Origin of the sequence: Pseudomonas fluorescens (assembly GCF_018614655.1) — a bacterium.
GTDB lineage: Bacteria > Pseudomonadota > Gammaproteobacteria > Pseudomonadales > Pseudomonadaceae > Aquipseudomonas > Aquipseudomonas fluorescens_BX.
In genome coordinates this window covers 111,248-168,918 of sequence record NZ_JAGGOG010000014.1, presented here as the reverse complement: position 1 = coordinate 168,918, position 57,671 = coordinate 111,248, and the positions used below count along the sequence as shown (strand labels likewise).

The 57,671-nt window shown below is 58.0% G+C and carries 46 protein-coding genes and 1 tRNA gene (1 of these 47 cut by a window edge); 26 read left to right on the top strand and 21 right to left on the bottom strand.

Features of this window, described 5'->3' with window-relative positions; genetic code table 11:
- The first annotated feature begins 55 nt into the window (after positions 1-55).
- On the top strand, positions 56-1,240 hold the full coding sequence (gene punC / locus J7E41_RS14710) for a purine nucleoside transporter PunC (protein ID WP_214993896.1): 1,185 nt from the start codon (positions 56-58) through the stop codon (positions 1,238-1,240).
- A 58-nt stretch (positions 1,241-1,298) separates the two neighbouring features.
- Here punC and J7E41_RS14705 read toward each other — a convergent pair whose 3' ends face one another.
- Positions 1,299-2,132: a nucleoside-binding protein gene (locus tag J7E41_RS14705; RefSeq protein ID WP_214993895.1), complete on the bottom strand. Its 834-nt coding sequence runs from the start codon at positions 2,130-2,132 to the stop codon at positions 1,299-1,301.
- 161 nt (positions 2,133-2,293) lie between these two features.
- On the opposite strand from J7E41_RS14705, the gene J7E41_RS14700 reads away from it, so the two are divergent.
- The gene (locus tag J7E41_RS14700; protein WP_214993894.1) at positions 2,294-3,805 is read left to right on the top strand and encodes a nucleobase:cation symporter-2 family protein; all 1,512 of its coding nucleotides are present in this window, start codon (positions 2,294-2,296) and stop codon (positions 3,803-3,805) included.
- A 68-nt stretch (positions 3,806-3,873) separates the two neighbouring features.
- Here J7E41_RS14700 and J7E41_RS14695 read toward each other — a convergent pair whose 3' ends face one another.
- From J7E41_RS14695 to J7E41_RS14680, 4 genes are all read right to left on the bottom strand, one after another.
- Complete coding sequence (locus tag J7E41_RS14695) at positions 3,874-4,617, bottom strand: alpha/beta fold hydrolase (protein ID WP_214993893.1); 744 nt, start codon at positions 4,615-4,617, stop codon at positions 3,874-3,876.
- A gap of 138 nt (positions 4,618-4,755) precedes the next feature.
- Positions 4,756-6,030 (bottom strand): MFS transporter, encoded by a 1,275-nt coding sequence (locus J7E41_RS14690; RefSeq protein ID WP_214993890.1) that lies wholly within the window; start codon positions 6,028-6,030, stop codon positions 4,756-4,758.
- 189 nt (positions 6,031-6,219) lie between these two features.
- On the bottom strand, positions 6,220-7,374 hold the full coding sequence (locus J7E41_RS14685) for an acyl-CoA dehydrogenase family protein (RefSeq protein ID WP_214993888.1): 1,155 nt from the start codon (positions 7,372-7,374) through the stop codon (positions 6,220-6,222).
- Between the two features lie 69 nt (positions 7,375-7,443).
- Positions 7,444-8,301 carry an IclR family transcriptional regulator gene (locus J7E41_RS14680; protein WP_214993885.1) on the bottom strand — a complete coding sequence of 286 codons (858 nt, stop codon included), beginning with the start codon at positions 8,299-8,301 and terminating at the stop codon, positions 7,444-7,446.
- A 262-nt stretch (positions 8,302-8,563) separates the two neighbouring features.
- Between J7E41_RS14680 and J7E41_RS14675 the strand changes: the two genes are divergently transcribed.
- From J7E41_RS14675 to J7E41_RS14665, 3 genes are read left to right on the top strand one after another with little or no spacing between them, the layout of a single operon-like run.
- Positions 8,564-9,349, top strand: a complete 786-nt coding sequence (locus J7E41_RS14675; protein WP_214993884.1) for an enoyl-CoA hydratase — start codon at positions 8,564-8,566, stop codon at positions 9,347-9,349.
- A 2-nt stretch (positions 9,350-9,351) separates the two neighbouring features.
- Positions 9,352-10,881: a 3-hydroxyacyl-CoA dehydrogenase gene (locus tag J7E41_RS14670; protein WP_214993883.1), complete on the top strand. Its 1,530-nt coding sequence runs from the start codon at positions 9,352-9,354 to the stop codon at positions 10,879-10,881.
- 27 nt (positions 10,882-10,908) lie between these two features.
- Positions 10,909-12,141: a CaiB/BaiF CoA transferase family protein gene (locus tag J7E41_RS14665; RefSeq protein ID WP_214993882.1), complete on the top strand. Its 1,233-nt coding sequence runs from the start codon at positions 10,909-10,911 to the stop codon at positions 12,139-12,141.
- Between the two features lie 30 nt (positions 12,142-12,171).
- On the opposite strand, the gene J7E41_RS14660 is transcribed toward J7E41_RS14665, so the two are convergent.
- The 4 genes from J7E41_RS14660 to J7E41_RS14645 form a co-directional block, all read right to left on the bottom strand.
- Complete coding sequence (locus J7E41_RS14660; RefSeq protein ID WP_214993881.1) at positions 12,172-13,692, bottom strand: MFS transporter; 1,521 nt, start codon at positions 13,690-13,692, stop codon at positions 12,172-12,174.
- Between the two features lie 177 nt (positions 13,693-13,869).
- Positions 13,870-14,514 (bottom strand): DJ-1/PfpI family protein, encoded by a 645-nt coding sequence (locus J7E41_RS14655; protein WP_214993880.1) that lies wholly within the window; start codon positions 14,512-14,514, stop codon positions 13,870-13,872.
- A 189-nt stretch (positions 14,515-14,703) separates the two neighbouring features.
- On the bottom strand, positions 14,704-15,324 hold the full coding sequence (locus J7E41_RS14650; RefSeq protein ID WP_214993879.1) for an FMN-dependent NADH-azoreductase: 621 nt from the start codon (positions 15,322-15,324) through the stop codon (positions 14,704-14,706).
- Complete coding sequence (locus tag J7E41_RS14645) at positions 15,321-15,767, bottom strand: GNAT family N-acetyltransferase (protein ID WP_214993877.1); 447 nt, start codon at positions 15,765-15,767, stop codon at positions 15,321-15,323. Before J7E41_RS14645 ends, J7E41_RS14650 begins: the two co-directional genes overlap by 4 nt.
- 87 nt (positions 15,768-15,854) lie before the next feature.
- Here J7E41_RS14645 and J7E41_RS14640 point away from each other — a divergent pair, with 87 nt between their 5' ends.
- The 3 genes from J7E41_RS14640 to J7E41_RS14630 all read left to right on the top strand — a co-directional run bounded on the left by J7E41_RS14640 (position 15,855) and on the right by J7E41_RS14630 (position 18,979).
- Positions 15,855-17,255 (top strand): PLP-dependent aminotransferase family protein, encoded by a 1,401-nt coding sequence (locus J7E41_RS14640; protein ID WP_214993875.1) that lies wholly within the window; start codon positions 15,855-15,857, stop codon positions 17,253-17,255.
- A 163-nt stretch (positions 17,256-17,418) separates the two neighbouring features.
- Positions 17,419-17,494, top strand: a tRNA-Asn gene (locus J7E41_RS14635).
- A gap of 162 nt (positions 17,495-17,656) precedes the next feature.
- Positions 17,657-18,979: a tyrosine-type recombinase/integrase gene (locus tag J7E41_RS14630; protein ID WP_214993874.1), complete on the top strand. Its 1,323-nt coding sequence runs from the start codon at positions 17,657-17,659 to the stop codon at positions 18,977-18,979.
- 1,788 nt (positions 18,980-20,767) lie between these two features.
- Here the strand turns inward: J7E41_RS14630 and J7E41_RS14625 are convergent.
- Positions 20,768-21,280, bottom strand: a complete 513-nt coding sequence (locus J7E41_RS14625) for a DUF6932 family protein (protein ID WP_214993873.1) — start codon at positions 21,278-21,280, stop codon at positions 20,768-20,770.
- A gap of 269 nt (positions 21,281-21,549) precedes the next feature.
- Between J7E41_RS14625 and J7E41_RS14620 the strand changes: the two genes are divergently transcribed.
- The 7 genes from J7E41_RS14620 (at position 21,550) to J7E41_RS14590 (ending at position 30,172) form a co-directional block, all read left to right on the top strand.
- Entirely contained in the window at positions 21,550-22,332 is a 783-nt protein-coding gene (locus J7E41_RS14620) for a Fic family protein (protein ID WP_214993872.1), read from the top strand.
- Between the two features lie 361 nt (positions 22,333-22,693).
- On the top strand, positions 22,694-23,086 hold the full coding sequence (locus J7E41_RS14615) for a hypothetical protein (RefSeq protein WP_214993871.1): 393 nt from the start codon (positions 22,694-22,696) through the stop codon (positions 23,084-23,086).
- Positions 23,073-24,302, top strand: coding sequence for a retropepsin-like aspartic protease (locus J7E41_RS14610; RefSeq protein ID WP_214993869.1), 1,230 nt, complete (start codon positions 23,073-23,075; stop codon positions 24,300-24,302). The genes J7E41_RS14615 and J7E41_RS14610 overlap by 14 nt, the downstream gene beginning before the upstream one ends.
- Positions 24,259-25,245 (top strand): tetratricopeptide repeat protein, encoded by a 987-nt coding sequence (locus J7E41_RS14605; RefSeq protein WP_214993867.1) that lies wholly within the window; start codon positions 24,259-24,261, stop codon positions 25,243-25,245. The genes J7E41_RS14610 and J7E41_RS14605 overlap by 44 nt, the downstream gene beginning before the upstream one ends.
- Positions 25,246-25,317: 72 nt before the next feature.
- Positions 25,318-26,574 (top strand): HlyD family secretion protein, encoded by a 1,257-nt coding sequence (locus J7E41_RS14600; RefSeq protein ID WP_214994195.1) that lies wholly within the window; start codon positions 25,318-25,320, stop codon positions 26,572-26,574.
- Between the two features lie 11 nt (positions 26,575-26,585).
- Positions 26,586-28,760: a peptidase domain-containing ABC transporter gene (locus J7E41_RS14595; RefSeq protein WP_214994193.1), complete on the top strand. Its 2,175-nt coding sequence runs from the start codon at positions 26,586-26,588 to the stop codon at positions 28,758-28,760.
- Positions 28,757-30,172, top strand: a complete 1,416-nt coding sequence (locus J7E41_RS14590; protein WP_214993866.1) for a TolC family protein — start codon at positions 28,757-28,759, stop codon at positions 30,170-30,172. Before J7E41_RS14595 ends, J7E41_RS14590 begins: the two co-directional genes overlap by 4 nt.
- A gap of 917 nt (positions 30,173-31,089) precedes the next feature.
- Here J7E41_RS14590 and J7E41_RS14585 read toward each other — a convergent pair.
- The 5 genes from J7E41_RS14585 to J7E41_RS14565 are packed head-to-tail and all read right to left on the bottom strand — an operon-like array spanning position 31,090 to position 32,558.
- The gene (locus J7E41_RS14585) at positions 31,090-31,416 is read right to left on the bottom strand and encodes a hypothetical protein (protein ID WP_214993864.1); all 327 of its coding nucleotides are present in this window, start codon (positions 31,414-31,416) and stop codon (positions 31,090-31,092) included.
- On the bottom strand, positions 31,413-31,637 hold the full coding sequence (locus J7E41_RS14580; RefSeq protein WP_214993862.1) for a hypothetical protein: 225 nt from the start codon (positions 31,635-31,637) through the stop codon (positions 31,413-31,415). Before J7E41_RS14580 ends, J7E41_RS14585 begins: the two co-directional genes overlap by 4 nt.
- Positions 31,634-31,903 carry a hypothetical protein gene (locus tag J7E41_RS14575; protein ID WP_214993860.1) on the bottom strand — a complete coding sequence of 90 codons (270 nt, stop codon included), beginning with the start codon at positions 31,901-31,903 and terminating at the stop codon, positions 31,634-31,636. The genes J7E41_RS14580 and J7E41_RS14575 overlap by 4 nt, the downstream gene beginning before the upstream one ends.
- Positions 31,900-32,247: a hypothetical protein gene (locus J7E41_RS14570; RefSeq protein ID WP_214993858.1), complete on the bottom strand. Its 348-nt coding sequence runs from the start codon at positions 32,245-32,247 to the stop codon at positions 31,900-31,902. Before J7E41_RS14570 ends, J7E41_RS14575 begins: the two co-directional genes overlap by 4 nt.
- A complete protein-coding gene (locus J7E41_RS14565; RefSeq protein ID WP_214993856.1) occupies positions 32,244-32,558 on the bottom strand; it encodes a DUF3077 domain-containing protein in 315 nt (104 codons plus the stop codon). Before J7E41_RS14565 ends, J7E41_RS14570 begins: the two co-directional genes overlap by 4 nt.
- A gap of 126 nt (positions 32,559-32,684) precedes the next feature.
- On the opposite strand from J7E41_RS14565, the gene J7E41_RS14560 reads away from it, so the two are divergent.
- Positions 32,685-32,912 carry a hypothetical protein gene (locus tag J7E41_RS14560; RefSeq protein WP_214993853.1) on the top strand — a complete coding sequence of 76 codons (228 nt, stop codon included), beginning with the start codon at positions 32,685-32,687 and terminating at the stop codon, positions 32,910-32,912.
- Positions 32,913-32,941: 29 nt separating this feature from the next.
- On the opposite strand, the gene J7E41_RS14555 is transcribed toward J7E41_RS14560, so the two are convergent.
- From J7E41_RS14555 to J7E41_RS14535, 5 genes are all read right to left on the bottom strand, one after another.
- Positions 32,942-35,137, bottom strand: coding sequence for an OsmC domain/YcaO domain-containing protein (locus J7E41_RS14555; protein WP_214993851.1), 2,196 nt, complete (start codon positions 35,135-35,137; stop codon positions 32,942-32,944).
- A gap of 186 nt (positions 35,138-35,323) precedes the next feature.
- Positions 35,324-35,647, bottom strand: coding sequence for an isochorismate lyase (locus J7E41_RS14550; RefSeq protein WP_214993849.1), 324 nt, complete (start codon positions 35,645-35,647; stop codon positions 35,324-35,326).
- A 13-nt stretch (positions 35,648-35,660) separates the two neighbouring features.
- Positions 35,661-36,875 carry a histidine decarboxylase gene (locus J7E41_RS14545; protein ID WP_214993846.1) on the bottom strand — a complete coding sequence of 405 codons (1,215 nt, stop codon included), beginning with the start codon at positions 36,873-36,875 and terminating at the stop codon, positions 35,661-35,663.
- A gap of 39 nt (positions 36,876-36,914) precedes the next feature.
- Positions 36,915-38,750: a (2,3-dihydroxybenzoyl)adenylate synthase gene (locus J7E41_RS14540; protein ID WP_214993843.1), complete on the bottom strand. Its 1,836-nt coding sequence runs from the start codon at positions 38,748-38,750 to the stop codon at positions 36,915-36,917.
- A 26-nt stretch (positions 38,751-38,776) separates the two neighbouring features.
- Entirely contained in the window at positions 38,777-39,952 is a 1,176-nt protein-coding gene (locus tag J7E41_RS14535; RefSeq protein WP_214993841.1) for an isochorismate synthase, read from the bottom strand.
- 115 nt (positions 39,953-40,067) lie between these two features.
- Here J7E41_RS14535 and J7E41_RS14530 point away from each other — a divergent pair, with 115 nt between their 5' ends.
- On the top strand, positions 40,068-44,429 hold the full coding sequence (locus tag J7E41_RS14530; RefSeq protein WP_214993839.1) for an amino acid adenylation domain-containing protein: 4,362 nt from the start codon (positions 40,068-40,070) through the stop codon (positions 44,427-44,429).
- Positions 44,430-44,521: 92 nt separating this feature from the next.
- Complete coding sequence (basC, locus tag J7E41_RS14525; RefSeq protein WP_285229503.1) at positions 44,522-45,838, top strand: putative histamine N-monooxygenase; 1,317 nt, start codon at positions 44,522-44,524, stop codon at positions 45,836-45,838.
- 48 nt (positions 45,839-45,886) lie between these two features.
- Here the strand turns inward: basC and J7E41_RS14520 are convergent, their stop codons facing one another.
- Positions 45,887-48,055 (bottom strand): condensation domain-containing protein, encoded by a 2,169-nt coding sequence (locus tag J7E41_RS14520; RefSeq protein WP_214993837.1) that lies wholly within the window; start codon positions 48,053-48,055, stop codon positions 45,887-45,889.
- Between the two features lie 229 nt (positions 48,056-48,284).
- Between J7E41_RS14520 and J7E41_RS14515 the strand changes: the two genes are divergently transcribed.
- The 8 genes from J7E41_RS14515 to J7E41_RS14480 form a co-directional block, all read left to right on the top strand.
- Positions 48,285-48,803, top strand: coding sequence for a sigma-70 family RNA polymerase sigma factor (locus tag J7E41_RS14515; protein ID WP_214993836.1), 519 nt, complete (start codon positions 48,285-48,287; stop codon positions 48,801-48,803).
- Positions 48,804-48,946: 143 nt separating this feature from the next.
- Positions 48,947-50,740, top strand: coding sequence for an ABC transporter ATP-binding protein (locus J7E41_RS14510; RefSeq protein ID WP_214993835.1), 1,794 nt, complete (start codon positions 48,947-48,949; stop codon positions 50,738-50,740).
- Positions 50,734-52,503, top strand: a complete 1,770-nt coding sequence (locus J7E41_RS14505; RefSeq protein WP_214993834.1) for an ABC transporter ATP-binding protein — start codon at positions 50,734-50,736, stop codon at positions 52,501-52,503. The genes J7E41_RS14510 and J7E41_RS14505 overlap by 7 nt, the downstream gene beginning before the upstream one ends.
- Positions 52,500-53,444, top strand: coding sequence for an ABC transporter permease (locus tag J7E41_RS14500; RefSeq protein ID WP_214993833.1), 945 nt, complete (start codon positions 52,500-52,502; stop codon positions 53,442-53,444). Before J7E41_RS14505 ends, J7E41_RS14500 begins: the two co-directional genes overlap by 4 nt.
- A complete protein-coding gene (locus J7E41_RS14495) occupies positions 53,441-54,391 on the top strand; it encodes an iron chelate uptake ABC transporter family permease subunit (protein WP_214993831.1) in 951 nt (316 codons plus the stop codon). The genes J7E41_RS14500 and J7E41_RS14495 overlap by 4 nt, the downstream gene beginning before the upstream one ends.
- Complete coding sequence (locus J7E41_RS14490) at positions 54,388-55,170, top strand: iron ABC transporter ATP-binding protein (protein WP_214993829.1); 783 nt, start codon at positions 54,388-54,390, stop codon at positions 55,168-55,170. Before J7E41_RS14495 ends, J7E41_RS14490 begins: the two co-directional genes overlap by 4 nt.
- A complete protein-coding gene (locus J7E41_RS14485) occupies positions 55,167-56,150 on the top strand; it encodes a siderophore ABC transporter substrate-binding protein (protein WP_214993827.1) in 984 nt (327 codons plus the stop codon). Before J7E41_RS14490 ends, J7E41_RS14485 begins: the two co-directional genes overlap by 4 nt.
- A gap of 163 nt (positions 56,151-56,313) precedes the next feature.
- A protein-coding gene (locus J7E41_RS14480; RefSeq protein ID WP_214993824.1) for a TonB-dependent receptor crosses the window boundary here: on the top strand, positions 56,314-57,671 show its 5' portion. It continues 913 nt past the right edge of the window; 1,358 of the gene's 2,271 nt are visible here — the first part of the coding sequence; the start codon lies at positions 56,314-56,316; its stop codon lies off the right edge, out of view.

The following is a 57,671-nucleotide window of genomic DNA, read 5'->3' as shown; positions in this document are numbered from 1 at the left end:
CTTCATACTAGGCGTCAGTCAGCAAATAGTTTGATGGCAGATTCAGTAGGCTTCAATGAAAAATTCTTTTGGTTTCACCTGGTACCTGGCGGGGCTGAGCATGCTCGGTTATCTGGCCATGGACATGTACTTGCCGGCGTTTGGCGCCATGGGTCAGCAGTTGCAGATTTCGGCGGGTGCCGTGGGCATCAGCTTGAGTATTTTCCTCGCCGGCTTTGCCGTGGGGCAGTTGTTGTGGGGGCCGCTGTCCGATCGCCTGGGTCGCAAACCCGTCCTGCTCACCGGCCTGAGCCTGTTTGTGCTCGGTTGCCTGGGGATGTTCTGGGTCGAAACCGCGCCACAGCTGTGGGCGCTGCGGTTTATCCAGGCGATTGGCGTGTGTTCCGCTGCCGTCAGTTGGCAAGCGCTGGTGATCGACCGTTACCCGGCGGACAAGGCCCATCGGGTGTTTGCCAGCATCATGCCGCTGATGTCCCTGTCACCGGCGCTGGCGCCGTTGTTGGGTGCGGTGGTGTTGAATCACTGGGGTTGGCAGGCGATCTTCGCGGTGTTGTTGGGGGTGTCGCTGTTATTGCTGTTACCGACGTTGTTTCTTAAATCTGTGCCGAAACGCCTGACAGCCAATGGCGAACAATCCCGTCTCGGCTATGGGCAGTTGCTCAAGTCGCGGGCGTTCACCGGCAACGTGATGATCTTTGCCGCATGCTCGGCCAGTTTCTTCGCCTGGTTGACCGCTTCGCCCTTCATCCTCGGCGATATGGGTTACAGTCCCAATGACATTGGTCTGAGTTACGTACTGCCGACCCTGGCCTTTCTGGTGGGCGGCTACAGTTGCCGCAGTGCCTTGCAGCGTTTCCAGGGCCAGATCCTGTTGCCGTGGTTGCTGGTGGCGTACTGCATCAGCATGGTGGTGTTGTACCTCGTCGCCACCTTGACCGTGCCGACCCTCACTACCTTGCTGATCCCGTTCTGCCTGATGGCGCTGGTCAATGGTGCCAGCTACCCGATCGTGGTGGCGAATGCGCTGATGCCTTTTGCGGAAAACTCCGGCAAAGCCGCTGCGTTGCAAAATACCCTGCAATTGGGTTTGTGCTTTCTCAGCAGCCTTTTGGTGTCGTCGATGATCGAGCAGCCGCTGCTGATTACCGTGATCGTGATGCTGGCGACCGCGCCGTTGGCAGTATTGGGTTACTGGCTGGCGCGGCCGAAGGCTGACCGGTCGGCGTTGGCTCGCGTTTGAAGTGACAATGTGCTCCCACCTTTGATTCGGTTCCTGCATCAGGTTGTGGTGGGACACCCTAAAACGTCACTTCCATGTTCACCGTCGGCGTCGAAGTGCGGCTGCCGCGCCCGCCGTCGACGCCGAACTTGTTGTGCCAATACTCATAGCCCACCCCCAGATAGAGGTTGGGCTTGACGCTTTTGCCCGGTCGCACGGCCACCATCAGCGCCGTACGCATCAGGGTTTCCGCAGCGGTGTCGCGGCCATGGAAGTCCTCGCCCTTTTCCCCCACATGGTTAATGAACCCCTGGAACTTCGCCCCATGGTTGCCGATCTCGAAAGGGCGCATCCAGGTCAGGTTGAGCATGTAGGTATCGTCGAAGGTGTGGTTCGGATCCTGCGCGCCCGGGATACCGGAATGATTCTTTTCCTTGTAGTACATCAGGCTCAGGTCCAGCACGCCGACTGTGTTGAATTTCAAGGTCGGGCCAATCACCAGCGCACGCTTCCTGGCTGACGCCAGGTTGTTGTTACGGTTGGCATCAAAGCCCAGGGTCAGGGCGTAATCCTTGATCATCCCGGTGCCCAGAGGCACCTCAAACACCCGTGAGGCATACAACTGATGACGGTAGACGGCATACACCTCGCTGCCGCCGTGATCGGTACCCTTGCGCGGGTCGCGGCTGTCGGACAGGAATACGTCGAGGTTCAGGTAATTGCTGCCGTATTGGTAGCCACTGGCATGGGTGAAGCTGTAGATGCGTTTGCTGAAGTCATCCGGGTTATTAGGGTTGGTGAACTGTTGGCCGTAGCGAAATCCCACGCTGTTGTTCATCCATTCCAGCGCGACAACCTCGCCACCGCTGAGGAAGGTCAGCGCAACAGTTACGCCGTATAAGGCCTTTTTCATAGGGTTGAGATCCTTTGGCGTTTTGGCTCATGACGGCCAGGTGGTTGTTTTTGTAACGCCGATGGAGGGTATCTTGTTCGTATGATTGTATACAACTCTATGGACATCTAGTCTTCGTATTGCATACAGTGGCTGCACAACAAAAACAGAGACCCCTCACCATGACTATCCCGAAGGCGTCACCGCAACGGCCAGAAGACGAAAATCTCGGCGTCGCAGCCAATATGGCTTACGGCCTGCAGCATGTGCTCACCATGTACGGCGGCATCGTTGCCGTACCGCTGATCATTGGCCAGGCGGCCGGGTTGTCGCCGGCGGACATTGGCCTGCTGATCGCCGCCTCGCTGTTCGCCGGTGGCTTGGCAACCCTGCTGCAAACCCTCGGCCTGCCGTTCTTCGGTTGCCAATTGCCGCTGGTGCAAGGGGTGTCTTTTTCGGGTGTGGCGACTATGGTGGCGATTGTTGGCAGCGAGGGGGAGGGCGGCATGCCTGCGATCCTCGGGGCGGTGATGGCCGCGTCCTTGATCGGCTTGCTGATCACGCCGGTATTCTCACGGATCACCAAGTACTTCCCGCCGATGGTGACCGGGATCGTCATCACCACCATCGGCCTGACCCTGATGCCCGTCGCGGCCCGCTGGGCCATGGGCGGCAACAGCCACGCTGCGGACTTTGGCAGCACGGCCAATATCGGCCTGGCAGCGCTGACCCTGGTGCTGGTGTTGTTGCTGAGCAAACTGGGCAGCGCGGCCATCTCGCGGCTGTCGATCCTGTTGGCCATGGTGATTGGCACGGTGATCGCGGTATTGCTCGGCATGGCCGACTTTTCCAGCGTGACCCAAGGGCCGATGTTCGGTTTCCCTACGCCGTTCCATTTCGGCATGCCGACCTTCCATGTGGCCGCGATCATTTCCATGTGCATCGTGATCATGGTGACGTTGGTGGAAACCTCAGCCGACATCCTGGCGGTGGGCGAGATCATCGACACCAAGGTTGACTCCAAGCGTCTGGGTAACGGTTTGCGCGCCGACATGCTGTCGAGCCTGTTTGCGCCGATCTTCGGTTCGTTCACCCAGAGTGCCTTCGCCCAGAACGTCGGCCTGGTGGCGGTGACCGGGGTCAAGAGCCGCTTTGTGGTGGCGACGGGCGGTGTGTTTCTGGTGGTTCTCGGCCTGTTGCCATTCATGGGGCGGGTGATTGCGGCGGTGCCTACGTCGGTGTTGGGCGGTGCCGGGATTGTGCTGTTTGGCACAGTGGCGGCCAGTGGGATTCGTACCTTGTCCAAGGTCGATTACCGCAACAACATGAACTTGATCATCGTCGCCACCTCCATCGGCTTCGGCATGATTCCCATCGCCGCGCCAAACTTCTATGACCAGTTCCCAAGCTGGTTCGCGACCATTTTCCATTCGGGGATTAGTTCGTCGGCGATCATGGCGATTTTGCTGAACCTGACGTTCAACCACTTCACGGCCGGCAACTCTGACCAGCAGTCGGTATTTGTCGCAGGCACTGAACGCAGCCTGTGCTTCCAGGACGTGGCGGCGCTGCGCGATGGGGATTACTTCAGTGGCGGCAAGTTGTTTGATGCCGAAGGTAAGGAGATTCCATTGCTGGCCGAGGTGTCGACGAAGGCCTCGGTGGCAGGGCGGGCTGAAACCAGCCACGTGTAATCAAAGGTAGGCAAAAGAACGCCACCTTCGGCAGCACGTGCAAGTCGGCTGCGGGAGGCGGCGTTCTTTTAATTCAGTCTGCAGGTCTCATCCAGAAACTTCACCACTGTGCCCATGCACGCCTGGCGCTCCTCGATGTGCGGCATGTGCGTCGAGTCTGCAAACAGCGCCCAGCGAACATCGGGGATCTCCTCCAGGAACGGCTTGACCACCAGGGAGGTTGCCGGGTCATGGCGTCCGGAAATCACCAGGGTCGGCACCTCTATTTTCGACAGTCGGCCGGCGACATTCCATTCGTTCAAACGGATGGTTTGCTCCTGCTTGAGCAGGGTTTTCTGCACGCCGGGTGGCAACAGTGTGCGCAGGTGCTGGTTTTCGCTGATCCAGGTGCGCATGCAGCTTGGGGAATTGGCGACAATCAGTGCGCGCAGGCCAGCGGGATGCAACAGCGCGTGTTCGCAGCCGAGCGCGCTGCCGCGGGCTTGTCCAAGAAGGGCGTAGTGGTTGCTGATTTGCAGGTGGTCCAACAGGTTGTCCAGTTCTTCGAGGAACAGGCTGATGGTCCAGAATGCAGGATCTTTATCCGGCAGGAGCGTTGAGTGCCCGTTGTCCAGTTGGTCGTAGTGAATGACGGCATGGCCGCTGGCGGCCACGTCCTTGAATGCGTCGAGGTAGTCATGGCTACCGCCCGGGCCGCCGTGGAGGATGACCAGCGGTGCCAGGCCGCTGTCGAGGTTGCCGGTCACCCGGTACCACGTGCGGTAGCCACCAAAGAAGGCAACGCCTTCGCGGGTTGTTTCGATTAACTCCATTTCGTGCCCTGCCATAAAAATGATCAGGTACACGATAGTCGCCCCGGAAAAATTGCGTAACTAGCAAAACAGCTAGGTTTTGTCCTTTGATTCACAGTGTGGGAGCGCGTCCGATCCCACACGTTTATCAGAGATAACTCACTGTTTCTGCGGATCAAATTGCTTGTCGCGGATAAACAGCGCCGGGATGACTCCACAGATAAAGTACGCTGCGCCCATGACCATAAAACCCACGCCGATCGAACCATGGGACGCCAGGAAACCAATGGCTGCCGGTGCAACGGCCGCGCCAATCCGGCCGATGTTGTAGGCACCGCCCACCGCCGATCCGCGAAATTTCGCCTCGAAGCTTTCGGTCATGTAGGTCGCGTTGACGCCGTAGGGAATGCCGTACAGGAAGCCGAACACAATCAGCAGCCAGAGGATGTTTTCCGGGCTCTGGAACAGCACGATCACCGGCAGGAAGATGGCCGTACCCAAGGCGCCGACCGCAAACACGCTGCGCCGTCCCAGGCGGTCCGCCGCGAGGCCAGCAAGGATCTTGCCGAAAATCATCGCCGCGTACGTGCCGACCATATAGCTGGTCATCGACTTGAAGTTCATCCCCAACTCGCTTTCCAGGTAGGACGGCATCCAGTTATTGACCCCGTAGTAACCGAATTGCAGGAAACCTGCGGTCAGCGCCCACAGGATAAACATGCGGCTGGCTTTCGGGTCGCTGAAAATCAGCTTGAACATGCCATCGGGTTTTTTCGTAGAGACTCGCTTGATGCCTTCGGCCTTTTCCCGGGCACGTTCGGCCTGGGCCTTGATCCAGGCTTGTGGCTCCGGCACCAGGCGTTGCATCAGCACCGCGAGAATCACCGGGATGATCGCCACGTAAAACAGCCAGCGCCAGCCGTGGTCGGGCAGGATCCAGCCGGCCAGCAAAGTGGCGACGATGTAACCCACCGACCAGCCCGCCTGCAAGGTGCCGAGCACCGTTGTGCGGTAGCGGGTCGGCACGTATTCGGCCATCAGGGTGTTGCAAGCGACATACAGCGCGCCCAATCCCAGCGAGGCGAAAAACCGGGTGCTCGCGAACTGCCAATAGCTGTGGGTCATGCCCAGGATTGCGGTGCCGACGGAGAACAGCACGATGCTCCAGACCACGGTTTTCACCCGACCGAATCGGTCACAGGCCCAGCCGCCGTAGATCCCGCCAATCGCCATCCCGGCGAGGGTGAAACTGCCCAGGCTGCCGGCCTCGACACTGGTCAGGCCGAACTCGGTCTTCAGGCTACCGAGGCTATAGGACAGCAGCATCAAGTCCGCGCCGTCGATCAGCAGACCGAGGAAGCAGAAGATGAAGACGATGATCCACAGCTTGTTTTTTGCGGGTGACAACGCACCCGCCTGAGTGGCGACTTCCATAGCGATACCTTGTTGTAGTTGTTAGGGCACTGGGTATGGGTGTTGCGGTAAAGCGGCTGATGTGGGAGCGGGCTTGCTCGCGATAGCATCACCTCGGTGCAACTGACAGGCCGAGGTGCCTGCATCGTGGGCAAGCCCGGCTCCCACATTTGATCGACTTTCACATTGGGTTTGCGGTGTGCTTGATAGTTAGCGCTGCGCCTCGCGAATCATGTTGCGGGCGATCACCAGTTGCTGGATCTGCGTGGTGCCCTCGTACAGCCGGAACAACCGCACGTCGCGATAAAAACGCTCAATGGCGTATTCGCTGACATACCCGGCGCCGCCATGAATCTGCACGCAGCGGTCCGCTACCCGGCCGCACATTTCGGTGGCGAACATCTTCGAGCAAGAGGCTTCGGTGCCAATGTTCTGGCCATCGTCACGCTTGCGTGCGGCGTCCAGCACCATGCAGCGGGCCGCATAGATTTCGGCCTTGCTGTCGGCGAGCATGGCCTGGATCAATTGGAACTCGGCAATCGGCTGGCCAAACTGTTTGCGCTCGATGGCGTAGTTCAAGGCATCGTTGAGCATGCGTTCGGCGGCACCGACGCTGACCGCTGCAATGTGCAGGCGGCCCTTGTCGAGGACTTTCATCGCGGTCTTGAAACCCACACCTTCGACGCCACCGATCAACTGATCAGCTGGCACACGCACATTGTCGAAAATCACGTCACAGGTGTGGGCGCCTTTCTGGCCCATCTTGTGGTCGCGCTTGCCCAGGGACAGCCCCGGCGTGTTGCGCTCGACGATAAACGCACTGATGCCACCCGAGCCCTTGATGTCCGGGTTGGTGCGGGCCATGACTGTATAGATGCCCGCGTGCGGCGCGTTGGTGATAAAGCGTTTGGTGCCATTGATGACGTAGTGGTCGCCGTCGCGTATCGCCGAGGTTTTCAGCGAAGCGGCGTCGGAGCCCGAATCCGGTTCGGTCAGGCAGAACGAGCTGAGCAGCTCGCCGCTGGCCAGTTTGGGCAGGTAGTGTTGCTTCTGCGCTTCGGTGCCATCGAGCAGGATGCCGATGGAGCCGATGCCATTGTTGGTGCCGAAATAGGAGCGGAACGCCGGAGAGGTGCGGCCCAGTTCGAAGGCGACATTGACCTCTTCTTCCATGGTCAGCCCAAGGCCGCCGTAGGCTTCGGGGAGGGTCAGGCCGAACAGGCCCAACTCGCGGAACTGGTTGACGATATCTGCCGGGACGTCATCGGTCTCGGCCAGTTCGTTTTCCCGTGGGATCAGCGCTTCGTTGACGAACTGCTGGAGGGTTTCCAGCAGAAGGTGAAGCGTTTCCGGATCTCGGATCATGTGCATTCCTCGGCGGCCCGTTCGGCGGGCCTGTTGTATTTAAACTGCCGAGGCCGTGCACCGATTTGTCTAGCGGGCGGCGGCCTCGATGTTGTTCACCATGTGCTTGAGGCGTGGTCCGATGTCGTCTTCGAGTTTCTCCCGGGAGAGGTGAAAACTCGGTCCGCCACAGTTGAACGTCAACAGCCCATGTTGTGCATGAAACAGCGGTACGGCGATGGCGTTGACATCGCGATGCCACTCACCGATCGACATGCAATAGCCGAAGTCGGTGTAGTCCCGGAAGGCGCGTTCCAGCCCCTTGCGGATTCCCGGCCAGTCCTCTAGATGGCGCTGGCGGATATGGTCGAGCATGAATTCCCGCTCGTTTTCCGGCATTGCTGCCAGGCAGGCGCGGCCTGCTGAACTCAAGTGCAACGGCAAGCGCGTGCCTACCTGGCGGCGCATGGTCATGTTGGCCTCGCCCTGGATCACGTCCAGGTAGACCATGTCCAGGCGGTCCCGGGTGGCCATTGCCACGGCGGCCTGGGCGTACTTGGCCATCGTCTCCATCAGCGGATGGGCCACGGCCCGCACCGACAGGTTGGAAAGCATTGCGTAACCGAACGCCATCACCCCCACATCCAACTGATACCGGCCCGACTGTGGCAAGTGCTTGAGATACCCCAGGCGGGTCAGGGTGTGCGTCATCCGGGTGATAGTCGGTTTTGGCAACCCGGTCTTGCGCGCCAGTTCCTGGTTACCCAACACGCTTTCGCTCGGCGTGAAGCAGCGCAGCAATTCCAGGCCTCGGGCCAAGGCGGTGACGAACTGGCGGTCCTTGTCTTCCTCCTCATCGGTGTTCATCGGATCGATCAGCAGATGCTCGAAGGCGGTGTTGCCTGCGGGTGCTTCTGGGGTGTTCGGGTCCATGTTTCGACGGCGCATGTTAGTCCCCATTTTTTTATAAAATCAACAAAACAAAATTGTATTCCGCACAGCGAAACTAAGCAACTTGTGGCGTTGTAAGTTTTGTCCTTAATAAAACGCTTATAAACAAAGGCTTAATCGCTATTTTACGTGAGTGTTGGGTTTTTACGTTTACACCCGGCAGACCGATACTTATGCTAATCGCTAAATACGGAATGTTATTTCGCATAGCGAAACATGCATTGACCGCACTAACAAGAACATTGCAGCAGGAGTGAATGTGGCCAATTCCGTCCCCCCCGTGGTGTACCTCGACGTCCAGGACAATGGCGTTGCCGTGGTGCGTATCCATCGTCCTGAAGTGAAAAACGCCTTGAACGCCCAGGTCCGTGAAGAACTGGCGCTGCATTTCCGGGCTCTGGCCCAGCGCAAGGACGTGCGCGCTATCGTGCTGACCGGTGGCGAGCAATTCTTCGTCGCCGGTGCCGATATCAAGGAGTTCGCCAGTGCCAGTCCCATCGAGATGTACCGTCGGCACACCGAGTATTTGTGGGAGGCCATTAGCCGTTGCCCAAAGCCCGTGATTGCGGCGGTGAACGGTTTTGCCCTGGGTGGCGGCTGCGAACTGGCGATGCATTGCGACCTGATCGTCGCCGGTGAATCCGCGCGTTTTGCCCAGCCGGAGGTCAAGCTTGGTTTGATGCCGGGGGCAGGCGGTACTCAGCGGCTCGTGCGGGCGGTGGGTAAGTTCCAGGCCATGCGCATTGCGCTGACCGGCTGCATGGTCAAGGCGCCGGAAGCCCTAGCCATGGGCATGCTCAGCGAAGTGGTGGCCGACGACCAGACCTTGCCCCGCGCCCTGGAATTGGCGGCGCAGATAGCCGCGTTGCCGCCGCTGGCGGTGCAGCAGATCAAGGAAGTCATGCTCGCCGGCGCCGACTTGCCGCTGGAAAGCGCGCTGGTACTGGAGCGCAAGGCCTTCCAACTGTTGTTCGACTCTGCGGATCAGAAGGAGGGCGCCGCGGCGTTCTTCGAGAAACGCACACCTAACTACCTCGGGGAATGACCATGGGCGATTCGATCAAGATCATGGGGCTGGTAGGCACCGGTGTCATGGGGGCCGGCATCGCGCAGATTGCCGCTCAGGCCGGTGTGCGTGTGCGGCTGTTCGATGCCCGCGACGGTGCGGCGCAAGCGGCTCGCGACAACCTCGGCGTGACCTTGGCCAAGCTGGTGAGCAAGGGCAAGATCCCCCAGTCGGCGATGGACGTCGCGCTGGAAAACCTGCAGGTGACGGCGGCCATAGATGAGCTGCGCGATTGCGATCTGGTGGTGGAAGCCATCGTCGAAAACCTGGAGGCCAAGCGCGGCCTGTTGCAACAATTGGAAGGTACCGTTACTGAGGACTGCATCCTTGCTACCAACACCTCGTCGTTGTCGGTGACGTCGATTGCCACCGGTTGCCAGCATCCTGAGCGAGTGGCGGGACTGCACTTCTTCAATCCGGTGCCTTTGATGCGGGTGGTGGAAGTCATCGACGGCCTGGCGACGGCGCCGCAGGTAGGCGACCGATTGTTGGCCTTCGTCGCGCGTGTTGGTCACCGTGGCGTACGAGCCAAGGACACGCCGGGTTTTATCGTCAACCACGCGGGTCGCGCCTACGGCACCGAAGCCCTGAAGATGCTCGATGAAGGCATCGCCCAGTGCGGCGACATCGACCGCATCCTGCGCGAAGGCGCGGGCTTTCGCATGGGCCCGCTGGAATTGCTGGACCTCACCGGGCTGGACGTTTCCCATCCGGTGATGGAGTCGATCTACAACCAGTTCTATCAGGAACCACGTTACAAGCCTTCGCCACTGACCCGGCAAATGCTGGTGGGTGGGCGCCTGGGGCGCAAGACCGGACAGGGTTTTTATCGGTATGAAAACGGCCAGGTCATCGACGGCCCACAACCGCAGCCGGTGCCCGCAGTCCCGTCGTTGCCGCCGGTGTGGATTGCCACCGAACACGCAGAAGACTATGAGCGTTTGAGTGCATTGGTGATCGAGTTGGGCGCGCACCTTGAAAGTGCTGCACAGCCTTCGCCTGAGGCATTGTGTTTGCTGGCGCCTTACGGTCGCGATGCCACCTCGGCGTGCGAGCGCTTCGATACAGACCCGGCGCGCACGGTGTGCATTGATCTGCTGACCGACCTGTCGCGCCATCGCACGCTGATGCAAAACCCACTGACCGCGCCCGTTATGCGCGACGCGGCCCATGCGTTGCTCGCCAGCGATGGCGTGGGTGTGACGGTGATTGGTGACAGCGTCGGTTTTGTTGTCCAGCGCACGTTGGCGATGGTGGTCAACCTGGCCTGCGACATTGCTCAGCAACGGATCGCCAGCGTCGAGGATATCGACCAGGCGGTGCAGCTGGGTCTGGGCTATCCCAACGGTCCGCTGGCTTGGGGCGATGCCCTCGGGCCGCGGCGGATCCTGAGTATTTTGCAGCGCATGAGTGAGCTCACCCACGACCCACGTTATCGCCCCAGCCCCTGGCTGCGGCGGCGTGCGGTGCTGGGGATTTCCTTGCTCCATAAAGAGCCGACAGTCGGCTGATTTCGATTCATCGACAGGATAAGAACAATGGGTGCGTTGACAGGTTTGCGGGTACTGGATTTGAGCCGGGTATTGGCCGGTCCCTGGTGTGGCCAGGTATTGGCCGACCTGGGGGCGGAAGTGATCAAGATCGAACGCCCCACAAGTGGCGACGACACCCGCGGTTGGGGCCCGCCATGGATGAAGACCGACAGCGGCGAATCATCGGGGCAGGCGTCTTATTACCAGTCCACCAACCGTGGCAAGTTGTCCGTGGCCATTGACCTGGCCAGCGCCGAGGGCCAGGAACTGGTGCGGGCCCTGGCGGCCAGTTCCGATGTGCTGATCGAGAACTACAAGGCTGGTTCCCTGGCACGCTATGGCCTGGATTACGCGACCCTGGCCGAGCTCAATCCACGGCTGGTCTACTGCTCCATCACCGGCTTCGGCCAGACCGGCCCGCGGGCCGAGGAGCCGGGCTACGACTTCATCATCCAGGGCATCGGCGGCCTGATGAGCATCACCGGCGAGCGCGACGACCTCCCCGGCGGCGGCCCGCAGAAAGTCGGCGTGGCGTTCTCCGACCTGATGACCGGCCTCTATTCCACCGTTGCCATCCAGGCCGCGTTGCTCAGCCGCGAGCGCACCGGCGTCGGTCAACACATCGACATGGCGTTGCTGGATGTCCAAGTGGCGACCCTGGCCAACCAGAGCATGAACTACCTGGCCTCGGGCAAAGTCCCGCAGCGCTTCGGCAACGCCCACGCCAACATCGTGCCGTACCAGGTTTTCCGTGCTTCGGACCGAGACTTCATCATCGCCTGCGGCAACGACAGCCAGTTTATTGCCCTGTGCCAGAGCATCGGCCTGCCGCACCTGCCGGATGACCCGCGCTTCCGCCGCAACGCCGACCGCGTTGCCCATCGTGTCGAGATCGTCGAATTGTTGTCGGCGCACTTTCTCGGGCGCACGGCGGATGAATGGGTGGCGAGTATCCATGCCTCCAAAGTGCCGGTGGGCGCGATCAACAACATCGCTCAATCCCTGGAAGAGCCGCAGGTGATTGCCCGTGAACTGATGGTGAAGATTCCTCACCCGCAGAACCCGGACTTCGCCATGGTGGGCAGCCCGATCAAGATGTCGGGGACGCCGGTGGAATATGTGCGGCCGGCGCCGATGTTGGGGCAGCATACCGATGAGGTGTTGGGTGAGCGATTGGGGTTATCGGCAGCGCAGTTGGCGCAGCTCAAGACGGGTGGAGTGATTGAGCAGTTGGGGTAAATCATGCGGGCCTGACGGAGGGCCCTAAAACTATGATAATCCCGCGTTGCGTGAACCCTGGCGAACCTCCCCAGCGTTCGAGTGAAGCCGGATCACGCGCAGGGCGGTGAAAACCGCAAAGATCGGCGCGAACGCGAATATTCCAAACAACCAGCCCGCAGCGTTCGCCATGCCGGTGATGCCTCCGGGATCAGTGAGGCCGGCAACGTTCGCCACCATTCCCGCGAGAGCAGCGCCCAGCGCGGTGGCGAACAACTGCACGGTTGTAATCGACGCAGCAGCCAGGTCCTGCTCGCCAGCCGACGCGACCTGAAATACACGGGTCAGCAGATGCGGCCAAGCCAGCCCCACGCCAAACCCGATAGCGACGAGTGCGAGGCAGATCGGCGTGACCGTCAGCCAGCCACCTGCACTTTCGGTTCGAATCAAAACAGCAAGCGCCACCATACCGGTCAATCCAAGGATTGGGCCGGCGAGAATCGCGCGCCTGATGCCTTTGCCGCTCGCCCCGGAGCTTGCGATAGACCCTAGCGTCCACCCGGCAGCCATGAGCGCTGCGAGATAGCCGGCGATGAGCGGGGATTGATGGTGGAGGACCTGGAGGAAAAGCGGCACGAATATCTCGCCACTGGTCACGGCGACTGCAAGCAGCGACATCGTTGCATACAGCGCTCCCAGCGCTGAGGTGATTCTGAATGCACTTGCTGGCAGCAGCCTGTGGCGGGCGCGGCTTTCCGTGCCTATCAGCAGGGCCGTCAGGATAGCGGCGGCACCAAGGCCTGCGATATTCCAGGAGAGGATTGGCGAGACGCTACCGACCGAAACGGCGAGAACTGCCAACGTCAGGAAAACGAGTTGGGCGAGTGGAAGCGGCGAGCGCTCTGATCTTTCAGCGTCGCGTTTGGGCAGCACGACCGCAGCCAGCAGGGCGAACAACACTGCGACGGGGATGAGTGACCAAAAAGCCGCTCGCCATACGCCGAGTTCAGCGAAGATGCCGCCGACCGCAGGACCGATCAGCGTAGCCACCCCCCACATGCCGGAGACCAACGCCATCGCACGCGGCCACAAGGTCTCATTGAACACCAGCCGGATCATGGCGTAGGAGAGGGCGAACAGAAAACCGCCGCCTAGCCCTTGAATAAGACGGCCGGCCAGCATGACGGGCATTGACGGGGCAAACGCACAGATAAGCGCGCCGCTCGCAAATACCAGCGTGGCGATGATGTATGCACCGCGCGGCCCCGTGCCGGTCAGCAACCTCGCCGAGAGTGCTGAACCGAGGATGGAGGCCGCGACGAACAGCGTGGTATTCCAGGCGTAATAGTCGATGCCGCCGATGTCCCTGACCACTGACGGTAAAATCGTGGTGGCAATGTAGACGTTGATCGCATGGAGCACCACGCCGCCTGCCAGTGCGAGAGAGCGCACGCCATTTGAACCGGACAGCAGGGCGGTCCAACCTGTATCTGAAGAGCGATCATCCAGAGACGCGCCCACCTCTGGTGCCGATTGCGAAGACTGATCAGATGACGCGTGATGCTTGTTCATGTTGGCTCCACTTCGAGATTTTACGCGCAGTTGCGAGTGAGGCTTGCTTTGGAGGGATATGCTGAGTGAGCGGATTCGCAGTCTTACCCGGCCTCGCGATCAGCTCGACGGTTGTACCGGCTGTGGATGCCCGTTTAGGGCAACTCGGGACCGGTGCCGTTTTGATCGAGGAAGACATCACGCCGACAGGTTGAGTGAATGGCTTTTGCGGGTTGAGGCGCACGCTTCTCCTTGCCGAATACTGAGCCCGATCAAGGCATCATAGAGCTCTTGCTGCCCGGCCGGCAGAACAGGCAGCAGTGTCGCCTGGCGCTTGTCTACATCGAACCAGGACTCAACCAGCCATCCCACCAGATAGAGCGCCGCAAGGCATCCGCCAGCGGTTGCAACGTTCCCCTGGCATACCAGCGGCTGGTCCACGGGCTCCAATCCCAGAGCTAATAAGCGTGATCGTGCGTCCGGGTGGGTAGTTGCTCGTCCGCCGGGCAGCAGTCCAAGCCGTTCGAGAATGAAGGCTCCCGCGCAGATGGAGCCGATTCGCTGGCGTCTGGGATCAAGTTCAAACGAGGGCAGGAAATCTGGAGCGGCAAGTGCGGCGGGTATTCCCTCTCTACCACTGATGAACAGCACCGCGTCGGCGCTGTTAGCCTCGCAAAGCGGACCGTGCACCGGAACAGGCAAGCCGTGTGCCGAATGCACGATAGAGCTGGAGCCCAGTATTCGGACGTGCCAGTCCTTGGTGTTGCGACCTAAAATGTCCCACATCAGGAACAGATCGATGTCGGTGAATTGGTCGAAAGCGACCAGAGCGATTGTCTTCAAGGCGAACTCCATGAGAGGCAAAAGGGGCAATGTGCAGAGAGCGATACGACGCTTACGTTGACCTCGGTAGCCATCGAAAGCAGTTCCTGCGCGGTTGAATACGCTGGGCGGGCGCTCGATTTATTTCCTTCTTGCGATGAATTGAACCACGCTTTTCTACGCTAAATGGCCATTGCGAGGTCCGACGGATCAGGCGCAAACGAGGTGTTTGAACAGCGGCTCCTGTGACAGCCGGGCGCGGGTATCCTGGACCGTTGCTCGGACGGCCTCTTCACCGAACACCAAACCTTGAAGGTAGGTGAAGTGCAGGTTGAACAGCCCGAGGGTGTTAAGTACCTGGCGCAGGTAAGGCGTTAGAAAATCCGGTTGCCGTGCCCGTTCGCCTTGGTGAAAGCCACCGGAGCCGACCAACACGTACACCGGACGGTTGCTCAGCAGACCGGCCTTGCCCTCGGGGCCTGAACTGAACGTGCGGTGAATGCGCAGGACGTAGTCGATCCAGAGCTTGAGCGAGGCGGGGAGCGTAAAGTTGTGCATAGGGGTGGCAATGAGCAGGATATCGCTGCGTTCCAGTTCGCTGATCAGCGCTTCGGAGACCTCGAAAGCAGGTGAGTCGAACGGCGTGGTCGTTGCCAGGCCACGAGCGTAGTCCATACCCAGCGGTGGCAGTGGGTGCGTGCCCAAGTCACGTTCGACCAGTTCGAGCCTCGGATACCGGTGCCGCAGAGATGCTACTAACTCCAGTGCCAACTGGTTCGCATGGGAAACCTGGCCATTCGGGCTGGCATTGATCAACAGAACATTATTCATGCCTGACTCTCTGCCTGAAGGCTTTGCGTGAAGTGCATGCCGTGGGCTAGCAGCCCCTGGCGAAAATAGAAGCGTTGGGCCAACGGCATATGCAGCCCGGTGTCGAGCACGAAATGAGCGCAACCGCGCCGTACGGCCTCCTCGCGAACGGCGCTCAATAGTCGTGCCCCCAGGCTACTGCGCTGCAGGTCAGGCCTCACCACCAGATCATCGACGTAGATGAAACGCCCGTAGAGCAGGTTTTCCAGCTCGCGGTAACCGGCCAGGCCGACCGCCTGCTCACCGTCCCACGCGGCCAATAAACGGTAACCTTGCTCAGTCTGCCGAACCAGTTGCTCCACGTAGGTGGCCGGGTTGGCGACATGCGGGCGCAAGACGCGCATCAGGTCGAAGCAGGCCTCGAAGGCTTCCTTGTCTTCGAGGTGTTGAAGTGTGTAAGCCATGTCCGTCATCCACTGTAGAGAGATAGCAGACCTTAGGGCCGCAATGACTTAATCTACAGGGCCGAAAAATGCATAAATGACTAGGTCATGATTCTTCCCTTCAAACTGGACCGCAGCCAATCAGCGCCGATCTATCGCCAGCTTTATCAGCGATTTCGTGAGTCCATTGTCGACGGTCGCTTGCGGCCGGGAGATCGAGTACCTGCCGTTCGCGCTTTGGCGGCGGAGTTGAACCTGGCGCGTGGCACTGTGGAAGCGGCGTACCAGTTACTGATGGGGGAGGGCTACTTGACCGCTCGCGGAGCCGCCGGGACGATTGTCACACCGCACCTGGCACCCGTTTCCTTACCCATACTCCATGCCCCAGTTTCTTCGACGGAGTACCAGCCCACCCATTCCGGGGCGCTGCCGCTGGCCCTGCAGATGGGGCTGCCCGCGCTGGATGCCTTTCCCCGCAAACTCTGGACAAGATTGGCAGGCCGTCAGCTACGGCAGGCCGGCCTCGAGGGGCTTGTCTACCCGGATCCGCGAGGCCATGCACCTTTACGCGCGGCCATTGCCGCCTACTTGGGCATTTCGCGGGGTATTTCCTGCCACCCGGAGCAGGTATTCGTGTGCGCGGGCTATCGCGCGTGCCTGGACCTGATTAGCCACACGCTGATGCACCCGGGTGATACGTGCTGGATGGAAGAGCCCGGCTACTTCATGGCCAGGAACGCCCTACTGGAAGCCGGCGCCCAGTTGGTGCCGGTTCCAGTGGATGACCAAGGGCTTGACGTCGCGCAAGGCATTGCCCGTTGCCCGGATGCCCGTTTCGCAGTGGTCACGCCGACCCACCAGAGCCCGCTGGGTGTGTCGCTGTCACTGCCGCGTCGGTTGGCGCTACTGGACTGGGCCAACCGCCAAGGTGCCTGGATCATCGAGGATGATTACGACAGTGAATACCGCTATCAAGGTAAGCCCTTGCCGGCCCTCAAGAGCCTTGACCAGCAGGGCTGCGTGCTCTACACCGGTACCTTCAGCAAGGTACTGTTTCCAGGCCTGCGTCTGGCCTATCTGGTTGTGCCGGCCGAGCAGAGCGACGCGTTTGCCCGTCAGGCGGATCGTTTGCATAACCACTGTCCGCATGTCCTTCAAGCGACCGTCACCGCTTTCCTCTACGAGGGCCATTTTGCGCGGCACCTAAAGAAAATGCGCAGCCTCTACGCGCGCCGCCGGCAATGGCTGGTCGATGCGCTGCATCAACAATTTGGCGAGCGTCTACTGATCAACCCTCAAGCAGGGGGCATGCACCTGGTCGCAGGCCTTCGCGAAGGTGATGACATCGAGCTCGCTCAGCGTGCCCGGGCTGTTGGCATAGCCGTCGAACCGCTCTCACAGTGGTACCTGGAAGCCAAGCCCAGGTACGGCCTGATACTCGGCTTCACGAACATCGCCAGTGCCGAACAGGCATCGACGGTGGCGCTGCGATTGGCTCAAATCATCTAAGGGTGTGAGATTTTAGGACTCGGGTAAGTGGCCCGGGACTGATCACACCTACGCTCGCCGGCTTAGGCGCGCCTGGTACACAGCGTACGACATGCTCAATATGGTTGAAGAAATACTACTTAAAGCTTGACTTATCCTTTTCAATCAGTAACATACGGCGCATTCCGCGATAGCTCAGTTGGTAGAGCAAATGACTGTTAATCATTGGGTCCCTGGTTCGAGTCCAGGTCGTGGAGCCAGACAAGGTTCCAGAGAAAGCTAACACAGTCTCTGAAACCCCCGAAAAACCCGCCTTCTGGCGGGTTTTTTCGTTTTGGCGTTCTGTCGGATTCCGGTAGGTACCAGCCATTTTAAGGGTAGAGTTTGGGATAAAGGTCAGTTCGATAAAAGGGAGTACCCTTATGTCGCGCACTACTGCTCCACTCTCCGACGCCGCTTGCCGTTCGGCCAAGCCCACAGACCGCGCCTACAAGCTTTTCGACGGCGACGGCCTTTACCTTCTAGTCCAACCCAATGGCCGCAAAGGCTGGCGTCTCAGATACGTCAAACCTGATGGCCGGGAAGGACTGACCTCATTCGGCAACTACCCCATCGTTGGCCTCGCCGATGCGCGCCGCAAGCGCTTGGAGGTCAAGCGAATGCTGGCGGATGGCATTGACCCCATAGGCGCCAAGAACCAAGCCAAGACGGACGCTCTGATCAAAGGCCGCACCTTTGAAAGTGTTGCCCTCGGCTGGCACACGGAAATGTCAGCCAAGTGGGCACCGGACTATTCCAAGACAGTGATGAGTCGCCTCAAAACTCACCTCTTCCCGCTGATCGGCGCCCGCGCCATTGTCGACCTTGATACCCACGACCTTATGCGGCCCCTGGACGCGATTAAGAAGCGCGGAACGATAGACATTGCTTTAAGGGTACAAAACTACCTGCAGAGCATCATGCGCGAGGCAAAGCGACTCCGGCTTATCACCGTAAACCCTGCTTACGACCTCGTAGGCTCGATCAAAGCCTCGCGGGTCGTCCACCGCCCCGCCTTATCCTTATCGCGCTTGCCTGAATTGCAGGAACGGATCGACACCTATAAAGGCCGCGCAATTACCCGGCTGACGGTCTTGCTGTCGCTGCACGTGTTTGTACGCTCCAGCGAGCTGCGCTTCGCCCGCTGGAGCGAGTTCGACCTCAAACGTGGCGTCTGGGAAATACCCGACACGCGACCAGCGTTGGAAGGCGTACCCTTTTCCACAAGGGGTACGAAGATGGCAGGCGATATCCATCTTGTACCCTTATCGCCGCAAGCGATCGCCCTGCTCGAGCAGATCCACGCAATCACAGGCAAATTTGACTTGGTGTTCGCAGGCGATACCAAGTCTTGGAAACCAATGTCCGAAAACACTGTGAACAGCGCGCTTCGGAAGATGGGGTACGACACCAAATCCGAGATCTGTGGGCATGGGTTTCGTTCGATGGCCTGTAGCGCACTGATCGAGTCCGGTTTGTGGACGGACACAGCCATCGAGCGGCAGATGAGCCACAAGGAACGCAACAACGTCCGCGCCGCTTACATCCACAAGGCCGAGTTCATCGAGGAGCGCAGGCTGATCATGAACTGGTGGAGTCGCTACCTTGAGACTAATAAGCAGAAGCATGTCAGCCCACGCGAATTCGCCAATCAGACGGGTGCGAATCTCACTCGCCTAAAAGCAAAACGTGGCGCAACTGAGTAAGTACTCGGCCCTTATATCTCAGTGATCCGCTCGTCCACGCGGGTCCATCCAAACAGGACTGCAAAGCCGCCCTGTTTGGATGGACCTCACTTAAAAAATCTAAAGCCCACGCAATTGTCTGTGGAAAACCACTGATTTCCAGTAGTGGATAATTTCATCCACAGCCGCAGAACTCCCGAAAATTCGAGCCTTGACCCAAATTCTCCACAGGCGTAGAAAAGGTCAGGCAAAGCGCTGTCATTGACAGCAACCCAGGTAGCCAGAACCTTTAAGGCTACGCTACGCCGTGGTGGTTCTCCCAAAGTGCGATTAGCGTCCGGTGGTTCGCACGATCACTCACCGAGTGATGGATGCCCACTTCAGATCATTGCCATTGCGGCAAATACATCCCTCTACCCAACTGCCCTGCAGCAACCTATCCGCGTGGCCATTTCATTGCGCCAACCTGCGCCCGTCTCTTTCTCCCGGAAAGAGACGGGCGCTCCTACCGCTGCTGCAGCCCAACTCGTACAAGGCTTTGCGGCATTCCCCCTCGTGACAATTGGCGTGACAAACACCGACGTCACCAGCAACAGCGATGCAGATGATGGTGCCGCAGCCCACGGAATGGACTGCACCTGACTGACAGTCAGGCACGCCCCGGTCATCGCGTCACTGCCTTCACCTGACTCAGGATCTCGCGGTGCCGGTCTCGTCAGCCAGCGCAGCCTTCACCCGCCCATTTCTTCGGAAGTGTTCAGGAGGCCAGATCATGAGATGCCCAAGCTCCCGGTCGTAAGGAGCCGTGAGCCCCGCGTTAATGGATAACCCTCACAGGTCGCAGGGGCCTTGATCCCTGATAACACTCAACATTCTTGGTGGGATGACGTGAGGAAGGTTTTAAATGTTTTGACTTCGAGAGGCGTTCGATCATGGTATGGCCGGCAATTGAGCTATGCCGGGCCGCAAGTGTTATCGCCAGCGCAGGATTGACCCAGTTACCGAAATTTTACTGACCCAGGCTCCTACCTTGTGAACCATTACCAGTGCTGAATTTTTTCCGATTGGTGCTGGGGCAGCCTGGCATCGGCCACTGGGTCAATTCGGTGTCAGCGCCAACATGCAGACCCTACCAGTAAAGAGTGGGTGGGCGAGGAGGGGATAAAAGCATGCCGACTGGTCACGAGCCAGGTGAATCCTTTAATACTGAAACCCTCCGCTTATTTTCCTGCGCCTGACGAAGTGATTGCCTTTCTGAGCCAAGGCATGAAGCCGCCACCTTCGATGAAAAACCAATTGGGTGTAGAGCTTTGCTTGTATTCCTTACGGACAAAATCAGCGCATTTGGCGCCTTGGGATGTGATGGCGAACATGAGAAGGGCGTCTGCGCTAAGGTCATCTGGCAAGGATTTTTGAAGCGGGTAGCGGATCAAGCAATCCTGAAGTGGTTCAGTAAACGTTGTAGCCCGGCTCGCAACGCGAGCCAAGCTGCTTCAGTTAAAACGATACGCCTGTATCAGGGGCGCCATCGGCAGGATCTGGCTCAGGAGTCGTCGAATCAGTGGTGGTATCACCGGAAACTAGCAATAGTTCTTCTGCCGTTAACTCTCTCATTATCAGTTCTATTGTGTGGATTCTATAATTGCTGAGGTGAAGTTGGTTTTTTGTGTCATGACCATTAAACGGTATGTCATATCTAGTCAATTAATCCGTAGGGTTGTGCGGACAGCTCATAGTTAAATATAAGAATGTAATTCTGAATTACGCAGTATTTGTGAAGGTTTCTTTGAGATAGCTCGGGTGCGCCGTTCAGCGTTTGCAGTCAATTAATATCAAGCCGGTAGGGACGCCCTCGGCGTTTTTTCTTTGCGTGTACAGTACCGCAAAAAATAACGCGGCTTTCCACATGATGAGCGGATTGGAGTCCATAGGGATCAGTCGGGCATCTAGGTCTTGCTTTTTCATCTGATATTGCCATTGCTGAAAGTCCAGTGTGCTCGTTTCGGCGCTCAATGAGTAGAAGAGCACGCAATCCAGATCGCCTGGGATGATCGTTGAGTCCAGAAAACTTCCACCGATCAGTATGATTTCAACGCCAATATCAGCCATCGCCAACTCTACTATAGCGGTTTTAAGTCGTGCGCAGAGCAAGCTCCTTTTTGGATCTTTAGGTTCTTCAAAAAAGCTTGAAAGGGACGTTATATAAGGTGCTGAATTGATTGGGTTGCAAGTTGACTTGTTGTCAATGAAAGCTGGGAATTCCATGGTCTTGGCGTTGGAGTAATGCTGCGAAAAAAGCGAGTCTAAGTCGGTGTTGGCCATTGTGAATTGTCCAATTGTGTGAGGTGAAATCTGGTTTAGTTTTAATTTGGTGGGGTTGCTGGAGTAGACAATGTATTACGTGCCTGCTGAGGGGCGCAACTTGTTAAGCAGGGGGAGGCTAATAAAATAACGAATCAATAAAAGTTTCACACGAATTTTGGAAAAGTGTCATATTTCGTTGGTAGAGTGCTCTTTCTTGAGGGAATACCTATTTTCAAGTGTTGTCGTCGCAAGAGTTATTTGTGCGCGAGGCATAGGACCGGAATGAAATGGATTTTGTCGTGGCAAAAGTAAAAACACATTTTAGAAAATCCCTAGCTTATCCAGTTGGATTGGTGCTGGCTGAGGGAACGGTTAAATCAGTGCTTAACGCTCAGGCAAGACTTGAGATGTATAAAAATAAGCCGTGGCCTGTTTCGCCCGGATCGGTATCGGCAGTGTTGGCGTGCGATGCCAAATCGCGGTGCTTCCAACATCCGCTGTTCGAGCATTATGCAACGAATAATGCGTTGGAACCCTTGAATAATAGAACGCCTACTGAACAACAGTATGTTGAGGTGTTTTCATCAGCACTTGAACAGTCTCTGGTCACCTTGAAGTACTCGACGATTTGTGAACTGTTGGAAACCGCTGCCTGCGCGCTCACAGGCACCGCTGTAACAATCAGGACGACGCGAGTAGGTGTCAGGCCTGATAAGCGTGGCTGCACAGTAGAGTTCGTTCAGGCGGCTGATATACCATCGGCACTTATGGCCCTTTGGAAGTATGTGGCCGATTTACCGAGCAGTCGCCAAGACTTATTTGGTGCATCCGTTGCTGCCGTAGGGCTAATGAATTGTCATCCATTCGTAGATGGTAATGGGCGATTGGCACGTGTGTTGTTCAATGCCCTGATGGGGCGTACATCGCAAAACTACATTCCCTTATATGACTTTTATAACTGTTCGCCCGGCGCTCATGTATTGCGCATCCGGCAGGCTGAGCTATTTGGCGAGTGGGATGATTGGGTGCGCTTCCATTGCGACATCATTGGCTTTATGGCCGATCAATAGGTTTATTTCCTCAGAGGGAATTGAGGCGCCCATCAGGGCAAATAACCAACGGGCGGGCCATGGAAGGCTCTTTCCGTCACCAAGGAGTTATCAAATGCGTGTACTGACGGAAAAAGAGTTGGCGCTAGTATCGGGCGGCCAGACGACGGTTGAGCCTGTCACTGATTGGGAACCAGGAGAGTTTGAGTGGTTGGGATCAAATGGCGGTTACACAGGACCGACTTGGACTTCGGGTAATACCAGCGTCACCGTAGGCGGTTCAGCTTCGGGAGGCGAGCTGTCGGCGGGGGTCGGCGTAACTATTACGTACTAAGTGAAAAAGGTGTGCCTTGATTGGCACACTTTCTATGAGTGACCGAATATGAAAAATACATTACTCGCCTTGGCGCCGTTGCTGTTTTACACCGTCGCTCATGCAGCTGACCCGGCCAGTGTGCTAGGTCACGCATTCGGTTCTTTGAGCTGTGTAGAGCACGAGGATCCTGATGGTCGCAGTACCTGTGAAGCCAGGGCACTGTCAAACGGAAAGGGTTGCTATGGCTTGTCCAGCCAAACAATGCGGGATAAGTGTTTGGATGAGGCCTTGTACCCCGTGAGCAGCGGAGAAATTGCAACAGAAGTAAAAAAGACCACTCTGGCCAATCCGCTGCCGTCGCCGGAAAAGGCATTCACTGTGCCACCGAAGCCGCTGCTGTCGGAAGACGAAATTAAAAGGATCGAGCGATCATTTGGACTAAAAAATGGGCCGCAATAGCCTCACTCTATGTGTGGTCGCATTCTTGCTGTCGAACCCAGTGAGTGCTGTCGATTTGCAGGACATACAAGCCAAACTGTATGCCCCGAGTTCTATTCCATTACGCGGTTTGGAAGCATCAAAAATAGACGCCAATACGCTGCTTTCCGCCGTTCTGGCCAGGGCCCAGTCCAAGAAGCCCGCGACGCAAGTCAGCCTTGCTGATTGCGCAGTCCTCAATGTGGAAAACACGTCGACCGCCTGCAAACTCATACTGCTCGGTAATCACCTGAATGATGGGCACTTCGCGGCTTATGCGCGGGTACTGGCGTCCATGACTGCAGAACAGCGTCGCCAAGCCGAACAATTTATCGCTCAGTTGGATGTCGATACGCTCAAACGTGTGGGCGATCGGCAAACCGGCTTACTGAAGCGCACTCAAATAGTGTTAAGTAGTGAAGAGAATGATTATCTAAAAAGCGCTACCGACCCTTTGCTTGAAGTTGAAATCAATGGGCACGAGGCAAAGGTCTTGTTTGATACGGGCGCGAGCGTGACAGTTATCGGCGAGTCTGATGCCCTCCGATATGGCGTCGAATTGATTAAGGCGCCGGTGGAAATCAATAGTTATTACAGCCGACAATCGGTGAATGCCCAGTACGGCTTGATCAGGAAGATGAACCTTTCGGGTATTGAACTCAGGAACGTTCTGGTTGTAGTGGGCGGGTCGCTCAGTTTGTTTGGTCTGGACCTGATGTCTAGTTTCGACAATGTCATTGTTGGAAGTGAGCATATCGCACTGAACGTAACCCCCGCGGAAATAGAAGTGCTTGAACAGCAGTGTGTGGGCAGCGTCTTTCTAGGCAGCTCTTATTCACGACAAACTCAGTTTTTATATGTGCTCGCTAATGTGGATGGCCGACAAACTGCTGCTTCCCTTGATACCGGCAATCTTTACTACTTAAGTGGCGGCGAAACCAAGGTCGGTTCAGAGAGGAGTGATCAGCGAAGCAAAATAATGACCGATGCGAATGGTACATTTACCCGAGCAATTGCCCATACCACCACCAATCTGAACATAGGTGGGAGGGCGAAAGATGTTTCCTATACGACACTGGCTGAACAAAAGTACCTGACGCCCTATGTCTTGGGATGGCCAGCGTTTCAAGACTATGAATTGATATGGAACACACATGAATCAAGAGCCTGCTACAAACAAAAAATTCCAGTTCAATAACCGGCTGATGGCTGCCTGCTGTGCCCTGTTTCTCTCGGCCGCGCACGCGGCAAACATAGACGACGCGCGGGCGGCCTACAACCGAGATGACTATTCAAGTGCCTATTCCCTGGCTTCTACGCTAGCCAAGCAAGCTAACGATCCTGATGCCAGAAATATGCTAGCGGGATTGCTATTCACGGGAAAGGGGCACACCCGGGATGTCAACGCCGCACTAAACCTATGGACTGACTTGGCCCAACAAAACTATGCCGCTGCACAAGCGACCTTGGGTGCCTTGTATCTGGACGGACAGGCGATTGGCGCAGCTGACTATGTTAAGGCCAAGTATTATCTGGAACTTTCAGCAGCACATGAAAACCCGACCTCTATCTACAATTTAGGCTTTATGTACGAGTCCGGTCTTGGGGTAAGCAAGTCCATACCCCAAGCCGTTGAGTACTATAAAAAATCGGCACAGCTAAATTATTCAAAAGCGTTGTTTCGTTTGGGCTCCTTGAGTGCTAACCACCTGATCGCGGACGCTAGCCCTGAATCGGCTTGTCAATACTATGAAAAGGCGGCGAAAGCCGGTCTTGGTGAAGGCGCTTTTCTAACCGGTAAGTGTTTCGCCACGGGTGTTGGCATGCCCAAAAATCTGCCCATGGCCACCCAGTGGTACACAGAGGCAGCGATGCTTGACGTGCCTCAGGCGCAAGCAAATCTTGGCTATATCTTCGAGAAAGGGCTTGGTCAGGCAGTCAATTTACCCGAGGCCTACAAGTGGTATTGGCTAGCCAGTGCACGGGTTCCCGAAGCCGCCAAGCGCCTGGGAGTTATCGAGAAAAAAATGCCCGCTCTCAGTGATGCTGCCGACGAGCAGACAAAAGCTGCATGGCGAAAGCAAATACAAACGTTCATCAAAGATGACAATAACCGACGCGGACTAATGATCAATAAGTGAAAACAACGATGAACGGATGCTGAGCAAAGCATCGGGCGTGCAGGGTGTCAGGAGTGATTTGTGGGCGACAGGATATTTCGCAGGGCCGCGTCTGAAGCGCAGCGCGTCAAATGGCTGGGGGAGATTGTGCTGATCCGGCCGACATCCTTCACTTTTCTCATCACGTTCGCCTTGGGAATGCTGGTCTTGGTAGGCAGCTTTTTTATCTGGGGCTCTTACACCAAGCGCAGCACGGTGAGTGGCCAACTGGTTCCAGCCAATGGCCAGATAAAGGTCCGTACGCCGCAAACCGGAGTGGTGCTGCAAAAGTTTGTCGTCGAAGGACAGTCCGTTGTCATGGGCGATCCTCTGCTGACTATTTCCAGTGAACGTTATGATGCCGGCGCCGACCCGGTGCAGGCACGCGTGAGTTATCAGCTCAAGCAACGCAGGGAGTCACTGGAGCAAGAACTCGATAAAACCCGGCAACTGCAACAGGCTGAGCGCGACAGTTTGACCAGTAAGGTGAGCACACTGCGTAATGAGCAAGCCAACCTGGCTGCGCAATTGGTCAGCCAGCGCGAGCGCGTGGCGCTGGCGGGGGATGCGTCGAATCGCTATCAGGGATTGATGCAAAAGGGCTATATCTCTATGGACCAGTTCCAGCAGCGGCAAGCCGAGCTGTTGGGGCAGCGTCAAGCCCTACAGGGCCTGGATCGCGAGCGTAGTTCAATCACCCAACAACTCACCGAGCGCAACAACGAGTTGGCGGGGCTTGAAACACGCCAAGCCAATGCACTGGCGCCGATACATCGGCAACTGTCGGGTATCGAACAAGAGCTGGCAGAGAGTGAAGCCAAGCGTACGGTATTGATCACCGCTCCAGGAAACGGTGTGGCAACGGCAGTTCTGACGGAAGTCGGCCAGACAGTGGACCCGTCGCGTACGTTGTTGAGCATCATGCCCCATGACGCCCAACTGCAGGCTGAGCTCTACGCCCCGAGCAAAGCGGTGGGGTTTATCAAACCGGGGGACGCTGTGCTGATCCGCTATCAGGCCTATCCCTATCAGAAGTTTGGCCAATATCACGCTCAAGTGGTGTCCATATCGCGCACTGCCGTGCCCTCTGCGGATCTTGCCATTATGACGGGTGAGGTGCCGGGGCTGTCGCGTAACGGCGAACAGCTCTACCGCTTGCGTGTACAACTCGACGAGCAGACCGTTATGGCCTATGGCAAGCCTCAGTTGCTGCAAAGCGGAATGCTGTTGGATGCCGACATCCTGCAGGAAAGCCGCCGCCTTTATGAATGGGTGCTGGAGCCTCTCTACAGCCTCACCGGCAAATTCTAGGAACCCCTCCCATGACTTTTCTTGACGCCATAGCCTTGCGTCCCGGGCGTCGTCTGCCCGTGGTATTGCAGACCGAAGCGACTGAATGCGGCCTGGCTTGCCTGGCGATGATTGCTGGATACCACGGGCATCGGGTCGATATGCTGGATTTGCGCCGCCGTTGCAGCGTCTCCCTCAAAGGTATTGCCCTCAAACAACTGATCAATAGTGCTCAGCAACTGCAACTGGGGGCTCGTGCTGTCACGTTGGATGTGGACGGCCTCGGCCAGCTCAAGCTGCCTTGTATCCTGCACTGGAACTTCAATCACTTTGTCGTACTCAAGTCCGTCGATCGGCAAGGCGTGGTTGTACATGATCCTGCGCGTGGGTTGCGCCGGATCAATTATGAAGGTTTATCTCAAAGCTTCACCGGCGTCGCACTGGAACTGTGGCCGGACAGCGGTTTCGAGCTGCAAGAAGACAAACCAAGAATCAAACTCCTGAACATGATGGGGCGCATTAGCGGGTTGTACCGCTCGTTGGTGCAAGTACTGCTGCTGGCACTGACGCTCGAGGTCTTTTCCCTGATCACCCCGTTCTTGCTTCAGTGGACGATCGACAACGTCATTATCAGCGCCGACCACGATCTGCTCAGTACATTGGTACTGGGCTTTACCTTGTTATTGTTGATGCAACAAGCGGTCAGCGGCGTGCGTGCCTGGGTCATGATGCATTTGAGTACGCTGCTTTCCGTGCAGTGGCGTGCGAATGTCTTCAGCCACTTGTTACGGTTGCCCAGCCAATACTTTGAGAAGCGCTACTTGGGAGATGTGGTGTCGCGTTTCGGCGCCGTAGACACTATTCAGCAAACGCTGACGGCGGCGTTCCTATCGGCGATTCTCGACGGTCTTATGTCCGTCGCGACCCTTGCAATGATGCTGCTCTACAGTCCAGCCCTGGCCGCTATCGCGATCGCCACTATGCTGCTGTATGCCGTTGGACGCTGCCTTTGGTATCGACCGCTGCGCAATGCGACCGAAGAGCAAATCATCCATGCCGCACGCCAGCAAAGCCATTTTCTGGAAACAGTGCGTGGCATTCGCCCCTTGAAACTGTTTCAGCGCCAGGAAGAGCGTCGTTCAGCCTGGCTTGGCTTGTTGGTGGAGCAGATCAACGCTGGATTGCGCACGCAAAAGCTGCGGTTGCTCTATCAACAATTAAATGGGTTGCTGTTTGGCATTGAGAGCCTGTTGGTGATCTGGTTTGGCGCAAGCATGGTGATGGATGGCCAGTTCAGCGTCGGGCTGTTGATCGCGTTTATCGCCTATAAAACGCAGTTTGATACCCGAGTAGGTAACTTGATAGACAAGTTTTTCGAGCTGCGTATGTTGCAACTGCAGGGCGAACGGCTGGCAGATATTGTTCTGCACCCACCGGAAACAACCGTTTCCAGTGTCGACCTGCAGACACTCATAGATTGTGATGCGAGCATTGAAATCCAGGGACTGCACTACCGCTATGCCGAGCAGGAGCCCTGGGTGCTGGACAACCTCGACCTGCACATTGCTGCGGGTGAGTCGGTGGCTATCGTTGGTCCGTCCGGTTGCGGCAAAAGCACGCTGATGAACGTCATGCTCGGTATCCTGCCGGCCACTCGGGGGCAGATTCGTATCGCCGGTATCGAAATGGCGCAACTGGGCCTGGATGGTTTGCGGCAACTGGTAGGTACTGTGACTCAGGACGATGTGCTGTTTGCGGGATCTTTGCGCGATAACATCAGTTTCTTCGACCTCAACGTGGATCAGTCCTGGTTGATCGAATGTGCCCGGATCGCGTCTATTCACAGTGATATCCAAGCCATGCCGATGGGTTACAACACTTTGGTGGGAGACATGGGCACGGTGCTCTCCGGGGGGCAAAAGCAGCGCGTGCTGCTGGCCAGGGCACTGTATAAGAAACCGCGAATACTCTTCCTGGACGAGGCCACTAGTCACTTGGATGTCGCGTGTGAACAGCGCGTGAATCAGGCCATTCAGGGGTTGCGAATTACGCGCATCATGGTTGCCCACCGCCCTGAAACCATTGCGTCTGCGGACCGTGTCATCCGGATTCTGGCCGGTAGGGTGATGCATGACGATGCTGACGGACCAACGAATAGCGCACATACCGCGAACACTTCGCCAGAGATGAAACAGGGTCAGGTATGAAGCGATTATCCTCGGTTTTGATGATGGTTTTGCTGTGTTGTTCACGTTCTGCATGGGCCTTTGAGCCAGACGTTTTTGACACTGCACGCAACGTTTCCCGGCAAGCGGTGTATGACGATGCACGTGGCGAGCTGTCGTGTAGTTTTGGCCAGTTACCTGAACGTTTACCGTTAATGCAAGTGGTCGAACGGATTCTGTGCCACGACCCACAGACGCGTCTCAGTTGGGCCAACGCCAAGGCTCAGGCTGCCCAGGTTGGGCTCAGCCAGTCGGCGTATCTGCCGCGCCTGGATGGGCGGGTTAGCAGTAGTCGCGGCAATGGTCGGGTTGACTACGATGAGCCGGCCTTGCGTTCTGGTGAAGGGCACCGGCGGCGCAACAGCGCCAGTCTTGAGCTCAGTTGGGTGTTGGTGGACTTCGGTCGACGCGGGGCCGCCTTGCGCAATGCCCGCCAGTTGCTGGTGGCTGCCAACGCTACCCAGGACGCCATGTTGCAGCGTACTTTTGTTGAGGCAGCGCAGGCTTATTACGATGCCTTGTCAGCTCAGCGCAGCTTGGCCGCCTCGGTGCAGATCACCGAATTGGCGGCTCGCAATCTGGAAGCAGCGGATGCCAAATACAAAGCCGGTGCGGCTGCACTTTCTGATCGCTTGCAGGCGCAAACAGCGTTTTCCCAGGCTAATTTGCGCCAGATCCGCGACCGTGGAGCATTGCATAACGCCTTGGGCGTGATTGCCTTGCGCATGGGGCTATCACCCCAAACGCCTCTGAAGTTGGCGGGTGACCTCACTCCACTGCCGGACACTCAGTTCCTGCAGGCGGTCGATGAGTTGTTGACCCAGGCGCGTCAGGATCACCCGGCAGTACTCGCCGCACACGCTAGGCTCAGAGCCGCTCAGGCGGCCGTTGATGAGCGACGCGCTGCCAACCTTCCGAGCCTGGCACTGACCGCCGACCTGACGTACGCCCGTAGCCAGCAATCGAAGATATTCAATGGCGATGAGCGTGAGCGGGACCGCAGTATTGGTTTGCAGTTGAGCATCCCGATCTTTGACGGTTTTGGCCGGACCTACCAGATCCGCCAAGCACAAGCCCGTGTAGACGCGGGCCGAGCAGAACTGGCTGAGGTCGAGCAAGAGGTCGCGCTAGACCTGTGGGCCAGCTACCAGACGTTGAATGTTGAGACCCAAAGTCTGCAGCGCACCAGCGAGTTGGTCGATCAATCGCGCCAGTCGCTGGAGGTTGTCCAGGGCCGTTATCACTCAGGGGTGGGCAGCATGATCGAGTTGCTCAATGCCTTGACCGCGTATTCCGGTGCTGAGCAAGAGCATATTCAAACCCTCAGCCGCTGGCAGACATCACGCCTCAGGCTGGCGGCCAGCCTTGGTCGACTGGGATTCTGGGCGTTGTAATGCTCGCTGCCTGGGTCACTTCGGTGTTGGCGCCCACAACGAGTCGCACGCATCAAAGAGGGGATTGCCAGCAAGAGGTAAGCGTCTGTGCAATACACCTTGCGGAATGAAACTGACCTTCACTGGGTTGAAATCGCAATCGCAACGTCGGGGTTGCTGGAAGCGATGTTATCGCCAGCGCAGGATTGACCCAGTTACCGAAATTTTACTGACCCAGGCTCCTACCTTGTGAACCATTATCAGTGCTGGATTTTTGCCGATTGGGGTTAGGTCAGTGTGGCATCGGCCATTGGGTCGATTCGACATCAACGCCAAAAATTTGGGGCTTGGTCATCCCCATATTTTTCTACATATCCATGAATGGGCTTATCGTCGCCAATTCCGTGGCGGGCACGTTGGCCTTCTTTCCCCACAGAGCGGGTTCTGCTTCGTCACTCGTCGGGGCCATACACTATGGCAGCGGCATTTTCAGCTCAGCATTGTGGTCGAAGGGAACCCGCGGAGTGGTCCTGACCCAGTCGCCATGTCCGTCGATGCTGAAACCGAGCACAAATTGAACAATTGTTCTTATGGGGGTAAATCTCAACTGTTCTTCTGGCCGATTGGTTTCCTGTCACAACTCACCAGTTCGGATTGCCGTGCTCATGGGGATCCAAAGAGTTTGTATAAAATCCGGGCTTAATTAGGATAATAGTAGGGATAAATATTTTTGAGGTCAGAACAATGTTTTTATAAAACAGGTACTTATTTGTCTATTCGAGTCCAGGTCGTGGAGCCAGATAGTGAAAAAGCCTGCAGAGATGCAGGCTTTTTTTTGCTTTGGATTTGACCTCAGCCATCCAGGCACACAGCGTGATTGGCATGAGGTTGTGAAGGCCAGAGCCACGCCATCACTTAACTGGATAAGGCTCCTCTGCCTATTGGTCGGCTTTCGCCATTCGCAGGTAGTGGATTGCCTCATGCTCAATGTGTCGTGCGCTGCCGGATAAGTCCCCCAACATTTCCAGGAGCCAGCCGAGGTTGCCTATGTGCAACTCACCCAGTTCATCAGCACAGATACCAATCGCCGCGCCTATGGCACTGATTCCCAATTCAGCGGCAAGCGCAGAGTTCGCGGCGCCCATTTTGAGGGTTGTAAGCCTGACGATCTGTTCTTCGGTAGGTACCGCCTTGGGGTTAACGGCTAGCGCTGAGAACTCTTGCAACATGACGGGAAGGAGCGCGTTGATTGATAGCGTTTTCATGGGACCCCCTCCAGGGCATTCAACAAATCACAGAGATCGTTGTGAGCCATTTCGCTGAGGAATGTGATTGCCGAGTAAATGGCATCCTCGCCCAAGAGGTCGATTTGTGCGGGATCGGCGCATCCTTTATGTGCGGTGTTGTTCGTAAGCACCTTGGCCAGTTCATTGATGGTTATTAGTTGGCACTCCAGGCGATCCGGAAGCGTTGCTGCTCGGCTCATGAATGAACGTCTCCATTTCGGCCTGCGCAAAGTACCTCTACGAACTGACGATCATAATCCTCGCGCATGCAATCAATGCCCCCAGCTTGGTCCATGCAGAACAGTTCGCCCATCCGGGCCATATGAAAAGTGTCTGAATGCTCGTCAACGAACCCCTTCAGCACTTTGAAAGTGGCTTCGGCAGACTTGAGCGCCAGGTGTGCATACTCCAGCGCGCTCAGAGACTCTTCGGTAATTGAGATGATTTTGTTGAGTGGGCTATTCATTGGTCTGGCTCCTGAACCGTTCGCCAGGTGACCGGCTCATGCCCCCAAGTGAGGACCGAAACGGTGGCAGATATCCCCAAAGCCTCCTCCTTGGCCCGCTTATGGTCCGCTTCGCATATGTAGGTGGGGTTGTCCGCGTTCTCCCAGGCATCCGTGACAGCGTCCTCCAGCTCAAGGCCGAGGCACTGCATGGCGCGTAGATAACCCTCCAGGTGTCCGTTGCGGATAGCGCCAGGCGCCTGTGAACTGTCTTCGAGGATCAAGTCGCTGATCAGTACCTCAGTGAGGGCATTCAAGCCTTGGGCGACATACATAAGCCGTTCGGCTTTGGGCATGCGGATCATTGAGCACCGCCATGGAGATTGCCGAACTCGACGCTCTTGGTTGTCGAATCTATTAAGGCTTTCGTGGCTTCGACCATAAATCGGACTGCGTAAATTTCATTGGCGTCCGTATCGCCATCGATCAGACGGTCAAGAAAACTGGTGACTGAAGCCAAAAGACAGCTGGATGAGTTCAGCGCTTCGATTGCTGGATTTCCGGGAAGCACCTGCAAGAGGTATTTGTTTTCGGGTCGGTACTCGAAATTGTGGAAAGAGTGAGCAGTAGTGAGCAACTGTTCACGGGCTGCTTGGATTGTTGCTGGGCAGTTCATTTCACACCTCCGTCAGTTTTCAGGTCTGCGAGCGATGTAGAAGTGATGCTTCTTATGGGGGGTAGGCGTCTATTGGCGCCCATGGGGTAGTGCCTTGCTGCTCGCGTTCAAAGCATAGAAAGACACGTGCAAAAACTCACTACAGAAACCGCTGGAAAGGTCCTAAAGCGTTGGCAGAGAAAGCTTACTGAAACCGCTGAAAAGTCTTGGCTGTATGGAGGTGCTTACTGGCATCTTTTTCTGGAGAAAACAGTCCAAACCAAACATGATTTTTTAAACGAAATGAGGATGTATCGGTTTCAGCAGGTCACCAAAACGATTCGACAGACACCAAAAACAAAAAAAGCACCTTAGGTGCTTTTTTGCTAACGCTATTAACTGGATTACCCCGCCACACTAGCCCGCATCATATGCAGCTTTTTATAGCTATCAATCAGCCGCAGATGTCGGTCGAGTCCTTCAAGCTTCATGCTCGTCGGCGTCAAACCGAAGAAGCGCACGTTGCCGTCCACTGAACCTATCGCGGCGTCCATTCGCTCGTTGCCGAACATCCGGCGGAAGTTGACCTCGTAGTCGGCCAGTTCCAGGTCTTCGTCCAGTTGCATTTCCAGCACCACGTTCACGGCCTGGTAGAACAACCCGCGTTCCACCGTGTTGTCGTTGTACTGCAGGAACATTTCCACCCGTTCTTTTGCCTCTTCGACGTTCTTCAAGGCGAGATAAATCAGCAGTTTCAGCTCCAGGATCGTCAACTGACCCCAGGCGGTGTTGTCGTCGAATTCGATGCCGATCAAGGTGGTGATATCGGTGTAGTCGTCCAGCTCGCTGTCTTCCAGGCGCTTGACCAGTGCTTTGAGCTCGGCGTTGCTCAGGCTGTGAAGATTCAAGATGTCTTCACGGAAAAACAGTGCTTTGTTGGTGTTGTCCCAGATCAGATCGTCCAGCGGATAGATTTCCGAGTAGTCCGGCACCAGGATGCGGCAGGCGGGTGCGCCTAGGTGTTCATACACCGCCATGTACGCTTCTTTGCCCATGTTTTCGAGAATGCCGAACAAGGTCGCGGCTTCTTCGGCATTGGAGTTTTCACCTTGGCCTGAGAAGTCCCACTCGACAAATTCGTAATCGGATTTGGCACTGAAGAAGCGCCACGACACCACACCGCTGGAGTCGATGAAGTGTTCGACAAAGTTATTCGGTTCAGTCACCGCATGGCCTTCAAAGGTCGGTTGCGGTAAATCGTTCAGGCCTTCGAAACTGCGGCCCTGCAGCAGTTCCGTCAGGCTGCGCTCCACGGCGACTTCGAGGCTGGGGTGCGCCCCGAACGAGGCAAACACGCCGCCGGTACGTGGGTTCATCAAGGTAACGCACATCACCGGGAACTCGCCGCCCAGGGATGCATCCTTCACCAGCACCGGGAAACCCTGTTCTTCCAAGGCCTGAATGCCCGCCAGGATGCCGGGGTATTTCGCCAGCACTTCCTGCGGCACATCCGGGAGTGCCATTTCACCTTCCAGGATTTCGCGTTTCACCGCGCGCTCGAAGATTTCCGACAGGCATTGCACCTGAGCTTCGGCCAGGGTGTTGCCAGCGCTCATGCCATTGCTGAGGAACAGGTTTTCGATCAGGTTGGAAGGGAAATACACTGGCTCGCCATCCGACTGGCGCACATACGGCAGCGAACAGATGCCGCGCTCGATATTGCCGGAGTTGGTGTCGTACAGATGGGAGCCACGTAGCTCGCCATCGCGGTTGTAAATATGCAGGCAGTATTCGTCGAGAATTTCCGGCGGCAGCTCATCTTTAGGGCCCGGCTGGAACCAGCGCTCGTTCGGGTAATGCACAAACGCCGCGTTGGCGATCTCTTCGCCCCAGAACTGATCGTTGTAGAAGAAATTACAGTTCAGGCGCTCGATAAACTCGCCCAACGCCGACGCCAGTGCGCCTTCCTTGGTTGCGCCCTTGCCATTGGTAAAGCACATGGGCGAGTGCGCATCGCGGATGTGCAGCGACCACACGTTGGGCACGATATTGCGCCACGAAGCGATTTCAATCTTCATGCCCAGGCCCGCCAGAATGGCCGACATGTTGGCGATGGTTTGTTCCAGCGGCAGGTCCTTGCCTGCAATGTAGGTGCCCGCGTCCGAAGCCAGATTCGGCATCAGCAACGCCTGGGCATCGGCATCCAGGTTTTCCACTTCTTCAATTACAAACTCGGGCCCGGTTTGCACCACCTTTTTCACGGTGCAACGGTCGATGGAACGCAAAATGCCCTGGCGGTCCTTGGCGGAAATATCGGCCGGCAATTCGACCTGAATCTTGAAAATCTGGTTGTAGCGGTTTTCCGGGTCAACAATGTTGTTCTGCGACAGGCGGATGTTTTCGGTGGGAATATTGCGAGTGTCGCAGTACAACTTCACGAAGTAAGCCGCGCACAGGGCCGATGAAGCCAGAAAGTAATCGAACGGGCCCGGTGCCGAGCCATCGCCCTTGTAGCGGATAGGCTGATCGGCCACCACTGTGAAGTCATCGAACTTGGCTTCAAGTCGAAGATTGTCGAGAAAGTTGACCTTGATTTCCATGCGCGATTACCAGAATAACGAGCTAAACGATTTGGCCGCCATTATCCGGCTTTTCGGCTGGAAGTCTTGCGCTTTCAGTGGTAGCCGCTGATCGGTCCCATTCCCTGGGCGTGGAGTCCGACAATTAAAAAGCCTGCATCAACGCAGGCTTTCTGTTGCTCTTATCGGCTCAGTCGAGTCGAGCATTTACGCCTGGGGCTGCTCCGAATGGGCGGCCCGCCAATGCAGAATCTGCTGCTGAATATTCCAGTGAATAATCTGCTCGTAGAGCTTCTCGACGAAGGCCACGTCAAACCCGGCCTCTACCGCCCATTCACGCCGCTCTTCAAGCATGGCCGCGACCCGTTCGGGTGCTGGAATCTCTTGTTCGTTGGCTTTGAATTGCGCGGCGGCTTTCACGTAACGCAAGCGTTTTTGCAGTGATTCGAGAATCTGGCGATCGAAAAAGTCGATGCCCGCCCGAATGTCGTTGAGGTTCTCGCAGGCTTCAGGCGCTTTCAGTGGCGGCATGTGTATGTCTCTATCAATAGTGAGTGCGCATGTTGAATGACGCGGTCGGCAGTCGCTCGTCGGCTGCTTGTTGGGCGGGTGCTCGCTTGGATCGCCAGGCCTCCAGCTGAGCTTCGGCAACCACCTCATCGATCAAGGCGTCGATCATGCTGTTGTCGTGATGATGAGGTGTGGTGATCAGGTGTGCGGTATTGCCTGAAGTGGCCAGGCAGTATTTCGTCGTGATCCGCTCTGACGGGCACGGGAACACCACGGTGATGGAGTTTTTATTGCGCCAGGCATCAATGCCCGAAGCCTGGAATCGGTCGACGGCGTACTGCGCCGTGTCCAGGCTGTGCTTGATCCGGTGGCGCCAATCAGCCAACGAGTGGCTGCGCAGCGCTGCCCACATCATCAGTGGGGTGTGACCGTTGCGTGAGCCGCTGATGGTCTTGTCATGGGCCCGGATATAGTCAACTTCCACCGAGATGCGCGCGACGTTCTTGCGTTTGGCCACAACGATTCCGCAAGGAATGGGCGAGCCGATCATCTTGTGGCCGGAGACGCAGATCGAGTCGATACCGTCAGCAAACGAGAAGGGCTGCGGGTGATCGACGAAGGGCAGGATCATCCCGCTCAGCGCCGCATCGGCGTGCAGGTAATAGTCGTGACGGGCAATGCCTGCCTGCTGCAGGCGCTGTTGGATGGTGGCGATATTGTCGACGGCCCCACACATTGTGGTGCCGATGTTGGCGAAGATGATGGGGTGACGTTCCTGGTCGGCGGTTATTTTCGCCATCAGGTCGTCGTAGTCGATTTCTCCGTTGGGCAATGACTCGACCGCACGGCATTTGATCCGCAGCAATTTGACGATTTTCGCCACCGAGTAATGGGTGTCTTTGGAGTAATACAGGGTGCCATCCGGGAACAGTTCACGCCCCAGGTAGCAGCCGAACATGTTGCCCTCCGTGCCCCCATTGGTGACGTAGCCCCAGCTGTCTTCTGGGGCAATGCTGAACAACTCGGCGAAGTACATCATGACGTCTTTTTCAAAGTCGAACGAGTTCAGCAGGTAGTTGCTGTACTCGTTCCAGTCCCCGCAGTTGTTGATCGAAAACTGCAAGAAGCGATGCAGTTGGGAATAATCAAAGTCTGCTGATTCGGGGTAGCCAATGTTGAAGTACTGATTCGTCACGCAGTGCTGCCAGAAGCTCTCAAGCCTGCCTTGGTCGGCAGTGGATAAAGTCATTTCTAACTCCTTTTAAATCGACTTGGCGCAGCCGCCCGGTCAGGCGGCTTTCTGCCTCGTGTCTACCAGCGACCACCAACTGGCGAGCGTGGGCGAGTCCGCCAGTTCTTCGAAGCTGACGGCGATGCCACGCTCCTTGAGTTCTGCGGCGAGTCTCATCACTTGCAAGGAGTCGAGACCGTAGAAAATCAGGTTTTCCTCGGGGTCCAGGTCTTCGCAGTCCTCGACGAGCTGCAGCACGCGAGTTTGCAACCAGGCACGGGTGGTTTCCGCCGCCAGAAGCTGACGCAGATGCTTCTTGTCGATCTTGCCCACGGCCGTCAGCGGCATGGTTTCGATGAGCCGGATGCGATCGGGCAGTTTGTATTCGGCGATGCCGAGTTCCATCAAGTGGCGTCTCAGCGCGGGCGGTTTCAGGTTGGGGTTGCGCGAGACAACGAAGGCGCAGCTCTTTTCTCCCAGCCTGTCGTCGGGCATGGCCACCAGGCCGGCGTGAGTCACGTCCGGGTGGAGGACGATGAGGTTTTCGATTTCCTCCGAGGCGACTTTTTCACCGCCGCGGTTGATCTGGTCCTTGACCCTGCCGACTACACGCAAATCGCCGGTTGGCATGAGTTGGACGAGGTCACCGGAATAGTAGTAACCCTCATCATCGAACGCCTGGGCATTTTGCTCGGGGCTTCGGTAGTACCCGCAAAAGGTGTAGGGGCCGCGCGTGGCGAGCATGCCAGGCTCACCGTCCGGGACGGGGAGACCTTGTTCGTCGACAATTTTGATTTCGTCGCCAGGGCTGATCGGACGGCCCTGGGTGGTAAAAATCTGCTCGTCGGAGTCGTCCACTCGGGTGTAGTTGATCAGGCCTTCGGCCATGCCGAATACCTGCTGCAGCTTGCAGCCGAGCACACCGGGAACCTGGCGCGCCAGCGAGTCGGCAAAACAGGCGCCACCGACTTGGAGGAACGCCAGTGATTGCAGTTGTTCTTTATGCTCCGGTGCTGCCTGCAACCACAAGGCGACTGCACTTGGCACCAGGGCCACGGTATTGACCTCTTGGCGCTGGATGATCGAAAAACAGGTCAGGGGCTCCGGGCTGGGAGCCATGACGATGCAGCCGCCTGCATACAGGACGCCGAGGGCGCCGGGGGAACTGAGCAAGAAATTATGGGCGGCAGGCAGGGCGCACAGAAAGCGCGTCTGTGGTGTGAGCTCGCATATTTCAGCGCTCGCCCGGGCGTTGTAGTGATAGTCGTTATGGGTGCGCGGGATGAGTTTGGGGGTGCCCGTGCTACCGCCCGAGAGTTGGAACAACGCCACTTCGCCGGGTTCGGTGGGGGAGAAGTTTACGCGGTTCTCGCTTGGGGTTTTGATCCAGTCAGCGAGGTTGTTTTCGGGACGTTGCTCGCCCAGCAGCAAGGTGATTTTGGGACTTGAGCCGACCTCCTTGAAGTCGGCGATATAGCTGTCGCTACGAAAGACTTCATGCTCGCGGGAGGCAATCAGCAGCCTTGGTTCGATTTGTTTGGCGTAGCTCTTGAGCTCGAGTTTTCGATGGCTGTAGAGCGCATTGAGGGGGGCGATCCCGGCCTTGAGCAGGGCGAAGAGGACAATGTAAAACTCCGCGATATTGGGCAATTGCACCAAGGCGGTGTCGCCCTTGCCAAGCCCGCTGGCCGCCAGTCGCGAGGCCAGGTTGGAGGACAACTGGTCCAGCTCGGCATAGCTGAAGCGGCGGTCAGCGCAAATAATCGCTGGCGCGTGGGGTTGTGACTGGCTGCGTACCTGGAGGATCTGTGTGAGCGGTTGGTCGATCCAGTAGCCTTTGTCCCGATAGCGTTGTGCTCTGTCCAGGGGCCAGTGGTTAAATTCAATAGTCATAGTATTCACGAGTGAGAAAGTTCGAGTTAGTGGGCCAATCCGCATGCGCGCAGCATGGTGCCGAGTTTGGTCTGGACCTCTGTCCATTCGGAGTCGGGACTTGAGGCCTCGACGATGCCGGCACCGGCGAACAGACGAACGCTGTTGCGCTTGACGGTGCCGCAGCGAATCGTCACGACCCATTCGCCATTGCCCTGGGCATCGCACCAACCCACCATGCCGGTGAACAGGCCGCGTTCGAAGGGTTCGACGAAACGGATCAGGCGTTTGGCGCGCTCGGTGGGGAAACCACAGACGGCGGGCGTGGGGTGCAGGCGACAGGCAAGCTGCAAGGCTGAGACGGTCGGGTCTGCCAGCGTGCCCTCAATGCGGGTGGAGAGGTGCCAGAGTGCGGGCGTGCTGATGAGGGAAGGGCGTTGCGGCACATTCAACTGCGTGCACAGTTCCCCGAGTTGACTGACGATGTCTTGTGTCACGAAACCGTGTTCGTAGTGATCTTTTTCCGACGCTGACAGCCAGTCTGCATTGCGCCGGTCGGCTTGCGGGTCGGCCATGCGCTTGGCCGAGCCTGCCAGTGGGTTAGACAGAAAGCTCAGGCCTTCCTTGCGAACCAGCAATTCGGGGCTGACACCGATCAGCGTGGCGCCATCGGGCATTGGCACACGGAAGTGATAGCCGCTCGGGTTCTGCGCCCGCAGGTTGTGCTGCATGGCGCCCACATCCACGTCCTGGGCAAACACCAATTCTCGCTGCACAGAGAGTACAGCCTTGCGCACGTCGCTGTGGCGGAAGTTGACGATGGCGTGTTCCACCGCTCGCTTGAAGGCTTGCTCGTCCGGGATGTTTTTCTGTTCGATCAGATCCGGCAGTGTTGTCAAGCCGGTTTGTGCGAGGGGATTTCGTGCTCGCCACTGCGCGTGTTCGGGGATGTAGAGGCAAGAGGCTTCGGCGGGATCGAAAGGGATGGCGCCGACGATGATCGGGTTGCTTTGGCCGGCTTTGCGCGCTCGATCAAGGGCTTGCGCAACCGTTTTCTGGAACAGGCTATTGGCATCATCGCCGCCTATAGCAGGTGTTTCGATTCTCTGCAGCATCCCAGTGACTGCTAATTCGCGGTCGCCGGATGTGAATGAAAAACTCTGTTTTTCATCAACGACTTGCACCTCACCTATCTCGTTCGTTCTTAGGGTGCCCGTTCTCATTTTGGGGAAAGCCTCCGTGGCCTAAGGATCAAAAAATTAAATCTTGAAATATAATCATTATCGTTTCTAATAGGGGACGCTAATCATTTAGATTTGTCAATCACATGAGTGAGCCATGAGAGAGTTAACTTCAATGCAAGCCGCCTGTTGGATCGGGCGCACTGCTCATGCGTCTTTAGGGAGAGTTTCGGCTCATCTGTATGCCGAGTTCGATGGCCATTCCATTGATCTCGAGCGGCTTCGCAAGGCACTTGAACGGGTATGTCTGCTGCATCCAATGCTGCGGGTCAGGCTGACTGCAGAAGGGCTGCAATCCATTGCTTCAATGGACCAGTCACCGTCGTTGGAGGTCGAAGATTTACGCTTGATGGCTGAGCCGGAAGTGACGAAGCGCCTGCTCTGCAAGCGTGAGGAATGGACTCATCAGCAGCTTGATCTGTGCCAGGGGCCCGGTGCACGTTTTTGTGTGAGCCTGCTGGCCAATGGTGGGTTCCGCCTGCATGTCGATACGGACATGATTGCCATCGATCCTTCGAGTTTCCGTACGTTGATGGAAGACCTCGCACGGTTTTATGAGGACCCCGACGGGCCGCTCCCACACACACCGTCTTTCTTCGACTGGTATGACAAAGCACGCACCGATACCGCGCTCAAAACGGCCCGCGATCGGGATCGTCTCTGGTGGCGTGAGCGGTTGGCTGAAATTGCGCCGGCGCCGACGTTGCCTTTTCTTGAGGTCCAGCCAGACCAGGCGCACAGCGACCGATTAAGCACATGGCTTGGCCCAGAGGAGCGGCGGGTGTTACAACGCCTTGCTCGTGAACGCAGAATGACCCTGTCCACCCTGATGATGGGGTTGTTTGCAGCAGCCCTCGGTGCGCAAACGGGAGACAGGCGATTTCGCCTCAATGTCCCCACGTTCTGGCGACCGCCGCTCGTGGGTGAGGTTGAGCGAATCGTCGGCGATTTTGCCAACGTGCTGATACTCGATGTGGATATCGAGGCGGCCCAGAGCCCAGCCAAGTTGTGCACGCAACTGGCAGGCAAGATGGTCGATTTGCTCGAACATTGTGCCTATCCCGGGGTGAACCTGATGCGCGACCTGTCCCGCCATCATCGGTCGCCACAGCTGGCTCCTGTGGTATTTACCGCCGCGTTGGATATGCCGGGAGGAGACCTTCTTTCTGAGCGCGTGCGGCGTGTACTGGGTCCAATGAACTGGGTGATTTCCCAGGGGCCTCAGGTTGCGCTCGACGCGCAGATTGCCTGCGCCGACGGCGGTATCTTGATCAATTGGGATATCCGTCTGGATGCGCTGCCGCAAGCCTGGGTATCGGACTTTTTCGACCGTTTCGTGGCGCTGGTGCACGAGGTGGCTGCTTGCTCCGCTGTCCTGGACCAGCCGCTTTCTCAACCCGCGGTTGTCGAGAAGCCACTGACCGCTCTCCAGCAGGCTTATTTGCTTGGACGCAGCGCGCAGATGCCGTTGGGTGGCGTGGCGATGCAGGAGTTTCGCGAGTACCGCGGCGCTATGGATCCTGTTCTGCTGCGAAGTCGCTTGGTCGAGATGGTCCAACGCCACGAAAGCCTGAGAACGCGGATCGATGCGCAGAAACTCGTGCAGTTTGTCAGCGATGAGGTGCAGATAAACCTCGAGGAAGTCGACCTCACGGCCCTGTCGCCAGAAGCGGCGCTCAGCTACGTTGAGGAGCGCCGCGAGGCCTATGCGCACGCGTTGTTCGAGCTGGATCGTTCGCCCTGGAATGTCACGGTCTTCCGGCTTCCTGAAGGTCAATTGAGTGTCTTTGTACGCCTTGATGCGTTGATCCTCGATGGACGATCGATCGCCACCCTCATGGTCGAGCTGTTCGACGGTGCAACTGACGAGGAGCCGGTCGCGCAGGTTGCATCCGAGCCAGAAGACGTCGTCAGTCAACGCAAGACAGATTCCGCCTATTGGAAGACCAAACTCGCTGCGGTCAGCGGCGCGCCGCGGCTGCCGTGGATCACCCCGCTGGATCAGGTGGGCGCTTCCCGCTATGAGCGACAGAGCCTGCGGGTGCCCAAAGCGCCGTTCGGTGCGTTCTGCAAGCTGGGCGCACGGCAGCGGCTGTTCAAGAACACCACGTTGATGGCGCTGGTGCTGGAAGTGTTGTCGCACTGGCTGGATGAGGGTGGTTTGTGTGTCGCGGTGCCGGTTGCCCCACAAACGAGCGGTGCCTTTGCCAATCGCTCAAGCTTTATCGCGGTCAATTGGAGCGCCGATCCGGATGGCTTTGCCGAGCGTGCCGCCAAACTGCAAGTGGATGTGCTGGAAGGGCTGCAGCACCTGACCTTTTCAGGTGTGGACTTGGCTCGATTGCTGTTCGAGGCTCACGGTCCGGGTCCTGTACTTCCTGTGGTGATCACCAACGGTTTTTCCTGGCCGGTCTCGGCAGCGGACAGTGCCATGAGCCTGTGTGGCGGGCTGACCCAGACGCCACAGGTGGCGATGGATATTCGCTTCTCGGCCAACGCAGATGGCGAGTTGGTGTTCGATATCGACTATGCGCGTGCAGTGCTGGATCCGGCGGTGGTCAGCGACATCTTGAGCGCAATCGAAAAGGCGATCAGCCAGGTCACGGCAAGCGGTATTTTTGCCATTGAGGCCCCGGCGATTATCGAAAAAAGTCACTACCGGCTCAATGGCCAGGTCGCTGATGCGTGCCGCGAAAGCTTTCTCGGCCGGATCGCGAACAATATCTTTGATCGTACCAACGCCAGAATTGCCCTCGTCAGTGGTGATCGGCAAATCAGCTATGCCGATCTTGGCGACGGCGTGTGCCGCATCATCGCTGCATTGAAAGCGCGCGGGTTGTCTCGTGGGCAAGTCGTCGCCATCTGCCTGCCGCGCAGCCCGGAGCACACGATGGTGACATTGGCCTGTGCGCTGACCGGCGTGATCTGGATCCCCATCGACGCTTCAGCGCCAGCCGAGCGGTTGCATTACCTGCTGGAAAACTGCCGGCCCGATCTGGCAGTGATTGCCCAGCATGAGTCTGTCGAATATCCCGCGGCAACACCGGCTGAGCTGTTGGCTGTGCGAGCCCAGGTTCCGCCCGCGCTGGATGACCTGTCGTTAAGCGACGCCCCGGCCTATTACCTCTATACCTCGGGCACCACCGGCAAGCCAAAATGTGTGGTCCTGAGCAACCGAGCCACTGCCAACGTCATCGGCAGTACCCTTGAGCACTGGGCCGTGACCGAGCGTGATGTGTTCATGTCCGTAACCCCGCTGCACCATGACATGTCGGTGTTCGACGTCTTGGGATGCCTGACGGCGGGGGCGACACTGGTGCTGCCGGGTGTGGGTGAGGAAAAGGATGCGGTGCGCTGGAACCAGTTGATTGCCCGGCATCAAGTGACGTTGTGGTGTTCGGTGCCCGCCATTCTGGAGATGCTCCTTTCTTGCCGCACCACCCGTGACCTGAAGAGCCTGCGCCTGATTGCCCAGGGCGGCGATTACATCAAGCCGGCTGTAATTGCCGAGTTGCGCGCGCTGCTGCCGTCGGCTCGGTTGATTTCCCTGGGCGGGCCGACGGAGACCACCATCTGGAGTATCTGGCACGACATCGTGGCGGATGACCGTGCGCTGATCCCCTATGGAAGGCCGCTGCCCGGTAACAGCTACTTCGTCCTTGGCTCACAAGGCGAGCATTGCCCGGCGGGCGTTGTTGGCCGAATTCACACGGCTGGCGTCAATCTCGCGCTGGGGTACCTCGAAAACGGCGAGCTGACACAAAGCGAATTCGTGACGGTCAGTGATGAGCATGGCCAAGCCGTTCGGGCCTTCCGCACCGGCGACTGCGGGCGCTACCGCCGCGACGGTACCTTGATCTTCGACAGTCGGATAAATGGCTATGTGAAAGTTCGCGGTGTGCGGGTATCGCTTCCGGATATCGAGATAGAGCTGATCAATCATTCGTCAGTCAGGCACGTGCTGGTCGTGGATTATGGCGAGCAGCGCCAAGGCGAAGTCTGCATCGGTGCGCTGTATGTCAGCCAGCAAGGCGGGGCAGAGCTGACCGCGTCCGAGTTACGCAACTACGCCCGCCAGCACCTGCCGCACTCCCATGTGCCCACGCGGTTCCTGAAGGTGGACGAATTACCGCTGTCGCAAAACGGCAAGCCTGATCGCCAGCGGGCCCGCAGCCTGCTGACCGCTCCGGCAAATGACGCAGCCGAACCCGTCGTGATGAACCAGTCGACCCCACGCAACAAGGTACTGGATATCTACTTGAACGTACTGGGGCGACCGCTGGCGGACGGGGCGAATGACGCAGTGGACTTCATCAGCCTGGGGTTACGTCCCCAGCATTTGAAGGCGATCTCGGCACGGGTTCAGGAGGATTTCTCGGTGGTGCTTTCACCTGGGCAGCTCCTGCGCTGCCGCAATGCACAAGACGTTGAACGCCTGCTCATGGCCGAGGGTTCGTGAGCCGGTAATGGATTTTGATATGAGCGCAGTGGCGCGCCTGAGGGCGTGCCACTGCTACCCAAACAGCAGTGCTTAGGGAGATGGATCGGATGATGGATATACCCAATGTTGATATTGCCGGCGTTGGCATAGGCCCCTTTAATCTGGGGTTGGCCGCATTACTGTCCAGGCATCCTGGCGTGACCGGTGTTTTCCTGGACCGCAAAGCGGAGTTTCGCTGGCACGAAGGGCTTCTGTTGCCCGGCACAACGCTCCAGGTTCCGTTTCTGGCGGACCTGGTGACGATGGCGGACCCCACGCATCAACTGAGTTATCTGAACTACCTGCATCAGCACGATCGCCTGTACCCGTTCTATTACTACGAGAACTTTCAGGTGCCTCGCCGCGAGTACGACCATTACTGTCGCTGGGCGTCTCAGCAGCTGCCAGCCTGCCATTTCGGCGAGGACATCTGTGATGTGACGTATGACACCCGCGCTGACCGATTCCTGATTGAAAGCCAGTCAGTGTCAGGCTTCAAGCGTCATTACTACAGTCGGGACCTGGCGATTGGCGTCGGCACTGTGCCGCTGCTACCTCAGTGGGCACAGGTCAAGAGCACTGCGCCGGTCATGCATTCAGCGGAGTTCGGCAAGCGCCAGGAACAGTTGTCGAAATGCCAACGGGTCACGGTCATTGGTTCCGGCCAAAGTGCGGCGGAATGCGTGTTGGCATTGTTCAACGAGCTGACGCCCGAGCGTATCGCGGCGGGTGCGTCGATTCGCTGGATCACGCGCTCACCGGGCTTCCATCCCATGGAGTATTCGAAATTGGGGCAGGAATGTTTCACACCGTCCTACATGGAGTACTTCCATAGCATTCCGAGGGAGCGCCGCCGCGACATCGTTGCGGGGCAAGGATTGCTGTACAAGGGCATCAGTTTTTCGACCATCGCCGATATCTACGACCTGATCTACGAACGTTCGATTGGCGGCGCTGATCCAGGCCTGACGTTGCTTTCCAACTGTGAGGTCGAGACCGTGGAGGATATCGACGGCACGCTGCGAATCGCCTACCGGCACCGTGAACTGGACCAGACCAGCACACTTGAAGCTGATGCCATTGTGGCGGCGACGGGGTACGGGCATGCCTGGCCGCAGTGGTTTGAGAGGCTCAAGGGCGCCGTGCTTGAAACCGATGAATACGGCGACTGTATCGTCCAGGAGGATTTCACGGCGCGCCGCTGCGATGGCGGCACGGGCCGTATCTTTGTGCAGAACGCGGAGATCTTCCAGCATGGCGTTGGTTCGCCGGACCTGGGGATTGCGGCCATTCGCAATGCGACGATTGCCAACCAGTTGCTCGGCCGACCGCACTATCGCTTGCCCAAGCGCTCATCGTTCCAGCGCTACGGGATGCATGAGGCATAGAGTCGAGGTGCAGGGTCTTGGTAGCGTTACCAAGACCCTGACCGAGGGTTATGTGCGGATATGGTCCAGGACGATGCCGGCTGCAGCGGGCGTCGTGAACAACGCGAACACCTGATCAATCGTAGCGCTGAGGCGTGCCATCTGTTCTGCGCTGTAGCGGTCCGAACGGTAAGTGATGACCAGGCGCAGTGAGCGTTTGCCGTCGATCATGTTCTCCATGATCTCGAACTGAATGCCGAACATCGACTGGTTCTTGTCCGGGTCAATCTGCCGGTAACGGATCGTCCCGGCGTCAGGCGTGCTCAAGGCCCCGTTCAAGGCGTTGTTGGCGTGAATCTGGATGTACACGTCGAACAGCAGACCGTCTGCCGCCGTCATGCCCAGGGCTTGCTGGATCTGCTCCATCGGTACATCGGCATAAGCCATGGAGTCATTGATCAAGCGGGTGACGTTTTCAATCAGTGCGCCAACGGCCTGCTGAGGATCGAACTGCACCCGATGCGCCACCATCGTGGTGAAGTAACCCACCGTCTCGTAAAACCCGGGGTCGGTTCGGCCGGAGGCGGACGTGCCGATCACCAGGTCCTTCAAGTCACCGAGCTTATGCAGGGACAACGCAATGGCCGTATAGACCACGCCGAACAGCGACGAGTTATTCCGTCTGGCGAAGGCATACAGGCTATCGGTGAGGTCCTGGTCGGGCTTGATTTCGAACCACTGCGCCTTCGTCGATACTTCGTTGGCCGGCACGCTGGCCTGATGGTCAGGGGAGGGCAGCGTCAGGCCGCGGGTTGCATCGCGCAGCATGCTTGTCCAGTAGTCGAGATGCTTCTGATTAATGCCGGTGGCCTGTTCTCGCAAGGCGAACTCATGAAATGACGGTGCAGGCGCTTCCCAGGTGGGTGCTTTGTCGGCGGCACGGGCGAGGTAGGCTTGAGCCAACTCTTCCATCATGACGTTGAGCGACCATTCATCAATGGCCATGTGATGGACCAGCAATGACAGGGTTTGGCGCTGGCGTTGCGCGTCGTAAATGAAGCGAACCCTGAGGGGCAGCTCGCGGGTCAGGTCGAACTGATAAGTGGCTTCACTTTTCAGTGTCGCACCCTGGCTTTCATGGCTTGGCCAGAACCACTTGTAGTCGGACAGTTGTGTGACCGGTACGATCTGCTGGTAGGCGTCATTGTTCTCGAAGTGGAAGGTTGATCGCAGGCTGGCGTGGCGTTTGAGCAGGTCGCTGAAGGCTTGCTCGAACAGCGCTTCATCTACCTTGTCGAGGAAGTCCAGGGCAAACGGCAGGTTGAAAATCGTCCCGAACTCAAAGGCTACGTAAGCCCGCCCGAGGGAGGCCTGGGCCAGTGCGAAAGGCGCTTTTTGCACGTTTTGCGGCAGGCCCGCAGCAGAAGCGGTTGCATCGTTTTGCGCGATGGCGTGGGCGCGCGATGCCAGGGCGGCTGCCGACGGCGCGCTGAAAAAGTCATTGAACTGGACTTCGATGCCATGGCTGCTCAACAGCTTGCCGATGATGCGGGTGGCCAGCAGAGAGTGACCGCCAAAATCAAAGAAGTCATCGGTGGGTTGCATGTCGGGCTCTGCCAGGGCTCCTCGGAACTCGCCAAGAATAATCGCTGCGACTTCACTGTGGTTGGCCGCAGGCTGGGTGCTGGGCGCACTGGTCGGTGGCGATAGAGCCTCGCCATCCGCCTGGCGGCGCAACCAGGGCGTATCGCTGGCCGAGTGGCCTACATAGGCGCTCAAGACCCGGCAATACAGGTTGTCTTCCTGGCAGGTCTGGTCGAGGATCTGGTGGAGTACGAAGCCGAGAATAACGTTGTTCCCGGTTTGAATAATCAGTGCCTTGAACGGCGGCTGGCTTTGCGCATCCCACGGTGCCACTTGCTGCGAAAGCAATTGCTCGGTGGCTTCAGCGTCGGAGTGTGAGCGCATGATTTCAACGCAAGACTGCCAGTCATTGGCGTGCACTTTGTGCACTTCGCCGTCGTCGTTGAATTGATAGCGCGCATTCAGATCGGGCAGTGTTTCGATGACGCTCTTGATTGCCAGTTCGAGCCTTGAAAGGTCGATGTCGGCGTCGAACCGCCAGGCGCTGAAGTGTTTGAGCGTGCGTTCGGGGTATTGCTGCTGCAAGAGCCAGAAATGCTCTTCGTCACCGCTGACAGACAGTTTCGGTAACGAATCTGGATTGAGTTCCATCATGGAAATTTCCCGCCTTATCAAACTGAACAGTAAGAAGTAGAGATGGCACCAAGTGCCGGCAGACCGATCCTCGGTCTGCTGTAACGCCCAGAAATCCAGGCATCAGAGACGGTGCAAGCAGGTCGCATTGCAGGGGCTCTATGAACGCCGTATGATGTTAAATAATAATCATACCTATTCGCATTAGTCAAAAGCTGATCGCGAATGTCACCGTCTCAGGAGAGGTGTTGTGGACAACGGAGCGTTCGCGTCCAGGCAGCAATTTGAAAAGTTGTATGTCGACCATCATGGTTGGCTGTGCAGCCTGTTGCGCCGCAAGTTGGGCAACTCGGTCGATGCTGCCGATCTCGCCCACGACGTCTATCTCAACCTCATCAAGAAGGGCCGGGTTCCCTCCACCGAGGATTCTCGCTGCCACCTGACCCAAATCGCCAAAGGCATGGTGATCGACCTGTATCGCCGCCGTCGTCTTGAGGCCTGCCATCTGGAGGCGCTCAAATTGCAGGCCGAACCTCTGGCTCCTTCAGAGGAGCGACGCGCCCTGATGACTGAAACGCTGACGCAGATCGATGATGCGTTGCACAGCAAGCCCGCCAAGACCCGCCAGGCGCTGCTGCTGTGCAAGCTGCATGGCATGGGCCACCGCGACATTGCTGCCGAGCTGAAGGTGTCGGTGTCTTCCGTCGAGAAATACATCGCTGCTGGCCTGCGGGCCTGCTACCCGTTTGTGCCCGGACTCGGGCCTTGAACTGCCTCACCGATTAATGAACGTCTCGATTGAGGATTTTGTGTTGCTGTTCGGAATACAAGGTACGCAGCGCGCAAAACCCCGAACGCAAAGGAAGTCAGGCTGGCCTTCAGGCTACCTGCAGTGGTTATTCAGGAGAGCTCATGAGTGTTAAAGATGAACCCGCCGCTACTGGCTCGGTATCCCAGGTACTCAGGCCCATACGTGGGCGACTGATTATCGCGGCGGTACTGGCCGCCATCGGCACCATGCTGACGCTGGTGCCCCTGGCCGGCGTCGCCCATATCGCACAGTTTGCGATGGGCCAGGCCGACGTCGCTACCGCCTGGGGCCAGATGCAGGATCAAGTCTGGCGGGTTGTCATCATCAGTCTGGCCTGCCTGTTCCTGGGGATGACGCTGATCTCGATGGGTGAAATGGTCGCGCACCTGGCCGACAATCACATCACCGGCCATTTGCGCCGGGCGATTACCCGCCGACTGGCCAAGGTGCCGCTGGGATGGTTTACCAGCCGGGCGTCGGGCGAAGTCAAGCAAGCGATGCAGGATGACATCGGCACGCTGCACAGCCTGACCGCGCATTTCTTCACCACGCTGGGCCGCACTATCGGCGCGATTGTTATCTCTATCCTCTATCTGTTTGCCATGGACTGGCGCATGGCGATTGTCTCGCTGCTGCCGTTCCCGCTGTTTTTCCTGTTCTTCTCCAGGGCCACCAAGGCCAGCGGGGCGAACATGCAGTCATTTGGTGCTGGCATGGCGCGCATCAACAACGCGGTGGTTGAGTTCGTCAACGGTATTCCCGTGGTCAAGGCCTTCGGTGTCGAGGGCAAGGCTCATGGTAGCTACCGCGAGGCGGTCGATGGCTTCGCTGAGGCGTTCACCGATTTCACCCGGCCGCTAGTCAGTGCGATGGCCAACGCCCACGCGATGATCGCCCCGGTGGCGGTACTTGGCGTGGTGCTGGCGTTTGGCACTTTGTGGGTGAGCCTGGGCTGGATCACGCCGGTCGAGGTGTTGCCTTTCGCTTTGGTGGCGCCGGGAATCTGCGCGCCACTGCTGCTGCTGAGCTACGTCACCCACGACTTGAACAATGCCACCGGCGCTGCCCAGCGCGTGCATACCCTGCTGCAAACACCGGTGCTGGAAACCTTGGCGGGCGCCGCGCCGACGCTGGCGGACAATACCGAAATTCGTGTCGAGCAACTCGGCTATAGCTACGACGGCCAGACCCCGGTGCTCAAGGACGTCAGCTTCACCCTCAAGCCTGGCACGGTGACGGCGATTGTCGGTGCTTCCGGCTCCGGCAAATCGACCCTGGCCCGCCTGTTGCTGCGCTTCTTCGACCCGAGTGAAGGGCGCATCACCCTGGGTGGCGTCGACCTCAGGCAGATCGAGAGCGCGCAGTTGTACCGGCGCATTGGCTTTGTGCTGCAGGAAGTACGCCTTATCCATGCCAGCCTGCGCGACAACATCGCCCTGGGCCGCCCCTCGGCCAGCCAGCAGGAAATCGAAGACGCCGCCCGCACCGCCAATATTCACGAGCGCATCCTCGCCTTGCCACGCGGTTACGACTCGGTGATCGGTGAGGATGTGCAGCTTTCCGGCGGCGAGTTGCAGCGCGTGAGTATCGCCCGCGCCGTATTGCTGGATCCACCAGTGTTGGTGCTCGACGAAGCCACGGCGGCAGCCGATGCCGAGAATGAAGTGAAGCTCCAGCAAGCGCTGTCGCGATTTGCCCAGGGCCGCACCTTGATGGTGATCGCGCACCGGCTCGATACGGTGATGCACGCCGACCAGATCATCCTGATCGACAACGGCACGATCTGCGAGCAGGGAAGTCACCACGAACTGCTCGCCCGCAAAGGCCGCTACGCCCGACTGTGGGCGCTGGGCGGCTACGAACAGGCCAAGGAACAGGCGGTATCGTCATGCTGAAAACCTTTATTCAACTGCTGGGTGAAGATGCCCCGGTACTGCGCCGCTACCTGTGGATGACACTGGTCTACGGCCTGCTCTGCGGGCTGACGATTGTCACCCTGGTGCCGGTGCTCACCCATCTGCTGGGCAGTGATGTGCGCTCAGCAGGGCAATGGCTGATCGCCCTGGTGATCGGTGTGGTGGTGTGCTGGGCGCTACGACGCACAGTGGAGAAAGCCGGTATCCGTGTCGGCATCGCCGTTCTCCAGCGTGGCCGTCATCGGCTCGGCGACCATGTGGCGCGCCTGCCGGTGGGCTGGTTCACCGCACAAAACACCGCGCGGCTGAGCCATGTGACCTCCCAGGGCATGATGGAAATGGCCCAGCTTCCCGCTCACGTTTTCACGCCGCTGATCACGGGCGTGGTGACGCCGGTAGTGATCCTTGTTGCGTTGTTCGCCTTGCATTGGCAGATGGGGTTGATCGCACTGGTGACACTGCCGATCCTGTTCGGTGTCTTTGCGCTGACCGCTCACCTGGGTCAGCGTGCCGACCAAAGCTTCCAGCACAACGCCGCGCATGCCAGCCAGCGCATGGTTGAATTCGCCCAGGCGCAATCGGTGCTACGCGCCTTCAATGGCGAGGACGGCGGTACCCGGTTTCTCGAACAGGCCATCGGGCGCCAGCAGCAGTCTGCACAGCGGCTGATTCACGTCTCGGCGATGTCGGTGGTGTTCAACGCCTGGGCGGTACAGGCCGGCTTCGCCGTCTTGCTGGTGGCCGCCACGCTATGGCTCGGTGATCAGTTGGGCGCAAGCCTGGAACCGGGCTCGGTCATCGCCGTGATTGTGTCGTTGCTGCTGGTCAGCCGCTTCATCGACCCGCTGCTGGAGGTGGCCGGTTATAGCGAGGTGCTGCGTGGCGCGCGCGGTCAGCTGGATGCGGTGCGCGGGATCTTTGCGGTCAAGCCCTTGCCTGAGCCGCAGGCCCCGCAAGCGCCGGTCGATGGATCCGTCGAATTGCGTAATGTGAGCTTCCGCTATGCCGAGGACCAGGCTGATGTACTGCGCGACGTCAGTCTGCGTATCGAGCCCGGCAGCATGACGGCGCTGGTCGGAGCTTCCGGCTCGGGCAAGACCACCCTAGTGCGGCTGGTTGCACGCTTCTTCGACGTGACACAGGGCAGTGTGATCGTGGGCGGTGTGGATGTCCGCCAGATGTCCAGTGAACAACTGGCCGGTCAGATCAGCCAGATTTTCCAGGACGCTTACCTGTTCCAGGGCAGCATCGCCGACAACATCCGTATCGGCAAACCCGATGCCAGCGATGCCCAGGTGATGGAGGCGGCAAGACAAGCCGGAGTCGTGGAGATCATCGAACGCCTGCCTCAAGGCCTGGATACACCAGTGGGCGAGGGCGGGGCGCGATTGTCTGGCGGTGAGCGTCAGCGGATTTCCATCGCCCGTGCACTGATCAAGGACGCGCCGATTCTGTTGGTTGACGAGGCCACCGCTGCTCTAGACGCCGAGAACCAGGCCGCCATCGCTGAAGCGTTGGCACGTTTGCGCGGTACCCGCACGCTGATCGTCATTGCGCACCAATTGTCGACGGTGGCCATGGCCGACCAGATTGTGGTGCTTGATCACGGGCAGGTCAGCGAACAGGGCTCCCACACGCAATTGAGTGCCAAACCAGGGCTGTACGCGCACTTTCTCGCGCAACGCCGATCCGCGAAAGGCTGGCGGATTGCCGGGGCGCCTGACAGTGAGGGCAGTTCTTGAGTCGTGCAGCCTTACTGATCCTGTTTGCCGTGCTCTGTTGCCTCTCGTTGATGGTGGGGGTCAAAGAGGTTTCCTGGACGGCACTGTTCACGTTCTCCGATGACGCCTGGCTGACCCTCACTGCCAGCCGCCTTCCGCGCCTTGCCGCCCTGATTCTGACCGGGGTAGGGCTGGCCGTGTGCGGTGTGATCCTGCAGCAGATCGTGCGCAACCGCTTCGTAGAACCGGCGACTTCCGGCGGGCTGGATGCAGCAAAGCTGGGGATTCTGATTTCACTGACGGTGGCCCCCGCCGCCGGTGCGGCCGGCCGGATGCTGTTTGCCCTGGCGTTCTGCTTTGCGGCGAGCCTGCTCTATGTCGCGATCATCCGCCGTATCAAGTTCAAGAACACGGTGATGGTTCCGGTCATCGGCCTGATGTACGGCAGCGTCTTGAGCGCCATCGCCGAGTTCTACGCCTACCGTCACAACATCTTGCAGAGCATGCAGGGCTGGATGCTCGGTGACTTCTCGAAGATCGTCCAGGGTAACTACGAGATCATCTATCTGATCTTGCCGATCGTGGTGCTCACTTATCTATTCGCGCACCGCTTTACCGTACTCGGCATGGGCGAGGGCATGGCCAGCAGCCTGGGCTTGAATTACACCGCCAACGCGGCACTGGGGCTGATGCTGGTGGCAGTCACCGTCTCCGCCACGGTTATTACCGTGGGCGCGATTCCCTTTGTCGGGCTGGTGATTCCCAACCTGGTGGCGCTGCACTACGGCGAGAACCTGGAGCGAACATTGCCCATCGTCGCCTTGTGCGGCGCGTCGCTGTTGTTGGCGTGCGACATCCTCGGCCGCTTGCTGATCTACCCCTTCGAAGTGCCCATCGGCCTGACGGCGGGCAGCGTGGGCGGTGTGTTGTTCCTCGTGCTGCTGATCAGGAAGTACACATGAGAGGCGTGATTACCCGCTATGGCCTCTGGGGGCTGGTGCTGGTCTTGGCGGTGGCGTTCCTGTTGCTGGGCTCAGGTTTTGACTTCGAGTACGTCATTCCCAAGCGGCTGACCCGTTTAGCCGCGATGGGCATTGCCGGGGTCTGCATTGCCTATTCTTCGGTGATTTTCCAGACCATTGCCGGCAACCGGATACTGACGCCGGCGATCATGGGGTATGAGGCGATCTACCTGCTGTTCCAGGCCCTGCTGATCCTGGTGTTGGGCACCCAGAGCCTGGTGCTGCTGGGGCGTAACGGCAATGTGTTGTTGTCGATCCTGCTGATGCTTGCCTATTCGTGGCTCATTCACCGTTGGCTGTTCCGTGACGGACGCAACAACGTGTACCTGCTGCTCTTGCTAGGGCTGGTACTGAGCATGGTGATGGGGACCTTTACTCAGTTTATCCAACTGAAGATCAGCCCCGGCGAGTTCTCGATTTTCCAGGGCTTCAACTACGCCTCCTTCAACAAGGCACAACCCGGGCAAGTGATCTATTCGGGCCTGTTGGTGGCGGTGGTGTGCTTTATCGCGCAAAGAGCCCTGCCGGTGCTCGACGTGCTTTCTCTGGGGCGTGACCAGGCGATTTCCCTGGGGGTCGATTATCAGCGCAGCGTGCGCCTGCAACTTGCGCTGATCGCGATTCTGGTGGCGGTATCCACCAGCCTCGTCGGGCCGACGGCGTTCATGGGCGTGTTCGTGGCGAACATCACCTATGCGCTTGCCCGCACCGCCCGGCATAGGGTGACGCTGCCCATGAGCTGCGCCATCGCCATCGGCATTTTCATCGTCGCCCAGTACCTGGTCGAGCAGATGTTCAACTACAACACCTCCGTCAGCATTCTCATCAACCTGGTGTGTGGCGTGTATTTCCTCGCGCTGATGGTTCGAACCCGAGGCGCCCCATGATTTCCCTCAGTCACGTTTATAAGGCGTATGGCAACAAGCACGTCCTGAGCGACGTCAGCGTTCAGTTCCCGCCAGGGCAGGTGACCTCCTTGATTGGCCCCAACGGCGCAGGCAAGACCACGTTGCTGATGTTGATCGCCCGCCTGTTGGCACCGACCCGGGGCGACCTGCTGATTGGCGGGCGCAGCATTGCGGATGTGCCGATCCGCGACTATGCCAAGCGTGTCGCCACCTTGCGCCAGTCCCCGGATTTCAACCTGCGGCTGACCGTTGAAGAACTGGTGGCTTTCGGGCGCTTCCCCTACAGCCGTGGAGCGCTCACCGCTCACGATCGCCAGGCCATCGACGAGGCCATCGAATTTCTGTCGCTGCAACCGCTGCGCCTTTCTTACATCGACGAACTCAGCGGCGGGCAGCGGCAGATGGCGTTCCTGGCGATGACCATTGCCCAGCAAACCGATTACCTGTTGCTGGACGAGCCGCTCAACAACCTCGACATGAAGCACGCGGTGCAGATCATGCGGGCCCTGCGCCGCCTGTGCGACGAACAGGGGCGCACGGTGATCCTGGTGGTGCATGACATCAACTTCGCCGCCAATTATTCCGACCATATCGTGGCCATGAAAAACGGCACGGTGCACTGCCGTGGCCCGGTGGCGGAGGTCGTCACCGAAGCCCGCCTGCGTGATCTGTTTGATCTGGATTTCGAGATCCTGCAGAGCGAGCAGGGGTTCGTCTGCAACTACTTCAACCCATCACCGTCAAGGGAGCTGATATGAGCACCGGTAACGCAAAAAGAATCTGTGGGGCACTGCTGGCAGTCGCTGTGGCGGCCGGTCTGCAAGGGTGTGACAAGCCGTCGGCAGAGGCGCCCGCGCCAACCATCGCGCAGGCGCATTACGAGCCGATCAAGATCGAGCACCCGCTGGGTACGACGCTGATCACCAAGCTCCCCGAGCGCGTGGTGGCCTTCGACATGAGTGAGCTCGATACACTCGACCAACTGGGCGCGCCGGTGGTGGGCATCGCCAAGGACTACGTCGCGAGCTTCCTCGTCAAGTATCGCGATGACCCGAACATCAGGGATGTGGGGTCGACCATCCAGCCCAACCTTGAGCGCTTGCATGCCCTCAAGCCCGACCTGATCCTGATCTCGCCGCTCCAGGCGCAGAGTTACGCGGAGTTGAGCCAGATCGCGCCGACGGTCTATGACGATATGGACCTGACCAATAAGCAGGGCAATCTGATCACCACCGCCAAGAACCATTTGACCACCCTGGGTCACATCTTCGGCAAGGAAGAGCTGGCCCGGCAGAAAGTCGCGGAAATGGACGCCAAGGTGGAGCAGACCCGGCGCGTGACCGAGGGGCGCCCCGAGAAAGCGCTGATCGTGCTGCATAACAATGGAGCCTTTACCTCTTATGGGGTGAAGTCGCGCTACGGCTTTATCTTCGACACCCTGGGCGTTAAACCGGCCAGCACCGACATCGAGGCTGGCTTGCATGGCCAGCCGATTTCCAATGAATTTATCCAGCAGGCCGATCCCGACATTCTCTACGTGATCGACCGCACGGCGGTGATGGAGCGGCGGCCAGCGCTGGATATGAAGAGCCTGGACAACCCGCTGCTGCGCAAGACCAAAGCCTGGAACAACGGGCATGTGATCTTTGTCGATGCCCAGACCTGGTACCTGTGTACTGCCAGTGTGACGTGCCTCAATCGCATGGCTGACGAGGTGGTTCAAGGCTACAAGGGCTGATCCGCTACGCGTACTGGCAGCACACAGGGCGGGTACCATTTCGGTACTCGCCCTTTTTTGTAAAAAATATCTGAATGCTAATGATTGTTATTGAGGATTTCGCGTTCTGGTTCGGAAAACCCAGTGAATACATTCCAACTCTCCGAATCGAAAGGAATCCAGCATGTCGGAACGCTGTCGCCAACATCGCGCCACCCCTGATTCTCCGCAGGCTGCGCAACGCTTTACTTTGAATCGTACGTTCACTGCCGTGCAGATGGCGTTGTTGCTGGGGCTGACGGGGACTTCCATGGCCGTGGTCGCTGCGCAACCCGCCGAGCAGTCGAAGCAGGCTCAAGAGGGCAGTGGCAGCCTGGAGCTGTCTGAAACGCTGGTTGAGGGGGCCATGAACTCCGCCGCAGATCTGCCGCCGGTTTACGCGGGAGGGCAGGTTGCCTCCGGTAGCCGTGTCGGGCTGTTGGGCAACAAGGATTTCATGGAGACGCCGTTCAATACCATCAGCTATACGGACGAGTTCATTCAGAACCGCCAGGCGCAGGATATCGGTTCGGTGATTGGTGCGACCGATCCTTCGGTGTACGTGCCCACCAAGCGCAGCAACTTTGAAACCTTTTTCATTCGCGGCTTTAACAGTACTGCCGATGACATCACCTTCAACGGGTTGGTGGGCATGGCACCAAACATGCGCGGTTCTACCGAACTGGCCGAGCGTGTGGAAGTGCTCAAAGGCCCTTCCGCGCTGCTCAACGGCATGCCACCCAGCGGTACGGTGGGTGGCAGCATCAACCTGGTACCCAAGCGCGCGGGCGATGAACCGCTGGCACGCTTGACCACCACTTATGAGTCCCGCGGCCTGGGCGGCGTGCATGCAGACCTGGGGCAGCGCTTCGGTGACCGGAAGCAGTTTGGCGTGCGCTTCAATGGGGTTTACCGTGACGGTGATACGGCAGTGGATAATCAACAGCATAAAATGGCGCTGTCCTCCCTCGGGCTGGACTGGCGCGGCGAGCGGGCTCGCTTGTCGGCCGACTTCTATAAGCAGCGTGAGCGTATCGACGGCCTCAACTACTTCGGGATCAACACGATTGGCCCCAACGTCACCCACCTGCCCAGCCCCAAGAAGGGCGATTACGCGCTGGCGCCAGATTGGGCCTACACCATCAACAACACCACCACCACGATGGTGCGGGGCGAGTATGACCTGACGGATTCGCTCACCGCCTACGCGGCGTGGGGGCAGCGTGATGGTGGTTACAACGCGCTGATCAACTCAAGCACCCTGGTTAACAACGCGGGTGAAATCAGTTCTTCGGCGATTCGCTCGATCCGCAGCGGCACCCAGCAATCCGGTGAGGCTGGCTTGAAGGGCAACTTCCAGACAGGCCCCGTGGACCACGCCTGGACCATCGCCGCGACGCGCTACACCTCCGATAACAGCTTCAAGGACGCCAGGGCCGGGATTCCCGGTACCACTAACTACGACAACCTGGATTTCGGCAACGCACCGACCTTCCCGGGTTA

Excerpts from the sequence above, each read along its gene's own strand:
- J7E41_RS14580 (WP_214993862.1), bottom strand. The coding sequence starts at position 31,637 with ATGAGCCGAGCAGCAACGCTTCCGGATCGCCTGGAGTGCCAACTAATA.
- J7E41_RS14630 (WP_214993874.1), top strand. The coding sequence starts at position 17,657 with ATGTCGCGCACTACTGCTCCACTCTCCGACGCCGCTTGCCGTTCGGCC.
- J7E41_RS14520 (WP_214993837.1), bottom strand. The coding sequence starts at position 48,055 with ATGATGGAACTCAATCCAGATTCGTTACCGAAACTGTCTGTCAGCGGT.
- J7E41_RS14495 (WP_214993831.1), top strand. The coding sequence starts at position 53,441 with ATGAGAGGCGTGATTACCCGCTATGGCCTCTGGGGGCTGGTGCTGGTC.
- J7E41_RS14615 (WP_214993871.1), top strand. The coding sequence starts at position 22,694 with ATGAAAAATACATTACTCGCCTTGGCGCCGTTGCTGTTTTACACCGTC.
- J7E41_RS14625 (WP_214993873.1), bottom strand. The coding sequence starts at position 21,280 with ATGGCCAACACCGACTTAGACTCGCTTTTTTCGCAGCATTACTCCAAC.
- punC (WP_214993896.1), top strand. The coding sequence starts at position 56 with ATGAAAAATTCTTTTGGTTTCACCTGGTACCTGGCGGGGCTGAGCATG.
- J7E41_RS14705 (WP_214993895.1), bottom strand. The coding sequence starts at position 2,132 with ATGAAAAAGGCCTTATACGGCGTAACTGTTGCGCTGACCTTCCTCAGC.
- J7E41_RS14550 (WP_214993849.1), bottom strand. The coding sequence starts at position 35,647 with ATGCCGCCACTGAAAGCGCCTGAAGCCTGCGAGAACCTCAACGACATT.
- J7E41_RS14650 (WP_214993879.1), bottom strand. The coding sequence starts at position 15,324 with ATGAATAATGTTCTGTTGATCAATGCCAGCCCGAATGGCCAGGTTTCC.
- J7E41_RS14540 (WP_214993843.1), bottom strand. The coding sequence starts at position 38,750 with ATGACTATTGAATTTAACCACTGGCCCCTGGACAGAGCACAACGCTAT.
- J7E41_RS14695 (WP_214993893.1), bottom strand. The coding sequence starts at position 4,617 with ATGGAGTTAATCGAAACAACCCGCGAAGGCGTTGCCTTCTTTGGTGGC.
- J7E41_RS14565 (WP_214993856.1), bottom strand. The coding sequence starts at position 32,558 with ATGAACTGCCCAGCAACAATCCAAGCAGCCCGTGAACAGTTGCTCACT.
- J7E41_RS14665 (WP_214993882.1), top strand. The coding sequence starts at position 10,909 with ATGGGTGCGTTGACAGGTTTGCGGGTACTGGATTTGAGCCGGGTATTG.
- J7E41_RS14670 (WP_214993883.1), top strand. The coding sequence starts at position 9,352 with ATGGGCGATTCGATCAAGATCATGGGGCTGGTAGGCACCGGTGTCATG.
- J7E41_RS14530 (WP_214993839.1), top strand. The coding sequence starts at position 40,068 with ATGAGAGAGTTAACTTCAATGCAAGCCGCCTGTTGGATCGGGCGCACT.
- J7E41_RS14620 (WP_214993872.1), top strand. The coding sequence starts at position 21,550 with ATGGATTTTGTCGTGGCAAAAGTAAAAACACATTTTAGAAAATCCCTA.
- J7E41_RS14610 (WP_214993869.1), top strand. The coding sequence starts at position 23,073 with ATGGGCCGCAATAGCCTCACTCTATGTGTGGTCGCATTCTTGCTGTCG.
- J7E41_RS14700 (WP_214993894.1), top strand. The coding sequence starts at position 2,294 with ATGACTATCCCGAAGGCGTCACCGCAACGGCCAGAAGACGAAAATCTC.
- basC (WP_285229503.1), top strand. The coding sequence starts at position 44,522 with ATGGATATACCCAATGTTGATATTGCCGGCGTTGGCATAGGCCCCTTT.
- J7E41_RS14505 (WP_214993834.1), top strand. The coding sequence starts at position 50,734 with ATGCTGAAAACCTTTATTCAACTGCTGGGTGAAGATGCCCCGGTACTG.
- J7E41_RS14545 (WP_214993846.1), bottom strand. The coding sequence starts at position 36,875 with ATGACTTTATCCACTGCCGACCAAGGCAGGCTTGAGAGCTTCTGGCAG.
- J7E41_RS14680 (WP_214993885.1), bottom strand. The coding sequence starts at position 8,301 with ATGCGCCGTCGAAACATGGACCCGAACACCCCAGAAGCACCCGCAGGC.
- J7E41_RS14645 (WP_214993877.1), bottom strand. The coding sequence starts at position 15,767 with ATGGCTTACACACTTCAACACCTCGAAGACAAGGAAGCCTTCGAGGCC.
- J7E41_RS14490 (WP_214993829.1), top strand. The coding sequence starts at position 54,388 with ATGATTTCCCTCAGTCACGTTTATAAGGCGTATGGCAACAAGCACGTC.
- J7E41_RS14535 (WP_214993841.1), bottom strand. The coding sequence starts at position 39,952 with ATGAGAACGGGCACCCTAAGAACGAACGAGATAGGTGAGGTGCAAGTC.
- J7E41_RS14485 (WP_214993827.1), top strand. The coding sequence starts at position 55,167 with ATGAGCACCGGTAACGCAAAAAGAATCTGTGGGGCACTGCTGGCAGTC.
- J7E41_RS14660 (WP_214993881.1), bottom strand. The coding sequence starts at position 13,692 with ATGAACAAGCATCACGCGTCATCTGATCAGTCTTCGCAATCGGCACCA.
- J7E41_RS14570 (WP_214993858.1), bottom strand. The coding sequence starts at position 32,247 with ATGATCCGCATGCCCAAAGCCGAACGGCTTATGTATGTCGCCCAAGGC.
- J7E41_RS14690 (WP_214993890.1), bottom strand. The coding sequence starts at position 6,030 with ATGGAAGTCGCCACTCAGGCGGGTGCGTTGTCACCCGCAAAAAACAAG.
- J7E41_RS14590 (WP_214993866.1), top strand. The coding sequence starts at position 28,757 with ATGAAGCGATTATCCTCGGTTTTGATGATGGTTTTGCTGTGTTGTTCA.
- J7E41_RS14575 (WP_214993860.1), bottom strand. The coding sequence starts at position 31,903 with ATGAATAGCCCACTCAACAAAATCATCTCAATTACCGAAGAGTCTCTG.
- J7E41_RS14585 (WP_214993864.1), bottom strand. The coding sequence starts at position 31,416 with ATGAAAACGCTATCAATCAACGCGCTCCTTCCCGTCATGTTGCAAGAG.
- J7E41_RS14605 (WP_214993867.1), top strand. The coding sequence starts at position 24,259 with ATGAATCAAGAGCCTGCTACAAACAAAAAATTCCAGTTCAATAACCGG.
- J7E41_RS14640 (WP_214993875.1), top strand. The coding sequence starts at position 15,855 with ATGATTCTTCCCTTCAAACTGGACCGCAGCCAATCAGCGCCGATCTAT.
- J7E41_RS14595 (WP_214994193.1), top strand. The coding sequence starts at position 26,586 with ATGACTTTTCTTGACGCCATAGCCTTGCGTCCCGGGCGTCGTCTGCCC.
- J7E41_RS14510 (WP_214993835.1), top strand. The coding sequence starts at position 48,947 with ATGAGTGTTAAAGATGAACCCGCCGCTACTGGCTCGGTATCCCAGGTA.
- J7E41_RS14685 (WP_214993888.1), bottom strand. The coding sequence starts at position 7,374 with ATGATCCGAGATCCGGAAACGCTTCACCTTCTGCTGGAAACCCTCCAG.
- J7E41_RS14555 (WP_214993851.1), bottom strand. The coding sequence starts at position 35,137 with ATGGAAATCAAGGTCAACTTTCTCGACAATCTTCGACTTGAAGCCAAG.